The 57,671-nt window shown below is 38.5% G+C and carries 59 protein-coding genes, 1 pseudogene and 1 riboswitch (2 of these 61 only partly in view); of the genes and pseudogenes, 44 read left to right on the forward strand and 16 right to left on the reverse strand.

Annotation, left to right across the window (positions count from 1 at the left end; genetic code table 11):
- Positions 1-1,295, reverse strand: the 5' portion of a protein-coding gene (locus tag NST66_RS08935) for a D-serine ammonia-lyase (protein WP_340843277.1). The gene continues 64 nt to the left of window position 1, outside the view; the window shows 1,295 of its 1,359 coding nt (coding positions 1-1,295); the start codon lies at positions 1,293-1,295; its stop codon lies beyond the left edge, outside the window.
- 162 nt (positions 1,296-1,457) lie between these two features.
- On the opposite strand from NST66_RS08935, the gene NST66_RS08940 reads away from it, so the two are divergent.
- Together NST66_RS08940 and NST66_RS08945 are read left to right on the forward strand one after the other, a co-directional pair.
- Positions 1,458-1,667 carry a cysteine-rich CWC family protein gene (locus NST66_RS08940; protein WP_033578825.1) on the forward strand — a complete coding sequence of 70 codons (210 nt, stop codon included), beginning with the start codon at positions 1,458-1,460 and terminating at the stop codon, positions 1,665-1,667.
- Between the two features lies 1 nt (position 1,668).
- Positions 1,669-2,607 (forward strand): carbohydrate kinase family protein, encoded by a 939-nt coding sequence (locus NST66_RS08945; protein ID WP_034265670.1) that lies wholly within the window; start codon positions 1,669-1,671, stop codon positions 2,605-2,607.
- A gap of 24 nt (positions 2,608-2,631) precedes the next feature.
- Here the strand turns inward: NST66_RS08945 and cyoE are convergent, their stop codons facing one another.
- Positions 2,632-3,549, reverse strand: coding sequence for a heme o synthase (cyoE, locus tag NST66_RS08950; RefSeq protein WP_013056789.1), 918 nt, complete (start codon positions 3,547-3,549; stop codon positions 2,632-2,634).
- Between the two features lie 391 nt (positions 3,550-3,940).
- Here cyoE and NST66_RS08955 point away from each other — a divergent pair, with 391 nt between their 5' ends.
- From NST66_RS08955 to NST66_RS08970, 4 genes are all read left to right on the forward strand, one after another.
- Positions 3,941-4,555, forward strand: a complete 615-nt coding sequence (locus NST66_RS08955) for a poly-gamma-glutamate hydrolase family protein (protein WP_230624623.1) — start codon at positions 3,941-3,943, stop codon at positions 4,553-4,555.
- Between the two features lie 95 nt (positions 4,556-4,650).
- Positions 4,651-4,827, forward strand: a complete 177-nt coding sequence (locus tag NST66_RS08960; protein WP_165573411.1) for a hypothetical protein — start codon at positions 4,651-4,653, stop codon at positions 4,825-4,827.
- Positions 4,828-4,895: 68 nt separating this feature from the next.
- The gene (locus NST66_RS08965) at positions 4,896-5,504 is read left to right on the forward strand and encodes a methyltransferase (RefSeq protein ID WP_028413569.1); all 609 of its coding nucleotides are present in this window, start codon (positions 4,896-4,898) and stop codon (positions 5,502-5,504) included.
- A gap of 524 nt (positions 5,505-6,028) precedes the next feature.
- Positions 6,029-6,463, forward strand: a complete 435-nt coding sequence (locus tag NST66_RS08970) for a MerR family transcriptional regulator (RefSeq protein ID WP_033578828.1) — start codon at positions 6,029-6,031, stop codon at positions 6,461-6,463.
- Between the two features lie 60 nt (positions 6,464-6,523).
- Here NST66_RS08970 and NST66_RS08975 read toward each other — a convergent pair whose 3' ends face one another.
- The 3 genes from NST66_RS08975 to NST66_RS08985 form a co-directional block, all read right to left on the reverse strand.
- Positions 6,524-6,736: a hypothetical protein gene (locus NST66_RS08975; RefSeq protein WP_028413567.1), complete on the reverse strand. Its 213-nt coding sequence runs from the start codon at positions 6,734-6,736 to the stop codon at positions 6,524-6,526.
- A 129-nt stretch (positions 6,737-6,865) separates the two neighbouring features.
- Positions 6,866-7,012, reverse strand: coding sequence for a hypothetical protein (locus NST66_RS08980; RefSeq protein WP_098626789.1), 147 nt, complete (start codon positions 7,010-7,012; stop codon positions 6,866-6,868).
- Positions 7,013-7,153: 141 nt separating this feature from the next.
- Positions 7,154-7,462, reverse strand: coding sequence for a flagellar hook-associated protein FlgK (locus tag NST66_RS08985; RefSeq protein ID WP_013056797.1), 309 nt, complete (start codon positions 7,460-7,462; stop codon positions 7,154-7,156).
- Positions 7,463-7,683: 221 nt separating this feature from the next.
- On the opposite strand from NST66_RS08985, the gene NST66_RS08990 reads away from it, so the two are divergent.
- Together NST66_RS08990 and NST66_RS08995 are read left to right on the forward strand one after the other, a co-directional pair.
- Positions 7,684-8,043: a hypothetical protein gene (locus NST66_RS08990; protein WP_028413565.1), complete on the forward strand. Its 360-nt coding sequence runs from the start codon at positions 7,684-7,686 to the stop codon at positions 8,041-8,043.
- A 78-nt stretch (positions 8,044-8,121) separates the two neighbouring features.
- Positions 8,122-8,301 carry a small acid-soluble spore protein H gene (locus tag NST66_RS08995; protein ID WP_028413564.1) on the forward strand — a complete coding sequence of 60 codons (180 nt, stop codon included), beginning with the start codon at positions 8,122-8,124 and terminating at the stop codon, positions 8,299-8,301.
- Positions 8,302-8,373: 72 nt separating this feature from the next.
- On the opposite strand, the gene NST66_RS09000 is transcribed toward NST66_RS08995, so the two are convergent.
- On the reverse strand, positions 8,374-9,444 hold the full coding sequence (locus tag NST66_RS09000; RefSeq protein ID WP_033578829.1) for a DUF3900 domain-containing protein: 1,071 nt from the start codon (positions 9,442-9,444) through the stop codon (positions 8,374-8,376).
- Positions 9,445-9,604: 160 nt separating this feature from the next.
- Positions 9,605-10,507 carry a LysR family transcriptional regulator gene (locus NST66_RS09005; protein ID WP_013056801.1) on the reverse strand — a complete coding sequence of 301 codons (903 nt, stop codon included), beginning with the start codon at positions 10,505-10,507 and terminating at the stop codon, positions 9,605-9,607.
- Between the two features lie 134 nt (positions 10,508-10,641).
- Between NST66_RS09005 and gltB the strand changes: the two genes are divergently transcribed.
- Together gltB and gltD are read left to right on the forward strand one after the other, a co-directional pair.
- Positions 10,642-15,195, forward strand: a complete 4,554-nt coding sequence (gene gltB, locus NST66_RS09010) for a glutamate synthase large subunit (protein ID WP_340843278.1) — start codon at positions 10,642-10,644, stop codon at positions 15,193-15,195.
- A gap of 16 nt (positions 15,196-15,211) precedes the next feature.
- Complete coding sequence (gene gltD / locus NST66_RS09015) at positions 15,212-16,693, forward strand: glutamate synthase small subunit (protein WP_013082931.1); 1,482 nt, start codon at positions 15,212-15,214, stop codon at positions 16,691-16,693.
- Between the two features lie 33 nt (positions 16,694-16,726).
- On the opposite strand, the gene NST66_RS09020 is transcribed toward gltD, so the two are convergent.
- Together NST66_RS09020 and NST66_RS09025 are read right to left on the reverse strand one after the other, a co-directional pair.
- Positions 16,727-17,206, reverse strand: a complete 480-nt coding sequence (locus NST66_RS09020; protein ID WP_033578831.1) for a hypothetical protein — start codon at positions 17,204-17,206, stop codon at positions 16,727-16,729.
- Between the two features lie 52 nt (positions 17,207-17,258).
- On the reverse strand, positions 17,259-17,729 hold the full coding sequence (locus NST66_RS09025; RefSeq protein WP_028413560.1) for a staygreen family protein: 471 nt from the start codon (positions 17,727-17,729) through the stop codon (positions 17,259-17,261).
- 202 nt (positions 17,730-17,931) lie between these two features.
- On the opposite strand from NST66_RS09025, the gene NST66_RS09030 reads away from it, so the two are divergent.
- The 3 genes from NST66_RS09030 (at position 17,932) to NST66_RS09040 (ending at position 21,145) form a co-directional block, all read left to right on the forward strand.
- Positions 17,932-19,332, forward strand: coding sequence for a tannase/feruloyl esterase family alpha/beta hydrolase (locus NST66_RS09030; protein ID WP_033578832.1), 1,401 nt, complete (start codon positions 17,932-17,934; stop codon positions 19,330-19,332).
- A gap of 248 nt (positions 19,333-19,580) precedes the next feature.
- On the forward strand, positions 19,581-20,435 hold the full coding sequence (gene folD / locus NST66_RS09035; protein WP_028408722.1) for a bifunctional methylenetetrahydrofolate dehydrogenase/methenyltetrahydrofolate cyclohydrolase FolD: 855 nt from the start codon (positions 19,581-19,583) through the stop codon (positions 20,433-20,435).
- Between the two features lie 110 nt (positions 20,436-20,545).
- Positions 20,546-21,145: a DUF3298 and DUF4163 domain-containing protein gene (locus NST66_RS09040; RefSeq protein WP_033578833.1), complete on the forward strand. Its 600-nt coding sequence runs from the start codon at positions 20,546-20,548 to the stop codon at positions 21,143-21,145.
- 2 nt (positions 21,146-21,147) lie between these two features.
- Here NST66_RS09040 and NST66_RS09045 read toward each other — a convergent pair whose 3' ends face one another.
- Positions 21,148-21,414: a hypothetical protein gene (locus NST66_RS09045; protein WP_028413557.1), complete on the reverse strand. Its 267-nt coding sequence runs from the start codon at positions 21,412-21,414 to the stop codon at positions 21,148-21,150.
- Between the two features lie 172 nt (positions 21,415-21,586).
- Here NST66_RS09045 and NST66_RS09050 point away from each other — a divergent pair, with 172 nt between their 5' ends.
- Positions 21,587-23,011: a phospholipase D-like domain-containing protein gene (locus NST66_RS09050; protein WP_033579531.1), complete on the forward strand. Its 1,425-nt coding sequence runs from the start codon at positions 21,587-21,589 to the stop codon at positions 23,009-23,011.
- A gap of 218 nt (positions 23,012-23,229) precedes the next feature.
- Positions 23,230-23,709 carry a GNAT family N-acetyltransferase gene (locus NST66_RS09055; protein WP_049166360.1) on the forward strand — a complete coding sequence of 160 codons (480 nt, stop codon included), beginning with the start codon at positions 23,230-23,232 and terminating at the stop codon, positions 23,707-23,709.
- A gap of 36 nt (positions 23,710-23,745) precedes the next feature.
- On the opposite strand, the gene NST66_RS09060 is transcribed toward NST66_RS09055, so the two are convergent.
- Positions 23,746-24,033: a phospholipase gene (locus tag NST66_RS09060; protein WP_340843279.1), complete on the reverse strand. Its 288-nt coding sequence runs from the start codon at positions 24,031-24,033 to the stop codon at positions 23,746-23,748.
- Between the two features lie 99 nt (positions 24,034-24,132).
- Positions 24,133-24,564: a MarR family winged helix-turn-helix transcriptional regulator gene (locus tag NST66_RS09065; RefSeq protein ID WP_028413554.1), complete on the reverse strand. Its 432-nt coding sequence runs from the start codon at positions 24,562-24,564 to the stop codon at positions 24,133-24,135.
- 190 nt (positions 24,565-24,754) lie between these two features.
- On the opposite strand from NST66_RS09065, the gene NST66_RS09070 reads away from it, so the two are divergent.
- The 3 genes from NST66_RS09070 to NST66_RS09080 all read left to right on the forward strand — a co-directional run bounded on the left by NST66_RS09070 (position 24,755) and on the right by NST66_RS09080 (position 27,087).
- Positions 24,755-25,159: a CidA/LrgA family holin-like protein gene (locus tag NST66_RS09070; protein WP_033578834.1), complete on the forward strand. Its 405-nt coding sequence runs from the start codon at positions 24,755-24,757 to the stop codon at positions 25,157-25,159.
- The gene (locus tag NST66_RS09075; RefSeq protein ID WP_028413552.1) at positions 25,129-25,821 is read left to right on the forward strand and encodes an LrgB family protein; all 693 of its coding nucleotides are present in this window, start codon (positions 25,129-25,131) and stop codon (positions 25,819-25,821) included. Before NST66_RS09070 ends, NST66_RS09075 begins: the two co-directional genes overlap by 31 nt.
- A gap of 393 nt (positions 25,822-26,214) precedes the next feature.
- Entirely contained in the window at positions 26,215-27,087 is an 873-nt protein-coding gene (locus tag NST66_RS09080) for an STAS domain-containing protein (RefSeq protein ID WP_028413551.1), read from the forward strand.
- A 336-nt stretch (positions 27,088-27,423) separates the two neighbouring features.
- Here NST66_RS09080 and NST66_RS09085 read toward each other — a convergent pair whose 3' ends face one another.
- Positions 27,424-27,996 carry a GNAT family N-acetyltransferase gene (locus NST66_RS09085; RefSeq protein WP_014460341.1) on the reverse strand — a complete coding sequence of 191 codons (573 nt, stop codon included), beginning with the start codon at positions 27,994-27,996 and terminating at the stop codon, positions 27,424-27,426.
- A 241-nt stretch (positions 27,997-28,237) separates the two neighbouring features.
- Between NST66_RS09085 and NST66_RS09090 the strand changes: the two genes are divergently transcribed.
- The 13 genes and pseudogenes from NST66_RS09090 (at position 28,238) to NST66_RS09150 (ending at position 41,342) form a co-directional block, all read left to right on the forward strand.
- Complete coding sequence (locus NST66_RS09090) at positions 28,238-30,520, forward strand: ArnT family glycosyltransferase (protein WP_051418571.1); 2,283 nt, start codon at positions 28,238-28,240, stop codon at positions 30,518-30,520.
- Positions 30,521-30,533: 13 nt separating this feature from the next.
- Positions 30,534-31,499: a glycosyltransferase family 2 protein gene (locus tag NST66_RS09095; protein WP_033578836.1), complete on the forward strand. Its 966-nt coding sequence runs from the start codon at positions 30,534-30,536 to the stop codon at positions 31,497-31,499.
- Positions 31,492-31,896 carry a GtrA family protein gene (locus tag NST66_RS09100; protein ID WP_071275019.1) on the forward strand — a complete coding sequence of 135 codons (405 nt, stop codon included), beginning with the start codon at positions 31,492-31,494 and terminating at the stop codon, positions 31,894-31,896. Before NST66_RS09095 ends, NST66_RS09100 begins: the two co-directional genes overlap by 8 nt.
- On the forward strand, positions 31,893-32,780 hold the full coding sequence (galU, locus tag NST66_RS09105; protein WP_028413546.1) for a UTP--glucose-1-phosphate uridylyltransferase GalU: 888 nt from the start codon (positions 31,893-31,895) through the stop codon (positions 32,778-32,780). Before NST66_RS09100 ends, galU begins: the two co-directional genes overlap by 4 nt.
- 144 nt (positions 32,781-32,924) lie before the next feature.
- Entirely contained in the window at positions 32,925-33,599 is a 675-nt protein-coding gene (locus NST66_RS09110) for a response regulator transcription factor (protein ID WP_013056822.1), read from the forward strand.
- Position 33,600: 1 nt separating this feature from the next.
- Entirely contained in the window at positions 33,601-34,980 is a 1,380-nt protein-coding gene (locus tag NST66_RS09115; protein WP_028413545.1) for a sensor histidine kinase, read from the forward strand.
- A gap of 372 nt (positions 34,981-35,352) precedes the next feature.
- Complete coding sequence (locus NST66_RS09120; protein WP_013056824.1) at positions 35,353-35,517, forward strand: YezD family protein; 165 nt, start codon at positions 35,353-35,355, stop codon at positions 35,515-35,517.
- Between the two features lie 347 nt (positions 35,518-35,864).
- Entirely contained in the window at positions 35,865-36,017 is a 153-nt protein-coding gene (locus tag NST66_RS09125) for a Fur-regulated basic protein FbpA (RefSeq protein WP_013056825.1), read from the forward strand.
- Positions 36,018-36,269: 252 nt separating this feature from the next.
- Positions 36,270-37,334, forward strand: coding sequence for a sulfate ABC transporter substrate-binding protein (locus tag NST66_RS09130; protein ID WP_098112547.1), 1,065 nt, complete (start codon positions 36,270-36,272; stop codon positions 37,332-37,334).
- A 94-nt stretch (positions 37,335-37,428) separates the two neighbouring features.
- Positions 37,429-38,265, forward strand: a complete 837-nt coding sequence (gene cysT, locus NST66_RS09135) for a sulfate ABC transporter permease subunit CysT (RefSeq protein ID WP_098112548.1) — start codon at positions 37,429-37,431, stop codon at positions 38,263-38,265.
- A gap of 12 nt (positions 38,266-38,277) precedes the next feature.
- Positions 38,278-39,145: pseudogene (cysW, locus tag NST66_RS09140) on the forward strand (sulfate ABC transporter permease subunit CysW).
- A gap of 19 nt (positions 39,146-39,164) precedes the next feature.
- Positions 39,165-40,238: a sulfate/molybdate ABC transporter ATP-binding protein gene (locus NST66_RS09145; protein ID WP_033578842.1), complete on the forward strand. Its 1,074-nt coding sequence runs from the start codon at positions 39,165-39,167 to the stop codon at positions 40,236-40,238.
- A 108-nt stretch (positions 40,239-40,346) separates the two neighbouring features.
- Positions 40,347-41,342 (forward strand): ketoacyl-ACP synthase III, encoded by a 996-nt coding sequence (locus NST66_RS09150; RefSeq protein ID WP_034265711.1) that lies wholly within the window; start codon positions 40,347-40,349, stop codon positions 41,340-41,342.
- 150 nt (positions 41,343-41,492) lie between these two features.
- Here the strand turns inward: NST66_RS09150 and NST66_RS09155 are convergent, their stop codons facing one another.
- A complete protein-coding gene (locus NST66_RS09155; RefSeq protein ID WP_028413534.1) occupies positions 41,493-42,332 on the reverse strand; it encodes a YitT family protein in 840 nt (279 codons plus the stop codon).
- Positions 42,333-42,580: 248 nt separating this feature from the next.
- Here NST66_RS09155 and NST66_RS09160 point away from each other — a divergent pair, with 248 nt between their 5' ends.
- The 9 genes from NST66_RS09160 to NST66_RS09200 all read left to right on the forward strand — a co-directional run bounded on the left by NST66_RS09160 (position 42,581) and on the right by NST66_RS09200 (position 51,689).
- Positions 42,581-42,934, forward strand: coding sequence for a YolD-like family protein (locus NST66_RS09160; protein ID WP_033578844.1), 354 nt, complete (start codon positions 42,581-42,583; stop codon positions 42,932-42,934).
- A gap of 121 nt (positions 42,935-43,055) precedes the next feature.
- Positions 43,056-43,196: a hypothetical protein gene (locus NST66_RS09165; RefSeq protein ID WP_013056833.1), complete on the forward strand. Its 141-nt coding sequence runs from the start codon at positions 43,056-43,058 to the stop codon at positions 43,194-43,196.
- 382 nt (positions 43,197-43,578) lie between these two features.
- Positions 43,579-44,331, forward strand: a complete 753-nt coding sequence (locus NST66_RS09170; RefSeq protein ID WP_028413532.1) for a DeoR/GlpR family DNA-binding transcription regulator — start codon at positions 43,579-43,581, stop codon at positions 44,329-44,331.
- Positions 44,328-45,242, forward strand: a complete 915-nt coding sequence (gene pfkB, locus NST66_RS09175; protein WP_028413531.1) for a 1-phosphofructokinase — start codon at positions 44,328-44,330, stop codon at positions 45,240-45,242. The genes NST66_RS09170 and pfkB overlap by 4 nt, the downstream gene beginning before the upstream one ends.
- A 12-nt stretch (positions 45,243-45,254) precedes the next feature.
- Positions 45,255-47,126 carry a PTS fructose transporter subunit IIABC gene (locus NST66_RS09180; protein WP_340843281.1) on the forward strand — a complete coding sequence of 624 codons (1,872 nt, stop codon included), beginning with the start codon at positions 45,255-45,257 and terminating at the stop codon, positions 47,124-47,126.
- A 195-nt stretch (positions 47,127-47,321) separates the two neighbouring features.
- On the forward strand, positions 47,322-48,704 hold the full coding sequence (locus tag NST66_RS09185) for an aspartate kinase (RefSeq protein ID WP_251440498.1): 1,383 nt from the start codon (positions 47,322-47,324) through the stop codon (positions 48,702-48,704).
- 116 nt (positions 48,705-48,820) lie between these two features.
- On the forward strand, positions 48,821-49,306 hold the full coding sequence (locus NST66_RS09190) for a YusW family protein (RefSeq protein WP_028413528.1): 486 nt from the start codon (positions 48,821-48,823) through the stop codon (positions 49,304-49,306).
- Between the two features lie 188 nt (positions 49,307-49,494).
- A complete protein-coding gene (locus NST66_RS09195) occupies positions 49,495-50,085 on the forward strand; it encodes a superoxide dismutase family protein (RefSeq protein WP_028413527.1) in 591 nt (196 codons plus the stop codon).
- A 116-nt stretch (positions 50,086-50,201) separates the two neighbouring features.
- Positions 50,202-51,689, forward strand: a complete 1,488-nt coding sequence (locus NST66_RS09200; protein WP_154991400.1) for a phytoene desaturase family protein — start codon at positions 50,202-50,204, stop codon at positions 51,687-51,689.
- A 74-nt stretch (positions 51,690-51,763) separates the two neighbouring features.
- On the opposite strand, the gene NST66_RS09205 is transcribed toward NST66_RS09200, so the two are convergent.
- Positions 51,764-52,996: a helix-turn-helix domain-containing protein gene (locus NST66_RS09205; protein ID WP_028413525.1), complete on the reverse strand. Its 1,233-nt coding sequence runs from the start codon at positions 52,994-52,996 to the stop codon at positions 51,764-51,766.
- 308 nt (positions 52,997-53,304) lie between these two features.
- Here NST66_RS09205 and NST66_RS09210 point away from each other — a divergent pair, with 308 nt between their 5' ends.
- From NST66_RS09210 to NST66_RS09220, 3 genes are read left to right on the forward strand one after another with little or no spacing between them, the layout of a single operon-like run.
- Positions 53,305-54,084 carry an SDR family NAD(P)-dependent oxidoreductase gene (locus tag NST66_RS09210; protein ID WP_033578847.1) on the forward strand — a complete coding sequence of 260 codons (780 nt, stop codon included), beginning with the start codon at positions 53,305-53,307 and terminating at the stop codon, positions 54,082-54,084.
- Between the two features lie 12 nt (positions 54,085-54,096).
- Positions 54,097-54,399 carry an ArsR/SmtB family transcription factor gene (locus NST66_RS09215; protein ID WP_033578848.1) on the forward strand — a complete coding sequence of 101 codons (303 nt, stop codon included), beginning with the start codon at positions 54,097-54,099 and terminating at the stop codon, positions 54,397-54,399.
- A 13-nt stretch (positions 54,400-54,412) separates the two neighbouring features.
- Entirely contained in the window at positions 54,413-55,813 is a 1,401-nt protein-coding gene (locus NST66_RS09220) for an aldehyde dehydrogenase (protein WP_049164313.1), read from the forward strand.
- Between the two features lie 27 nt (positions 55,814-55,840).
- On the opposite strand, the gene tenA is transcribed toward NST66_RS09220, so the two are convergent.
- Complete coding sequence (tenA, locus tag NST66_RS09225; protein WP_028413521.1) at positions 55,841-56,530, reverse strand: thiaminase II; 690 nt, start codon at positions 56,528-56,530, stop codon at positions 55,841-55,843.
- Between the two features lie 95 nt (positions 56,531-56,625).
- Positions 56,626-56,724: riboswitch (TPP riboswitch) on the reverse strand.
- Between the two features lie 226 nt (positions 56,725-56,950).
- Here tenA and NST66_RS09230 point away from each other — a divergent pair.
- Positions 56,951-57,671: the 5' portion of a TspO/MBR family protein gene (locus NST66_RS09230; RefSeq protein WP_033578849.1), read on the forward strand. 26 nt of this gene lie beyond the right edge of the window; 721 of the gene's 747 nt are visible here — the first part of the coding sequence; the start codon lies at positions 56,951-56,953; the stop codon falls past the right edge of the window.

Consider the following 57,671-nt stretch of genomic DNA (forward strand, 5'->3'; position numbering starts at 1 on the left):
CTGCCTCCAGTTGACCATACAAGGTGAGTAGCTTTTGACATATCGTTTTCTAGTGCTTGCGCTTGTATATAGGAAGACCCGCTTTCCATCAGGTGAAGAGGCCCTTGTAAACCAGCCGCTGCTGAAGGTTCTATATACATATTTTCACGATTGGCTAGCTCATAAATAAATCGGAAAAGCTGATCATCTTCTACAGTATAAATTCCGCTAATAAGCGATTTTATCGTTTCGCCTACAAAGCTAGATGGCCTTCCTACAGCTAGTCCATCGGCAGCTGTTATGTTATCAAGTCCAATATCGGTAACGGAAATGCCATCATGCAGCTCGGTCATTAATCCAAGCAGCATGCAAGGAGAGTGAGTAGGTTCAGCAAAAAAGCAGTGAACATGATCACCGTATATTGCTTTTAATCCAAACGTAATACCGCCAGGACCTCCGCCTACTCCGCAAGGTAAATAGACAAATAAAGGATGTTCAGCGTCTACTTGAATTTGCAGCTCGGCTAGCTGCTTTTCCAAGCGTAAGGCAGCGACGGAATAACCAAGAAATAAATCTCTAGACTGCTCATCGTCAATAAAATGACAGGCGGGGTCTGCTTCGGCTTGCTTTCGTCCTTCTTCCACGGCTTTTCCGTAGTCAGACTGATATTCAATAACGGTTACGCCTTTCGAACGAAGCAAATCTTTTTTCCATTTCTTCGCATCGGCTGACATATGGACGGTGACGTTAAAGCCGAGAGCGGCGCTTATAATACCAATGCTTAAACCTAAATTACCGGTAGATCCTACTGCAATAGAATAAGAAGAAAATAACTTTTTACATCGTTCTTCAGCTAGAAGAGCGTAGCTGTCTTCTTCGGTAAGCAGCCCTTCTTTGATAGCAAGACTTTCAGCAAATTTTAATACTTCATAAATGCCGCCTCTTGCTTTAATAGAACCTGATATAGGAAGATCGTGATCGCATTTCATCAATAATTTTCCTTGCAGCTCGTTATTCATTTGTTGATTTAAATAGTCTTTCATGTATGCAATTTCTTGAAGAGGTGATTCAATGATTCCTTTTGATGCTTTTAGCTCCGGAAAAGCGATTTGAAGAAAAGAAGAAAAGCGAGAAAGTCGCTCTTTTGCATCTTTTATATCTTTGGTATGTAAAGAAAGAGACGAAAGTGCTTCTTGAGCAGGTTTTAAATAAGGATTTATCCAAAGTATTTCCTGTTTATTGATTAAAGGTGTTAATAAAGGATATTCACGGATCCATGTAGCAAGGGGTTTTTGGTGAAATAAATGTATCGTCATAAAGGCTCCTTTCTCAATATGTTATTTCCTTTATATGTATAGTATCAAGAATAGAAGAAGTTGAAAACGAAAATATCAAAAAGCAGAAAGCGCATTTTAACTGCCTCTTGTATACTAATAAAGATAACTTATACAACTGCATAGAAAAAAGGAGAGGAATTTATGGCATTTTCAGGCGATGATAGCAGATGTCCCATCTGCGGAGAGAAAAATAACTGTGCTTCTGTACAAGGCAGAGAAATAGAAAAGTGTTGGTGCATGCAGAAAGTTTTTACTCCTGATTTGTTTAAACAAATTCCTTTAGAAAGCAGAGGGAAAGCATGTGTATGCGTCAAATGCGTTGCGAGACAGAAGGAAGAAGGCGGGGATTAACGTGAAAAAAGGAATTATTTCATACGGTGAGGCATTTATTGATTTTATCGCCAAAAATGAATCTAACACTGACTTTGACCCTTTTTTAGGAGGTACAACCGTTAACGTAGCAGTTGGAGTTCAGAAGTTAGGAGCAAAAGCATCTTATATCTGCAAGTTAGGGAGTGATGAAACAAGTGATTTTGTAAGAAAGAAGCTTTTAATTGAAGGAGTAAACCAAAGCGGCTGTGTAACTTCGGTGACGAAAAAAGTTTGTGAAGTGTATGTACATAAAAGTAAAGAAGGAGATCGTTACTTTCATTCCTACATAGATTCTACCCCTCATGAGCAAGTGTATAAATATGAGCTGCAGGAAGCTTTATTTGAGAAGGCAGCGATTTTTTATTTTGGATCAGGCACTTTGTTTCATCCGATTTCCCAGGAAACTACAAGAGAAGCTGTGAGGCTCGCAAAAAAATATCGTATGCTGGTAGCTTTTGATCCGAATATTCGAATGAAAAGATGGGAAAGTGAAGCAGCATGTAGAAATATTGTAACATCGTTTTTGTACGAAACAGATATTTTGAAAATCTCTCAAGATGAGCTCCTATTTTTGATGAATTCAACAGATCTGACAGAAAGCCTAGAAAAACTGAGAGCGTATCATATTCCGTTCGTATGGGTCACTCAAGGAGAAAAGGGCGCAGTAGCAGTTACTGCAAATCAAACGCTTCATGTGAGTGCAAAAAAAGTACAGGCGATAGACACGACGGGAGCGGGGGATGCATTTATGGCAGGAATTCTCTGGTGTATTCACGAAAAAGGTTTGCCTGAACGTGAGGAGTCATGTAAGCAGTACACAATGTTTGCCAACGCGTTAGGTGGAGCAGTTTCGGCGAGATACGGAGGAATAATTTCACTGAAAGCAAAAGAAGTATCTAGTATAAAAGCAGGTAGCTGATAGCTACCTGCTTTTGAACGTTTATTATTTAAAAAATGACAGTATAATCATAAGGGCAAAAATAATCGTAAGGTGGTTCAATGAGAACACAAACATTAAAGTAGCCCATTTTGTATCTTCTAATTTTTTAAATCCAACAATTCCAAGAAGCATCCACACGAGTGTTAAACCGAACATTGTAAATGCGATAATTTTACTAAACGATAAAAATAAGAACGATGCCGCTAGTAAAATAACTAGGTATACAAGCGTTTGGACTTTGGAACGACGGATACCTTTTACTACAGGAAGCATTGGTACACCTGCGGCTTTATATTCCTCAAGTCTTCTAATGGCAATAGCGTAGAAGTGAGGAGGCTGCCATAAAAACATAAATACAAACAATCCAATTGCTACCGGATGAAATAAGTCTGGTGAAATAGCGGCCCAGCCAATGATTGGAGGCATAGCTCCAGAAATACTTCCGACTTCGGTATTATAAATGGTTGTACGTTTTGTAAGCATAGTATAAGGCACTACATAAAAGAAAAATCCTAAAATACCCATAATGGCGGCCATGTTAGAAACTAAAAATAAAATACCTACACCAATAACAAATAAAGCCAGTCCTAACCATAGAGCAAATTTAGGGTTGACCGCTCCTGTTACCGTCGGTCTGTCTTTTGTACGTTTCATGATTGCATCGATATCACGGTCATAGAAGTTATTAACTGCCCCAGCTCCTCCTACGACAAAGGATGTCCCAATTAAAGCCAAAATAATGATAGGAATTTGTGTCACAAAGCTTAAGTCATTAACAGCAATTGCGAGACAAAGCCCAGCAACCATTCCTAGTGAGTTCGATTTAATAATCCCAGTTTTTATAATAGCACTGATTACTTCCCGGGAAAAATACTGATTGATAGGAAGTGATTCCTTTGTGATAACTTCGGTATTTTTCACAGCAATTCTCCTTTTTGAGCTTATTCTTACATGAATAAACCTAATCTTTATTAATCAACTAAACTATTTTAACAAAAAAATATCGTAATTACATCAAGGTTGCTCGTAAAATTTGTTAACATTCCTTGAACTTTTTTAAAAAACAAAGAAAAATGTCGAATTTCCGACTGAAAATAAGTACATCCTTTATTATAAGATAAAAATGGAATGCTTAAAAACGAAAATTTTGACTATCTGGTGAACTTTTAACGAGCAAGAAACTCGAACTTAATCGTACCATATTTATTGGTAATTGCAATCACATAGTATGTGATGAAAGAAAAGATGTGGTACATTAAAGAAAGAACTAATAAGTTTATTTACTATGTCTTATTCACAAGGAGGATATATGATGCCAGATAAATATGCTAGCTTCTCTGAACTTGCCTCTTATGAAGTATACAACCAAGACTACAAAATTCAATTTGAAATCAGACCTTCTAACATTATTATGCTCGCGATACACGGCGGAGGTATCGAAACTGGAACATCAGAACTTGCTGTTGGCCTAGCGGGCAACGAATACTCGTACTATATATTTGAAGGGTTAAAGAAATCAGGAAATGCCGATCTTCATATCACATCCACTCATTTTGATGAACCTCATGCGTTAACGATTATATCAAAAGAAGACTATGCAGTATCTTTTCATGGATACAACGACAAAAGTGAAAAGCATACTAAAATCGGCGGTGCTGACAAAGCGTTAAGGTCCAAAATACATGAAGCGCTTGTTTCTAAAGGCTTTAGTACAGAAATTTTATCAGATCAAGATCCTGTTTCCGGTACAAGCCCTAGAAATATAACCAATAAAACAGCTAGGCGGATGGGTGTGCAAATTGAGATAAGTAAAGCGCAAAGAGAAGCTTTTTTTTCAACTAACACGAGAAATGAACGTAAAAATTCTAAAACCCAGGAATTTTTTGAGTATATATCAGCTATTAGAAGTGCATTTCCTCTTAGATAAATCAGATACGTTTAGTATTTATTAAACAGGTTAGATTTATTACGGACATGTTTGTGGTATACATATAGTAACTACATAAGCTGGAGGAGATAATCATGAAAAAGTTTGACCAAGAAGATACCCTAGAACGACTTAAAGCCTCTTATCGATATTTAAAAAGCATAGACATACCAGAAATCAGCACATTAGATGATCAAAAACGAGCGGAAGCTGTGCAGTTAATCGAAGAGATTGGTCTTAAAATATCAGAAATGCGCGTAAAAGTAGAGTGAGTAAAAAGAGAAAGAAGGACATCTGTCCTTCTTTCTCTTTTTCGACAACTATAAACAGGAGATTGGCCATGAATGAACAATATTATGACGCTTTATTAAATATAAAAACAACGGGAGAACAAAAGGGATTTAATGATTCATTTCATTACCATCGTTATGAACCCACGCCTTATAGTGCATTAGAAGCACTTTTCAGTCAGTATGAGCTAACAAGCAGCGATAGAATTGTCGACTTCGGGTGTGGGAAAGGAAGGCTGAATTTTTATGTGAACTACCTATGTAATGCCACCGCTGTAGGGATAGAAATGAATGAGCACTTCTATGAGCAGGCCATAGATAATCAGAGGCGCTATTTAAAAAAAGCCAAGGGCCGAAAAAGTCATATTTATTTTCAGTGTTGTTTAGCCCAGGAATATAAGATTCACCCACTAGACAACTGCTTTTATTTTTTTAATCCTTTTTCAGTTCAAATTTTTATCCAAGTAGTGAACAATATTTTGCTTTCGTGGGAAGAGAATAAGCGCGAGATTGATTTAATTTTGTATTATAGTTCAGAGGATTATCTTCATCATCTCGAAAAACACCCTTCTTTCATTTTAAAAGAAGAGGTAATGCTGCCAGAGTTGAATCGTAAAAATCCATATGAACGGTTTTTGATTTATAAAGTAGCTTATTAAGACGACTTATTTACTATTCCATAAAGGTGTATCGTCGCTAGTTCTATTTAACAAATCAGCAGGGGCTAGAAAAAGACCTGCTGATTTTATTTATAACTTTTTAGAAATTAAAGCATAACACTTTATTATGTAAGCGCTTTCTGTTATAATGAAACTAGGTTGGATAGCATGCGTGGCTATCGGTGTACTCAGCGCAGGCGGGGCTAGTACAGAAAGAGAAGGCTACATACAAGTTAATAAACATTTAGTCGATAGAAATAAGAAGTCTCAAAAACAAATTTATTAATTTGTATGCTAAATCGTAAATTAACAGAAACGGCATTTATGATAAGGTTTTAGAGAAAAGAACCCAGCGTATACTGTATAAGCAATTTTTTTACTCTAAAAAAGGGTAAAGAAATTGCTTATTTATTTTTAAATAAGTGCACAGCTGTTCAGATTTGTTTTGAGATATCTAGCGTTAGTGTATAATAGTAAAAAGTACGAAAAGTTGACATTGTTAATTGATTAAAGGGGATTTAAAAATGAGTGAACTAAAAATAGATGATGTAGCGAAGCAAAGCGGTTTAACAAAACGTACGATTCGTTATTATGAACAAATTGGACTGATGCCAGCACCTCCAAGAAGTGAAGGTGGATTTCGTCTGTACACGGAAGAACATGTAGAATTTTTAAAGAAAATTACGAATGCCAAAGAAGTCATGGGTTTTTCACTTCAAGAATTACAGGAATTTCTTGCTTTAAGTGATACTCTTGAAATACAAAAGATGGATTATAGGCAAGTGAAAGGAACAAGTCAACAAAAAGAAAAGTTAGAGCAAGTGTTACATACGGTAGAAGAGCAGCTCAAGCTGATTGAACAGAAAAAGAAAAACATCTTAAAAGTAGAGTCTGACCTTCTGTCACTGAGAGATCGTGCTAAGGCTGCAATTGTAAAATTCGAGCAGGAAGAATCATAAAAAGCAGGCGCATTCACCAGAAGAGTGCGTCTGCTTTTATGTGTTTTATAGGGAATTTATTTATGATTGTGAAGAGTTTTCTTCTAGCTGTACCCCTAAAAGAAGTAGAATAGCCTGTATCCCGTCGGCTTTTCCGCTGTGAAAGCTTCTTGTTTCAGCATCCAAAGCTTCATTTACAGATTCCATCATATTTGATTCGTATAAGTCTAAAATCAATTGTTTTCCTTCCGGACTCAAATGCAGCTGCCCGCGTTCCTTCATTTTAAACTTCAACTTCTTCAACTCCCTTTCCCATAATACTATCAGTATACAAAATTAATAACATTTACGTAAACGTTAATTTTTGTATGTGGACAGAAGAACGTATTAAGTATAGGTACTAAGTGAGGGGAGAGATACTGGTTATCCTTTGCTTGTTTTAATGTTTGTCAGCTTATAGCCGCAAGCTGAGCATATATAGATAACGTTTTGATTGGACTGAGCAGTTAAAACGGTAGCGAGCTCTTTTTGAGAATGACAGTTAGGACAAATAACAACAGGGGATTTCATGTGATTTTCTCCTTTTCTTTTTTATAGTCGAATTTTATTTTATGTAAAGTTTAATCAAATATCCTTCGTGCTATCAAAAACGACGGAAGATATGTAAAAAAGCATTCTCGCTCAAAAGAAACGGGAATGCTTAAGGTAAGTTTAAAATCCGTCCTGGCTTGCTGTAAATGGAATGTTAAGTCTTCTTTCTACATTGCGTAAGCGCTGATTTAATCTGTTTATACGGTCAGTATGTCGCTCCACAACTCGATTTAAGCGAGTAATTTCTCTGACTTGCTCCTCATTTTGTCTCTCAAGAGCACGAATTCTTCGTTCAAATCCTCCAAGATTTTGAAGCTGCTGTCTTTCATCGTATTCTTCATGCTGTGGTACGTAAGGGGGATAGTATTGTTGAACTGAGTAATCAACTTGCTGAGGAATATATCCAGGGTTGAAATAATAAGGGTTCATTAGGGCACCGCTCCTTTTAAATAGTAACTTCAAATCAAACACGATATAACGTATGCGAAGATAAGAAAGATGCTATAGGCACATACCTAAAGACATTCTGTATTTTAAAAAAGGAAAATATTTTTAAGAGGAAAAAGGAGATAGCAAACCCTTTCTTGAATATGCAAAATAGAAAAGCTTCTTTTTTAGACACTTTATTTAAGAAAGAGGGAAAGTGACCGATGGCTCAAGGGAAACAAAAACCAGCACCTAAAATAGAAGAATCAAAAGCTCCGCCTGCAAAGAAACAAAAGCCGAAGAGCCGCAGCACCAAAAAAGCTCCGCCTCCTACATCGCCCTGGGTAAAAGCTGCTTCCATTTTATCTAACATTGATTTCATTCGTTTGTTTCGCGTGCTGTTTCTTGCTTTGGCGGTTGGTTTTATTGTGTATCAATATATTTTACTTACAAAAGGGGTCTTCATCAAAACATACGTAGACCTTTGGCATCATCACAAAATGATCTTGCTAGCTGGAGCTGCATTTATTATCTATACTTCTTTCATCTTTTACCTTGGCTACCGCACCGCTAAAAAGCGCTAGAACGATTCTAAACGGCGAATATCATCCATTCTTTAAGTAAACCTTATATGTATATCAGCATAGAGGGGGGGAAGAAACGTGGACAAGCAGAGAGCAAAACAAATTGCTGATTCACCCGTTATGGCTAACGTTACGTATAACGATACGGCCGTTTATATTCAACATGTAAGCGAAGAAAATGATACGGCAAGAATTTATCCGCTAGGTCAGCCGGAAAATGAACAAAATGTTGCGGTGAGTCAATTAGTAGAGAATTAAGGTGGATAAATAGAGCTACTAGTTCAGTTAAATAAAAGGAAGAGAGCAGATACACAGCTCTCTTCCTTTTATTTATTCTTCCCATTTCTTACTGTTGATTTTCTCAATAATCCCGTGCAAATCACCTGGCTTATGAAACTCAATCGGAGACGCGCCTTTTTCAAACAGAATCGATTCCGCTTCAATTAACGCCACGTAGCGTCCGTTTACTTTCGCTAAGTGAATATTTTCCCCAAAATCAGCTAACAGTCCTTTAATCTCTGTTTCGCCAAGCTTCATTTTAAGCTCTGCATCAGGGGTATGCTCGACGATATGAGCAGCAGCTTCCATGACTTGATGGGTATCCAAACGTTCTTGAAGCTCACGTTTTTCACTTGTTGCCCACAGTTCCATGTCCGATTCAAACTGTTCAAGCTCTACGCTTTCTGCTTCAAACGTTTCACTGACGTGTTCACGCACCATATCCATCACTTGTGTTTTCATAATCTCAGGCATCGGCTCGTTGTAATCAATGAATTTCAAAAAGTCTTCAAAATAACGAGCATGAGACGCTTGGTGGATAACGAGTTCGCTTTCTTCGACCATGCCTTCTTCAGGCATGTATGGGTATTGAATGGATTTCATGTTTTTAGTAGTAATCGCCATTTCTACGTGACGAATAAGGGTTGATTCATCTGAAATTGAAGCCACTTTTGGTTCGAAGTCACATTTTAAAATAAACACAAAAGCATGATCAAAATATTTTCTTGGAACAGCAGATACCACTAAAAATGCTCCTCCTCGAACGGCTGCAGTATCAAGGTATGCATTGATAAACTGTTCGCTGTTTTCTTCAAATTCTTCTTTGGTTGTGGCAAAACGAGTGCGGTGAAATAAATTATAATTAGGGTTTGAGTCGAGAGCGTGTCCCGGTTCAACTATAAAATACCCGAGCTTTGTAGGCACTTGTTCTGCTTTGGGGTGTCGCTCTACTTTGCGCTTTACAATTTTTTTAAATTCACCGTCTAAAAAATCTTTAATGGAACTTTCTTCATATTCTTCCGTATCAAGCGTTTGAAAATGCTTATATTGTTTAGAGGCCTGTTCTTCTTTTCCTTCTACTTGTATTACGTAAAATGATAAAAAATTAATTTTAAAATCCATAGCAGTCACCTTGTTTCTTTTTAGTCAGTTACTTCAGTATAAGAAAGAGTCCGGTAAGCGTCAATGCCTGTTAGCTTTAGGGGAAAAAGATCTATTTATACAATTGATCAGCTGAGGAATAGTGTATAAAGCAAAGAATAGGAGAGGCAGGGGGCCTCTCTTATTTATATTGCTCCAAACGTTCAAAAAAGGTTTTGACAAACTTATAAAAAATTTTATCAGAAGGTGCTAAATCACGATTTCTAGGAATAATCATTCCGACTGTCCGCTGAAGCTGCGGCGTATGAATAGGAAGTTTAGTCGTAAAACGAGGAGTCGTTTCAGACACTGTACTTTCAGGAAGAAGCGTTACGCCAATTCCTGCGGATACAAGACCTTTAATCGCATCTAAATCTTCTCCTTCAGATGAAATATTGGGCATGAATCCTGCTTGTTTGCAAGCGTCAAAGGCCATTTTATGTAAAATGAATCCTTTTGGAAATAGCACAAAATCTTCATTTCTTAAATCCCGCAGCCGAATGTTATCCCGTTCAGCGAGCGGGTGATGAGAGGGAACAAGGGCTAAAAGATTTTCAGTGAATAGAATATGCCCTTCAATACTCTGATCTTCTACAGGTACAGGGCCTAAAAAAGCGATATTGATATCTCTTTTTTTAACCGATTCAATTAAAAATTTGTACGAACCTTGTCTAAGATGAAAAGCAACATTTGGGTGTTCTTCTTTAAAGGCTGATATAATAGTAGGAAGAAGATGACTAGCAAGGCTTGTTGGAAATCCGATTTTAATCGTTCCTCTTTCGGGATCCAAGTATTCATCAATTTGTTCTTTCGCATAGTCAATAGCTTTCATAGCCGTCTCCGTATGCTCAAGAAAGACTTTTCCTATTGCTGTTAACTTGACATTTCTTCCTTCACGTTTGAATAAACTAACACCTAGCTCAGATTCCAGGTTCGCGATTTGACGGCTGATTGCTGATTGAGCTACATGCAGATATTCTGCCGCCTCAGATACGTGTTCTCTTTTTGCAACTTCCATAAAATAGCGTAATTGACGCAGTTCCATAAGCATCCTCCATCTATATATATCAAAATTAGATTAGTTTTATCTAAATTATATATTGTTTATATTGATTTGAAAACTTACAATGTAAACAGGTGATCTTAAAAAGATAAAGAAAACGAACGGGGGAGAAGAAGATGACATACAATCAAATGCCAAAAGCTCAAGGTCTCTACCGTCCTGAATTTGAGCACGATGCATGTGGAATCGGACTATACGCTCAATTGAAAGGCGTAGCGTCACATGATATCGTTAAAAAAGGACTAAACATGCTTTGCCAGCTTGACCATCGAGGCGGACAGGGAAGTGATCCGCTAACAGGAGATGGAGCTGGATTAATGGTACAAATTCCACACGCGTTCTTTAAAAAGACATGCGTTGAACTGAACTTGCCAGAAAACGGTCGTTATGGAGTTGGAATGATCTTTTTCTCAAATAATGAAGACGAGCGTCGAGAAATTGAAGCTTATATTAATAAATTAATTGAAGAAGAGGGACAAACGTTATTAGGTTGGAGAACTGTGCCTGTAAATGTCGGAAAAATCGGAAAAGTTGCAAAAGAAAGCTGTCCATACGTACGACAAGTATTTATTGGGGCAAATGACAGTATTCAAGATGACTTAGCGTTTGAACGCAAGCTATATGTTATTCGTAAGCAAGCGGAAAATTGGGCGCAGGCACGTCAAAACCGTTTTTATTTTACAAGTCTTTCAAGCAGAACAATTGTGTACAAAGGGTTGTTAACACCTGAACAAGTTGATGCTTTTTATCTTGACCTACAAGATGAAGACTTTACTTCAGCGTTTGCTTTAGTGCATTCTCGCTTTAGCACAAACACGTTCCCAAGCTGGGAAAGAGCACATCCAAACCGTTATTTAATTCACAACGGTGAAATCAATACGCTTCGCGGTAATCAAAACTGGATGAGAGCGCGTGAACAGCAGTTTGTTTCGGACGCATTTGGTAAGGATTTGCCGAAGGTTCTTCCAATTTTAGATGCTGAAGGAAGCGACTCATCCATGTTAGATAATGCGCTAGAGTTTTTTGTATTGGCCGGCCGCAAGCCAGCCCATGCAGCGATGATGCTTATTCCAGAGCCTTGGTCTGAGAATCCGCACATGTCAAAAGAAAAACGTGCTTTCTATGAGTATCATAGCGCATTAATGGAGCCATGGGATGGTCCGACTGCTATTTCGTTTACGGATGGAAAGCAAATCGGTGCTATTTTAGACCGTAACGGTTTACGTCCAGCTCGCTATTATGTTACAAAAGATGATTACATCATACTTTCATCAGAAGTAGGCGTCATTGATGTTGAAGATGAAAATGTGTTATATAAAGATCGTTTAAGCCCAGGTAAAATGCTTCTAATCGATTTAGAAGAAGGCCGAATTATTTCAGATGAAGAAATTAAATCTGAAATGGCACAGGCTGAGCCTTATCAAGAATGGTTAGATGAACAGCTGGTAACGTTGCCAGAAGTGCAGGAAGAAAAATCTGAATACTTCGATGATTTGGTCATTCGCCAGAATTCATTTGGCTACACGTATGAAGATATTCATAAATATTTAGTTCCAGTTATTACAGAAGGAAAAGATCCGCTTGGTTCAATGGGTAATGATACTCCATTAGCCGTGTTGTCTGATCGTCCTCAATCGCTGTTCAATTACTTTAAGCAGCTGTTTGCTCAAGTAACGAACCCACCGATTGACGCTATTCGTGAACAGTTGGTTACATCAACAATGACGTTGCTTGGTGCAGAAGGGAATTTACTGCATCCAACCAAAGAAAACATTCATCGAATTCAGCTTGAGACGCCGGTTTTAACAAACGATCAAACTCATCAGCTGAAGTCTGCCATTCATCCAGATTTCAAAAGTGCTGTTATTTCTGCGGTGTTCACAAATGATTTAAAAGCAGATCTTGATCGCGTATTTGCTGAAGCTGAAGCGGCAATTAACGCAGGCGCTAGCATTCTTGTTCTGACAGACCGTGAAGCGGGAGCTCACTCTGTAGCCATTCCAGCTTTATTAGCGGTCAGCGGGCTGCACCAGCACCTAGTGCGAAAAGGAAACCGTACAAAGGCGAGCATTGTAGTGGAAACAGGAGAAGCGCGCGAAGTGCACCATTTTGCAGCACTGATTGGTTACGGAGCAGACGCAATTAATCCATATCTTACTTTTGCAACATATCAAAATGAAATTAACGCAGGTACGTTGAACGTATCGTATGACTATGCTGTTGAGAAATATGTAAAAGCCGTTACTGAAGGTGTTGTAAAAGTAATGTCTAAAATGGGCATTTCAACGGTGCAAAGTTATCGGGGCGCACAAATTTTTGAAGCAGTTGGAATCAGTGCAGAGGTTATCGAGCAATATTTTACAGGTACTGCCTCGCAACTTGGCGGTATCGGTTTAGATGTTATTGCAAAAGAAGCGAAAACGCGTCACGACAATGCTTATGTTGAAACAATTGAGCAAACGTTAGAGTCAGGAAGTGACTTCCAGTGGAGACACACGGGCGAGCATCATGCGTTTAATCCAAAAACAATTCACACGCTGCAGTGGGCTTGCCGTAAGGGAGATTACAGCTTATTTAAAAAATTCTCTGAATCGGCTAATGAAGAACGCATCGGTTTCTTGCGCAACCTATTCTCGTTTAATGGAACGCGTTCATCTATCTCCATTGATGAAGTGGAATCAGTTGATTCGATTGTAAAACGTTTTAAATCAGGTGCTATGTCGTTTGGATCTTTAAGTCAAGAAGCTCATGAAACATTAGCGATTGCGATGAACCGTTTAGGCGCACGCAGTAACAGTGGAGAAGGTGGCGAGCACCCTAGCCGCTACACTGTGGATGAAAATGGAGATAATCGCCGCAGTGCGATTAAACAGATTGCTTCTGGCCGTTTTGGAGTGAAAAGTCATTACCTTGTGAATGCGGATGAGCTTCAAATTAAAATGGCACAAGGTGCAAAACCCGGAGAAGGCGGTCAGCTTCCAGGAAACAAAGTATATCCATGGGTAGCAGATGTGCGTGGATCAACGCCAGGAGTAGGCTTAATTTCACCTCCTCCACATCACGATATTTACTCGATTGAAGATTTAGCACAGCTTATTCATGACTTAAAAAATATAAACCGTGATGCACGAATCAGCGTCAAACTGGTTTCAAAAGCAGGAGTAGGAACGATTGCTGCCGGAGTAGCAAAAGGAGTAGCGGACGTTATCGTTATTAGCGGCTACGACGGAGGTACGGGAGCATCTCCAAAAACAAGTATTAAACATACGGGACTACCGTGGGAACTGGGCTTAGCGGAAGCTCATCAAACGCTTATGTTAAACGGTCTTCGCGAAAAGGTAGTGCTTGAAACAGACGGGAAATTAATGACGGGTAAAGATGTAGTCATGGCAGCACTTTTAGGAGCAGAAGAGTTTGGTTTTGCTACGGCGCCTTTAATTGTTTTAGGCTGTATCATGATGCGTGCGTGTCACTTAGATACATGTCCAGTTGGAGTGGCGACGCAAAACCCAGAGCTTCGTAAAAAGTTCCTAGGAGAAGCGGATCACATCGTTAACTATATGAAATTTGTTGCACAAGAAGTACGCGAAATTATGGCTGAACTTGGATTTAAAACAGTAGATGAAATGGTTGGACGTACAGACGTATTAAGCGTTAGCGAACGTGCAAAAAATCACTGGAAGGCGCAGCACTTAGACTTAACAACTCTTTTATATCAAGCTGAAGGTGTACGTACTTTTAAAACACCTCAAAACCATAAAATTGACGAATCTCTTGATATGCAAAAAATCTTGCCAGCGGTACAGCAAGCAATCGAGCATAAGTATCAAGTCGAGTTAGAACTGCCAATTTCTAATATTAACCGTGTAGCTGGAACAATTGTAGGAAGTGAAGTTACAAAACGTTACGGTGAGAAAGGTCTGCCAGAAGATACGATTACTCTTCGATTCACTGGCTCTGCAGGACAAAGTTTTGGTGCATTTGTTCCAAAAGGAATGTCTATGTATCTAACTGGAGATGCAAATGATTATATCGGAAAAGGGTTATCAGGAGGTAAAATCATCGTTGCTCCACCTAAGGAAACAACAGCTGTGTCAGGTGAAAATGTTATCGTCGGGAACGTGGCATTTTACGGTGCAACAAGCGGTGAAGCTTATGTTAGCGGGCTAGCAGGAGAACGTTTTGCGGTTCGTAACAGCGGTGTGAACGTAGTGGTTGAAGGAATTGGCGATCATGGCTGTGAATATATGACTGGCGGACGCGTTGTCGTATTAGGTGATGTAGGTAAAAACTTCGGTGCGGGAATGTCTGGCGGTATTGCTTACGTATTTGCTGATGATCAAGAAGCATTCAAAAACCTTTGTAATAAAGACATGATTGGGTTTGAGAGCTTAAAAGGAGAAGAAGCAGAAGAAGTAAAAGAGATGATTGCAAATCACCTAAAATATACTGACAGTCATAAAGCAGCATTTGTATTAGAAAATTGGGAAGAATCGCTTTCGAAATTTGTAAAAGTGATTCCGAATGATTATAAACGCATGATGAATCGCATTGAAGAGCAAAAAGCAGCTGGGTTAACGGAAGAAGAAGCAGCTATGAGTGCGTTTGAGGAAAATGCAAAACAAGAAAAGAAAGCATCGGCAAAACAACAAGAAGCGGTAGCTCAGTAAGAAAGGGGAGAGTACGATGGGAAAACCAACAGGATTTATGGAAATCAAACGTGAAAAAGGGAAGGAACGTGACCCGTTAAAACGTTTAGGTGATTGGAAAGAGTATGCTGCTCCTTTATCTGATGAAGCGCTAAGCCGTCAAGGAGCACGATGTATGGATTGTGGCACACCTTTTTGCCACATGGGAATGGATATTAATGCTTTTACTTCTGGATGTCCAATCTATAACTTAATTCCAGAGTGGAATGATTTAGTTTATAAAGGACGCTGGAAAGAAGCTTTAGAGCGTTTAATGAAAACGAACAACTTCCCGGAGTTTACAGGGCGCGTTTGTCCTGCTCCGTGTGAAGGTTCCTGTACGCTTGCTATTTCAGATCCAGCGGTTTCGATCAAGAATATCGAACGCGCTATTATTGATAAAGGCTTTGAGAATGGGTGGATTACTCCGCGTATTCCGGAGAAAAGAACAGGCAAAAAAATTGCTGTTATTGGCTCTGGGCCAGCAGGCTTAGCGAGCGCAGATCAGCTGAATCAAGCGGGTCATTCAGTAACGGTATATGAAAGAGCAGATCGTGCCGGTGGTTTATTAACATATGGAATTCCGAATATGAAGCTAGATAAAGAAGTAGTGGAAAGACGTGTTCGCTTATTGACACAAGAAGGTATTGATTTTGTAACGAATACGGAAGTTGGAAAAGACATTACTGCTGAAGAGTTAAAAGAACAATATGATGCTGTCATTTTGTGTACAGGAGCTCAGAAGCAAAGAGATCTAGTATTAGAAGGCCGTGAAGCAAAAGGAGTTCACTTTGCAATGGACTACTTAACAACTTCAACAAAAAGCCTTTTAGATTCTAACTTCAAAGATGGTCAATTTATTGATGCTGAAGGAAAAGACGTTATTGTTATTGGAGGCGGAGACACGGGAGCTGACTGTGTAGCTACTGCTCTTCGTCAAAAATGCCGCAGCGTTGTTCAGTTTGGTAAACATCCTCAGCTTCCTGCTGAGCGTACGGCAGATAATATGTGGCCTGAATATCCACATGTATTTAATCTTGAATATGCTTATGAAGAAGCACAGGCGAAATTTGGGGACGATCCACGTGAATATTCAATTCAAACGAAAAAAATCGTGGCAGATGAGCAAGGTAATCTAAAAGAACTTCATACGGTTCAAATGGAAAAAGTAAAAGGTGAAAATGGACAGTACATCTTTACCGAAATTCCAGGAACAGAAAAAGTATGGCCAGCTCAGCTTGTCTTTATTGCGATTGGGTTTGAAGGTCCAGAGCATCCGGTTCTATCAGCGTTTGGTGTTGAAACGAAAAATCGTCGCGTAGATGCAGCGTATGGAAATTACAAAACAAATGTTGAAGGTGTTTTTGCTGCTGGTGATGCTCGTCGTGGGCAAAGTTTAATCGTATGGGCTATTCATGAAGGTCGTGAAGTAGCTAAACAAGTTGATAGCCATCTAATGGGAGCAACTGTATTACCATAACAAAAAACCGTCACAATTGTGGCGGTTTTTTGTTTATCTAGGATTTGGCACTTCATTTCCTCTACGTAAATTTTCAAATGAAACGGTTAAAATCGTGTTAGTAATTCGAACTTGTGAAACAGGGGAAACGCTGTATAAGTTAAAAAGTTCAAATATCCAGGGCTCACGTTTTTTCAGCTGTCGCGCGGCTTTTTCGACGCGTTCGTTAATAGATCCGCTGTAATTGTTATAGTTATCATCAACAAATCTTACAATGGAACGAAATAAGTATTCTGTTAGTTTGCTATCCATCCCACCTCGTTGAGCATCTCTGTAGATGGACTGATACTGGCGTTTTAAAATTTTCATCACTCTGTCTACATCGCGTGTAGATCTAACTTCCTCTTCTTCATGCAGGATATAAGAAAATAAGTCTTCATTGTATCTATAAGGTTCTAAATAATTTTCATTCGTAGTAGGAACCACTGGATGGTAGTAGCGCGGCATATAGGGGTAAACCCATTGACTGTACATGAGACATTCACACCTTCCTCGTTCATTTTCCATTAGTTTATGCACTAGCGTGCTAGCTGCTGCATGTTTGTTTTAAATAAAATTTAGGGGTTTGATAATAGGACCATCCTCTAAATTCTTGATAAGTCGATACAAAATAAATGTAAATCGGTGTATTTAGCAAGTCTGGATAATGTTGAAAAAATGCTTGGTCTCCGTAAAATATTGCTTCTAAAGCAAGCGGAAGCTCCCGGCGGAAAATGTGATAACGAAGCTGTGCTTGCTCGCGGCTGAACTCACCTCCGCTAACAAAAACTTCGCCTTGAATAACTGCTTGTCGGTCTGTTACGTGAAGAGCAGCTAGTACTTCATCACGCATATTTTTATCTATCGCCTTGTTGTTATATGAGCATCCGATGCTTAAAAAAAGCTGACCGGTTGTATCAGAATGAGTAAGAGTATATTTTCTTCCAGAAACCGGATAGGAGGAAGTAGCAGGGGGAATGAGAGTCGTAGAGAGTTTTGAAGAATTAAACGAACTCATAGTCATTGACACTCCTTTTTTTGAATAAATTTCAATATTATACGGCGCTATGGGCTCAGATGTGATAAATGTCTACTTTCTTTCTGCAACAAAGGCGTTTTGATGTACTTTTTGAGAAATGAATGGTAATATTTAACTAAAATTATGCGTGTACAGTCCCCGAAGATTGTCTTCAAAAGCAAATGTGAATGGAGGTTATCACTTGAATATCACAACGTTTGACGGTAAGTATGGAAACTGGTTAACGACTAAAAACCCTCTTCAATTTCAAGCAGCGACTGCCTATGGGAACATTGGGCTGGCTCCTATCTATTGGGGAACAAAAGAAGAAAAAAATGGATGGTATTACATGTATCAGCCTGAAGAAATAACGGGCGTTCAAGTAGAAGGTGAAGTTGATGGTGGTAAATTTCTCATTCGAATTCCTGATGACTGGAATGGAAAGTTAGTTATGTCGGGAGTTCCAGCTACCAGAGATGAGAAATCAACGGATTTACTGTTCAGCGACTATGTGTTGGCAAAAGGGTTTGCGTTTGCTGCTTCTGATAAAGGAACACAGGGAGAAGAAGTGAGAGATGATCCATTTGCTAAAGCAAAAAACGCTCTAGTCAAAGAAGAAGACTCCATTAGAAAATGGCATATTCAATACCGAGAAGTGACAAAAATTGCTCAGAGATTTTTGTTTGAAAATTATCGTCACAAACTCCAGAAAGAAGTGACAGAATATTTTGATATAAAAACGTATGCTTTAGGTATTTCTAATGGGGGTTATGTTGTTCGCTATGCTTTAGAAAACGATGGGAAAAATGGAGAGCCTCAGCTTTTTAATGGAGGGGTTGAATGGGAAGGGGTTATGTGGCGAGCTGATCACGATAACTTGATAACTTCCCTAACACCTGTTGTAAATCATGCCGAAGAAGCACTGTATACGGTAGGTGAATCGCAAAAAGGAGCTTTGCACCGGTTGTATCAAGCAGGGTTGCCAAAAGGATCTGAGTTTTTATGGCCATATCATGACCAGTATTATTGGTTTTTAACGCTTAATATATATAGAGATGAGTTTGACAGTCAAGCACCTGGAAGCATTCCGTGGCAAAAATACTTGACGCTTTTTGAAAACGGAGTTAGAGATCGTTCGTTAGATTCTATTTTTAAAAAGTATGATTATCAAGAAAGACCACAAGATGTTAGGCAAAAAGTTCGTGAAATTGAAAATACAGGTGATATTTCCGTTCCGTTGATAAGCATTACAGGGTCGTTAGATGCTCTTATTTTTCCGGATATTCATGCTTATCCTTATGAACAACTGGTAAAAGATTCTGGTAAGCAGCACCTTCATCGTCACTACGTAATTGAAAATGGAAACCATATTGATAGCTTAGTATGGAATCATCAAATTGATCCAGATCGAAAGCTTCAGCCTCTCCTTCCTTATGTGTATCAAGGATTTGAACTGCTATGTGATTGGGTGGAGAATTTTGAAGAACCTCCGAAAAATAAGAAAATAAGTGTGCCTCTCAAGGAAATGCATGTAAAGGATCTAAAAACAGAGGAAGACGTGCTGCCGTTGACTACAAAGAAAAGCATATCAACAAAAAAATAAATCGTCGAAAACCGTGCCGAAGGCGCGGTTTTTAATTTAGAAAAGCAACATTTGAATAAAAACAGCTTCTATGAATACAAAATATTATAGTGCGATAAGAATAGAATATACGTTATTTGTTATTTATTTTTATCCATTTAAAATAAAAACAATAAAAACATTGAACAAAACCGAACTTTTGTGTTAGATTAATAACTATAATTCGTACATTTATTAAATGGCTACAGTTGAAAGGAGCAAAAAACATCATGACAGCGAAAGTAATTAAAGGAAAAGAAGTAGCGCAAGAACTGCGCGCCGCATTAAAAGAAGAGGTAGCTCAATTAAAAACAAAAGGTATCGTTCCTGGTTTAACCGTAATTTTAGTAGGAGAAAACCCTGCTTCCCAATCATATGTAAAAGCAAAAGCAAAGGCTTGTGAAGAAATCGGTGTTGCGTCTGAAATTATCAAACGTGACGTAACGATTACGGAAGAAGAGCTTTTAAACGAAATCCATCACTTGAATGGAAATCCATCTGTTCATGGTATTCTTATTCAACTTCCATTACCAAAACATATTGATGAAAAAGCAGTATTAAATGCTGTATCTCCTAAAAAAGATGTAGATGGCTTCCACCCAGTAAGCGTAGGGAATATGGTCATTGGCGATGAATGCTATTTACCATGTACACCACACGGTATCGTTGAGTTAATTAAACGTTCAGGTGAAGAAATTTCAGGTAAACATGCGGTAGTAATTGGACGAAGCAATATTGTTGGTAAACCAGTATCCATGCTGTTACTTCAAGAAAGTGCAACGGTAACAATTGCTCACTCTCGCACAAAAGATTTATCTGCTTTAACAAAACAAGCTGATATTCTTGTATCAGCTGTAGGACAACCTAGACTTATCAAAGCAGATGATATTAAGCCGGGTGCCATTGTAATTGATGTAGGTAACACAATGGAAAATGGTAAACTCGTTGGTGATGTTGATTACGAAGCGGCTTTAGAAGTTGCAGGTTATATCACACCAGTACCAGGAGGCGTTGGTCCGATGACCATCACAATGCTATTAAAAAATACGGTAGACGCTGCTAAAACAATTAACAACGTAAAATAATAGAAAGTTAAAAATCCCGTGCGTATATGCACGGGATTTTTTTGCTTCAGTAATGGAATGAAAGCTAAAAGAATAGAATGTAACATTCTGTATAGAAAGAGGAGGAAGCGATGGTTACGTTACCTGCAACGGTATATTCTCAACAAATAGTGAAGAAAAAGTTAAACGTTTACTATCCAGCTGTTCATTTGACTAATCCAGCTGTTCAGCACAGCATTAACAGTAAGATCTTGCAGCGTACGAATGAATTAATTCGTCAGCAGGGATATGGAGAAAATCCGGATACAGAAGAAACGGGTTATTATGAGTTGAAAACAAACGAGCGAAATGTGCTCAGCTTAACGCTTGTCAATTTTGCTTATTCCGGGGGAGCGCACGGATTGACCGTGGTAGTTCCGTTAACGTTTAATGTGCTGACTGGAAAAACGTATCAATTAAAAGATTTGTTTAAAAAAGACAGTAATTACGTAAGTGTTCTTTCTAAAATAGTAGGAGCGCAAATAAAAGAGCGCGATATTATGGTTCTTGGAGAATATAAAGGAATTAAACCAGATCAGGATTTTTATATCGCCGATAAATCACTTGTACTATTTTATCAGCTGTATGACCTGGCTCCTTACGCATATGGAATTCCTTACTTTCCAATTTCTATCTATGCTATTCAAGATATTATTGCAGATGAAAGTCCACTTGGACAAATGTTTGGATAAAGTTATAAAAAATTGCGGTGCGGCCGTACGTATCTTTTTAATTCGGCCGCTAACTGCTGACGAAGCGAACGAACCCCAATCGCTTCAGCAATATCTTTTGCTACAGGAAACACCCCGATTTTAGTGATATGAACGCGAAGATACCCCTCGTACAAGCATCCTCGCTCCGCATGCTTGATTTTGGTGCGTACAACAGCTTCTATTTTATCGTTTTCATTTTGCAAAGGGTAAGAATCTGTAATATGAAAACGAAAAGAATATTCCTCCATCACCATCATCCTTTTTTCTATGATATGTACTAGCATACTATACAAATAGTGAATCAGAAAAAATAAATGTGTCAAAAGAACAAAGCGCAAAGTAATCAAGGAAGCAGTTTCTTGCATGTAATGATCATTATTTGTGAACGATAACAGAAAAAGACAAAAAGCTGGAGTTGCGATGATAAAAATAGCATTCAAAGGATTACTTATTATTTTATCTTTATATATTCTGTATGTGGTTATAACGGCGGTGGTTCTCTTTTATGTACCTTTAAAAATAGGAGAGGAAACGACCTCAATTAAACCGGCTAGCTTTTTTGGTCACAGTGAGTCTACGGACCGAGTGAGACTTCTTGAAGATGGTTATGAGGCAGGAAGAGTTCGTATTCAAATGATTCAACAAGCTGAGAAATCGATTGATATTGCTTATTACTCAATAGGAAAAGGAGAGTCAACTGATTTAATTATGGCCGCTCTTTTTAAAGCAGCTGATCGAGGCGTCCATACTCGCGTTCTTTTGGATGGGATAGCTAACGGCTTACGGGGAAACCGAAGGGGCGTGCTCTATGCATTAGCTTCACATCCTAATATTGAAGTGAAGTATTACGAACCGTTTCAATTGTTTAAACCTTGGGCGTGGCAAAATCGTATGCATGACAAAATAATGGTTGTAGACGGACAGCTAGGCATAATAGGGGGACGGAATATAGGGGACAAATATTTGGCTAAAAAGCCTCCTCCAGACTTCGTCTATGATCGTGATGTCTTTATTACAAACAGTAAACATAAACAAGATAGCGTCATCACTCAAATGCAAAATTATATAAATGAATTATGGGCTCATCCCTACACTAAAAAAGCTTTTCATCATCTCACACAGTACCAGGTTGATCAGGGGAAGAGGATGAAAGCTTTGCTGCTGCAGCAATATGATAAAGCTAAGCAAGTAGGAGAAACGTTTGCGACCCCCAAGATTAATTGGAATGCTTCCACCGTTTCTACAAAGCGTGTTTCTTTTATTCATAATCCAATTGAACGCTTTAATAAACGACCTTTTATGTGGAAAACGTTTATTAACCTAGCAGAAGAAGCTAACCGCTCTGTTCTTATTCAAAGTCCTTATGTGGTGCCCACCAATGCGATGAGAAAGTATACAGCCATGAAAAAGAACCCAGACGTTCAATGGACGCTACTCACAAATTCAGTTACATCTACGCCCAATGTGTTGGCTTTTTCCGGATATATTAGTATGCGTGATACGATTATGAAGACAGGTGCAAAGCTTTACGAATACCAAGGACCTTATTCGATCCATGCAAAGTCTGTGATTTATGATCAAAGACTTAGCGCCGTAGGCTCTTTTAATTTAGATTCCCGTTCTACATTTTTGAATAACGAATCAATGGTCATTATCGATAGTCAAAAATTTGCAAAAGAGTTGACGATGGCGATGGAAAACAAAATGGATAAAAGTATTCTTATTGCCAATCACAAGCGCTGGGTTAAACCTCCTGAAATCCAAAAGAAAGAAGAGCCTGTTATGAAGCGTACCTTACTGTATACCCTTGCAAAAGTAACGAGGTTTTTTAAGGAGTTTATTTAAATAACCGGCAGTAGAACAAAAAGCGCTCAATGAACATTCATTGAGCGCTTTTTGTTACATACCTTATAAATAAGCTCATACAACGATCACATCACGTAAATTATCCTCTTTTATTTATTGGGAAAAATCGGTAGTATAAACATAATAAACAAAAAGGAGGAAGGTACGTGGAAACCGCTGTTTTAATTAAACCAGATGCAGCTTATAAAAAGGCTTATATGAGCTTTTATCATGAATGGAAAGCAAGCGGAGAAAAAATGATTCCGTGGGTCATTGCTAAAGATCCTGCTTACTTTGAAAAAATGGTTCAAGAGTTATTAGATGCAGAAAAAGGGATCGGATTAAAAAAAGGATTTGTACCCGATTCCACCTACTGGCTAATGCATCACGAAAGAGTAATAGGCGTAGTTAATATCCGCCATGAGCTAAATGAAATACTTCGAAACAGCGGAGGACATATAGGGTATGGTATTCGGCCAAGTGAAAGACAAAAAGGATATGCCAAGCTGCTACTGAGGTTATCTCTTCAAGAAATTAAAAAGCTGGGAGTCCAACGGGCATTAGTTGTGTGTGATGATTGGAACACTGCTTCTCGTCGAACTATTCTGGCAAACGGTGGTATACAAGACGAGGATTATATAGAAGAGGACGGGGCTATTGTTCAACGCTTTTGGATTCATACGGATAAAATGGCATAAAAAAGAGATGAATTTTTTAATTCACCTCTTTTCTGCTTAGTCATATTGTTTTAAAGCTAACTTCAGCCGCATATAGGTATACATAGCGTATGCCTGTCTTCCTTTTAAACTGTAAGGATTTGCTTTGGAGCAAAGACACTCAAGAAATTGCTCATCACATGAGCGGCATGATCCGTAATCTTCATAGCATAAATCATGGTATTTACAGCAGCAGTCTACATCATTTACAGGACATCCCGGACCACTGCATCCGGGGCCACACCATTTATAGCCGGGGAAGAGGCAGGTCGTGGCTTTCCGTTTATTCGGAACAGACATAATCATACATCCTTTTCAATAGTCTCTTTACATTAAATGCAAAAAAGAGAAAAGAGAAAGGGACAAACACCTTGCAGCAGTAGCCTAATTTTCATGAATTTCTATTTAATCGATAAATGCGTCATTCATCCGCATTAATAGTTTGCCAAATAGCTCCTTTTCTTCACTTGACCATTTTTTTAACATACTATGATAGCGTTCAAGGCGCATTTGCTTATCAGTTTGCAGCATTTGTTTCCCGCGTGTTGTGATGTCAAATAGGCTGACTCGCCCATCCGAAGGATCAGAGGAGCGAGAAATAAGCTTTTTATTTTCTAAAGCAGCAGCCTGTCTAGAAAGAGTTGAAATGTCGAGTTTAAATGCTTCTGCCAGTTCTTTTACACGAGCTGGTCCAAATTCATCTAATTGCCGCAGCAATAAATAAGCTGATCTTTCTAGGTTTCCTATTTTATTTTCGGAATTATCAAGATAGACCGCTCGTCTAATAAAGGTAGTAAGTTCATATTCAATCAATTCAATTGAATTCTTTTCTTGCATTATAATCGCCCCTTACAAAATCATTCATTGACAAAGAAATATATACTTGTATAATACAAATGTATATATAGTTGTATAGTACAAGTAAAAATAGGTAAAGTAAAGGTGTTTATATAGTTAAATGTTAGACAACATGACAAAATAAAGAGAGGAGGGCAGCTGTTCTTTATTTATAGGACAGTGACCTATAATGAAAGTGATACGAATCATTTTACAAATTGCGATTCTTTATGCTTTTTCTATGATTGGCGAAGCTGTTCACCATATGCTTCATCTACCTATTCCAGGCAGTATTATAGGCTTAATTTTAATGCTCATTTGCTTAACATGCAAAGTTGTTCCCATCAAAATAATTGAAGACGGAGCAAGTTTCTTGTTATCTTTTTTACCGCTATTATTCATACCAGCTATGGCAGGTGTGATGAATTATCCTTCGCTTCTTTCAAGCAGCGGAGCGGTTTTATTTTTAATTATTGTGCTTAGTACGATTGTTACGATGGCCGCTGCAGGGACTGCCAGCCAACTTTTGGAAAAGAAAGCGAACAAACGAAAGGAGAAACAACAGTGCAAGAATTCTTTATCGCGGTCTTTATAATCGTAGCTACAGTTGCTTTGTATCTAGTCATGGCAAAAGTATACGTGCGGTTCTCCTATCCGATTCTTATTCCTGTTTTAACTACAACCATATTCGTTATTCTTCTTTTGCTTGCTTTTCATGTTTCCTATGATGAGTATATGATTGGAGGCAAATGGATTAATTCACTTCTAGGACCAGCGGTTGTTGCATTAGCGTATCCACTCTATAAACAGCGTGAGATGCTAGTAAAATACAGCGTTCCTATTATTGGAGGGGTATTTGTAGGATTATTCGCAGGCATGATCAGCGGACTCGTGTTTGCTGAAGTATTTGGCGTTGATCGAAGCCTGATTTTATCCATTATTCCTAAGTCTATTACTACTCCGGTAGCGATTCAGATCGCCACAGGACTAGGGGGCGTTCCATCGATGACCGTGGTATTTGTTATGATTGCAGGTTTTTCTGGAGTAATCCTTGGACCGCTACTTTTAAAATGGATTCGGATCAAGAGTTCTTTAGGAAAAGGAATTGCATTAGGCAGTGCTTCTCATGCGCTAGGAACTTCTAAAGCATTTGAATACGGTGAGCTAACGGTATCGATGAGTTCAGTATCAATGACGTTAAGCGCTGTATTAGGATCCGTTTTTGGGCCAATTGTTGTCTGGCTATTCCAAGTGTAAGGCGAGATAAAAGAAAGTGAATATAAAAAACGAGGCTGAGACAAAAGTATGTTAGTTAAAGTTGAACACGAACGATCTATTGAAAGGTGATGGATAGTTCGTGTTTTTTTATGCTCATCGTAAACGTAGATTTAATGTATGTACTGGCTTCTAACTGTTGATTTCGTTATGCCCCCATCTCGCTTTTTATATAAAAGCATAAATTTTTTCCGAAGCAAATTTTAAGTTGTGCGGCTCTTACTCTGGTACTATAATAAAAAGAAAGAAAATTCATAAAATAACCGCTTTTTTGTTATTTTTAGGAAGGCTAGTCAATTTTCGGATGGATAAGTAGGCTTAGTCAAGGTTATATACGCAGTAAAAATAGCAGAAAAGAGGAGCTGAACGTATTTTATGAAAGAGGAGCTCGTGTATATAGGAAAAAAGATTCTTGAACATAAATATAGCTTGTCAGAAAAATTAGCCGAACGTTTAGATGCTACACATACACTAAGTCTAGAGGAATTGAAAGAAAAGAAAATTCTGAAGTGGCGAGTGTCAATTATGGAATACTTTGGGAGATCTCTATTTGAAGAACAGGAGGCTGTACTTAAACTTGTTAAAGAATGGGCACTTGATACGGGTAAATATGCAGTGGAAAAAAATATTCCTTTAGAAAAAGCACTAGGTATCCTTCCAATCTATCGCAGCGTTATTTGGGATGTATTTACAAGAGAACTAGAGGAGCATCAGTTTGCGGCAATTACCATGCTGCATGTCAGTGAACGAATTGATCCACTTTTAGATACGGTAACATGTGTTTTTGGTCAAATTTATGACGAGCATAATCGATATATGATGAATTTAGCTTATACGTCACTAGAAGAACTTTCAGTTCCACTCGTACCTGTCACAAAAGGGATTGCTATTATGCCGATTATTGGAGAAATTGATACCCACCGCTCGCAAGTTATTATGGAAACCTGCTTGAAAAAAGGGACAAGCCTTCAATTATCTTATCTTATTTTAGATATTTCAGGTGTCGTGATTATTGATACAATGGTAGCAGACAATCTTTTTAAAATTCATCGATCGCTTAAATTGGTGGGAGTGGAAGCTATTATAACGGGGATACGACCGGAAATTGCCCAAACGGTAGTGAAACTAGGAATTGATTTTAATCAAATTAAAACAGAAGCAAATTTAGAAGCGGCGCTTTTAAAAATTGGGTTTACACGTCCTGAAGAGCATAGCCGCACGCATGTGTCATCGCGGCGCATAAAATGACCGGCCATAAATATGGATTTCAGCATATAGAAAGTAAGTGCATAGTAAAAAAGCGGATGTTAATCAACATCCGCTTTTTTACTTAATAAATGCGATATGCCATGGCAGCACAAAAGCATAAACGAGGAAGTATACCGCTATTGAATAGATAAAAAACCAGCCGTTTAAATAAAACAAGGGCAAGAATAAATAAGCATAAACTAACGGTAATCGGAAACCACAAACCGTGTGCAGATAAGTCTAAATGCTGAATTGCTTGCTCCAACATTGTTCACCTCAAAAGGAAGAGTTAGTGTTGAAGTTAGCCTGTGTTATGGAAAGTATTCTATACATTTTCTACGCGTTGCGCGTGTATTCTTCTCGCAAGATTGAATATAACTTTAAGTCTTGATGAGCTCCTTTAATAAACATGGCTTTTCGAATTGTTCCTTCATAAGACATACCGATTTTTTTCATCACTTTCTCAGAAGCGGCATTTTCAACAAAGCACCTCGCCTGAATGCGCACTAAATCCATTTCTTCAAATCCAAACGCAATTACTTTTTCAGCTGCTTCCGTAACAAATCCCTTATTCCAATATGCTTCAGAAATCGCATAGCCAATTTCCGCAATGCGATGAGTAGGGTTCCAAGTGACAAAGTCAATGGTGCCAATACATTTTTTCAGGGCTTTGATTTCCATAGCCCAAGGAGAAATGGATTGGTTGCTGTACTGCTTTAAAACGAAGGAAACAAACTCTTTTGTATCTTGAAGCTTTCGGTGCTTTTCCCAATTTACATATCTGCTTACCTTTTCATTTGAGGCATATTCAAACATGTCACGCACATCTTTTTTGGTAACTTTCCGCAAGCGGAGTCTTTCTGTTTCTAGTGTGGGTAAATTTCCGTATATATCTTTTACTTGAATCATAAAGTTGTCTCCTTTCTCAGCAAGAAGTGGATGAAGTGTTGATAAGAATGTTTCATAGAAGCTGCAGCATCCAAGAAAGACCCTTTTCATTTCATGTACTTGATTCTTTAATTGTAAAATATTTCATTGCTGAGCGTAAGAGGTCAAATAGCTTTTTAAAAAATAAAAACATTATTTTCACTGTTCATAATCAGTTCACATAAGCTTGTTAGACTAAAGTCAGAAATTACGAAGGAGTGAAATGAAACACATGAACAGTGAAGTGAAAGAAGAACGGACTTCAAACAAAAAAAGAATAGACTTATTTTTAGTTCCAATTGTTTTAATTGCAGCGTTTTTGAACTTATTTAAAATTTGGACAGATGAATACGCCAACGCTTATTACACGGCAGCTGTCAAAAGTATGCTTCAAAGTTTTCATAATTTCTTTTACGCATCTTTTGATCCAGGAGGCTATGTAACCATTGATAAGCCGCCGGTTGTGTTTTGGATTCAGACAATTAGCGCCAAAATATTTGGATTTCACGGGTGGAGCGTCATTTTACCGCAAGCATTAGCAGGCATCGGTTCAGTTCTTTTACTATACGTACTCGTGAAACGTACGTTTGGCGTATGGGCTGGGAGGTTTGCTGCTCTTGCGATGGCTCTGACGCCGATTGTGCCCGCGGTAAGCCGAACAAATAATATTGATAGTATGCTTGTGTTTACATTATTAGTAGCAACGTGGATGTTGTTTCGTGCTGTGCGTACAGCTAAATTTGGCTGGGTGTTAGCGGCTTTTGCGATGATTGGTGTTGCATTTAACATGAAAATGCTTCAAGCATACATGGTTTTACCAGCATTCTATGTTTTCTATGTAGTGGCAACCAAAATTACGTGGAAAAAGAAAATTGCTTTTTTAACAACAGCAACTGCACTGATGCTTGCTGTTTCTGTCTCATGGGCAGTTGTAGTAGATTCAACTTCGGCTGATAAGCGTCCTTATATGGGAAGCAGTCAAACAAATTCAGTTCTAGAGCTTGCTTTTGGATATAACGGTATCAATCGTTTAACTGGAAATACAAGCGTGACGGGAAGCAGTCATAAACAGCCTGCTCAAGCTCAGCAGCAAACAGCAAGCAGTGAAACAAAACAAACGAGTAATTCAAATGCTGAGTCTTCACAAAGCTCAAATCAAAGCAAGAGCAGCTCTTCTCAAAAGATGCAGGCTCCAGATGGAGGAAATCAAAACGGAATGTTCAACACGGGGAACCCTGGTCCATTCCGACTGTTCCAAAAAGGGTTATCAGATCAAATCAGCTGGTTATTGCCATTTGTAATCTTTTCAATCGTGGGTCTATTTGCTGGAGTGAAATTTAAAGGACCTTACACGGCAAAACAAAAAGAAAGTTTATTTTGGTTAGCTTGGCTGCTGCCGGTAGCTGTTTTCTTTAGTATCGCAGGATTTTTCCATCAGTATTATTTAATTATGCTGGCACCTCCAATCGCAGCATTTGCAGGAGCGGGAGCAGTAGCTTTATGGAGTATGTACAAACAGCATAATGGCTGGAAATCATGGCTGCTGCCGAGTGGTATTTTAACAACAGCAGCGCTTCAAGTATATATCATGTCTCCTTATGTCAGCTCAATCGGCGTAGCGCCAATTGCAGGTGTAGGGGCACTGGGCGTCATTCTAGCTCTTGTTTTAGCTATTCGTAAAGAGCGTAAAAATTCTGTAACGAATTATTTAGGAGTAGCAGCAATGGTTGTCTTGCTTGCAATGCCGGCGTACTGGGCGATGACACCAATTATTTATGGTGGAAATAGCATGCTTCCAGCAGCAGGTCCTGATTCTTCAAGCGGTATGGGAGGACCTCCAAGCACAGCTACAAATAGCAAACAGTCTGGCTTTAACGGCATGCAGCCTCCAGGAAGCTCTGACAGCAATTCATCTTCAAACAATCAAATGCAGCCGCCAAGCGGTTCATCGAACGGCGGTCAAATGCAAATGCCGGGCGGTTCGTCCAATAATGGTCAAATGCAGCCGCCAAGCGGATCGTCAAACAGCGGTCAAATGCCAGGAGGCTCGTCCAAAAATAATGGTCAAATGCAAATGCCAAGTAGCTCTTCAAGCAAATTATCATCTTCAAAACGAAAAAGTGGAGGGATGAACGCAGAAGTAAACACAAAGCTACTAAACTATTTAACAAAAAATAATACAGGCGAAAAATATTTATTTGCCACAACGGATTCAACTTCAGCTGCGCCTTACATTATCAAAACGGGCAAGCCAGTCATGGCAATGGGAGGATTTAGCGGTTCAGATCCAATTCTAACGGTGAGTAAATTAAAATCTATGATTAAAAAAGGTGAAGTGAAATATTTCTACCTGTCTGGAATGGGTAAGGGAGGCCAATCTGACGTTATCACGTGGATTAAAGAAAATAGTAAGGAGATCCCTTCTTCCAAATGGCAGTCTACTTCATCAAGTTCTCAGCAAGGACCATCTGGAAACGGAACATTATACGAAATAACGCTTAAATAAGGAGGACATGAACATGAGTTCAATTATTAAATATTCTATTGTTGTTCCTGTCTACAACGAAGAAGAAGTGATTCATGAAACCTATCGCCGTCTAACAGAAGTGATGCGTTCAACGAAAGAAGCTTACGAGCTTCTTTTCGTGAACGACGGCAGTAGAGACCGAACGGCAGAAATTATTAAAGAGTACAGTGAGCAAGACCCAGCGGTTGTTTTATTAGATTTTGCCCGTAACTTTGGTCATCAAATTGCTATTACAGCTGGTATGGATTATGCACGAGGAGAGGCGGTCGTTGTGATTGATGCTGATTTGCAAGACCCGCCCGAATTAATTTTAGAGATGATTGAAAAATGGAAGCAAGGATTTGACGTTGTATACGCTAAGCGTACAAAGCGAAAAGGAGAAACATATTTTAAAAAGCAAACAGCGGCTATGTTTTATCGTTTCTTACGTGCGATGACCGATATTGATATTCCGCTCGATACAGGGGATTTTCGTTTGCTAGATCGTAAAGTGTGCAATCAAATGAATAGCATTCAAGAAAAAAATCGCTTTGTTCGCGGATTAGTAAGCTGGGTTGGCTTTAAGCAAATAGCAGTAGAATATGAGCGAGACGAGCGTTTGGCCGGGGAGTCAAAATATCCTTTGAAAAAGATGCTGAAGCTTTCAATGGATGGCATTACGTCTTTCTCCTATAAACCGCTGAAGCTAGCTAGCTATGCTGGTGTAACGCTATCAGGTGTTGGTTTTATTTATCTTTTAGTGGTGCTGTATTTGAAGTTATTTACAGACAGCACCATCACAGGGTGGTCGTCATTAATTGTCATTCAGCTATTCTTTAGCGGCATCATTTTAATCATTCTTGGTATGATCGGAGAATATATTGGCCGCATCTACGATGAAACAAAAAATCGTCCACTCTATATCGTCCGTGAAAAGTATCAGCTTGAAACACGCAAGGAAGTATCACTTCGTGACTAACAAATGGATACCCTTGATTAAATTTGCGTTAGTAGGAGTGGTAAATACACTGATTGATTTTGCAGTATACGCACTTTTAACAACAATCGGTGTGAACTACATACTAGCGCAGTGGATTTCATACAGTGCGGGCATTTTAAACAGTTATGTCATGAATCGTAAATGGACGTTTGAGAAAAAAGAAAAAAGCAGTAAGCGTGAAGTGATTTCATTCGTGATCGTGAATTTAATCACTTTATCCCTAACATCTTTTCTGTTGACTGTTCTATATAATAAATGGGGTATACCACTGCTAATCAGTAAACTTTTAATTACAATCGTAAGTGTCGGTATCAATTTTATTGGCACCAAATTATTTGTATTTACTACTAAAAAAGAAAGAGGGATTCATATATGACGATAAAAAAAGCAGTTATTCCAGTAGGCGGTTTAGGAACTCGATTTTTGCCAGCGACAAAAGCGCAGCCCAAAGAAATGCTGCCAATTGTCGATAAGCCTGCTGTACAATACATTGTAGAAGAAGCTGTGAAATCAGGTATTGAAAGTATTATTTTTATTACAGGTCGAAATAAAAAATCAATTGAAGACCATTTTGATAAATCAATTGAACTAGAGCAAATGCTTGAAGAAAAGCACAAGTTCGAAATGTTAAAAGAAGTACAAACGATTTCATCAATGGCCAGTATTCACTATATTCGTCAAAAAGAGCCGTTAGGACTTGGTCATGCTATTCTTTGTGCTGAGCAATTTATTGGAGATGAGCCGTTTGCCGTTCTTCTTGGAGACGATATTATGACTTCTGAAGAACCTGCGCTCAAACAGATGATTCAAGCGTATGAAACGACTAATCAATCAGTTATTGGAGTTCAAAAAGTGGATGTGGAAGAAGTATCAAAATACGGCATTATTCAGCCGAGAAATAAATCTGGCAGCATTCATGAAGTGAATGACTTGATTGAAAAACCATCAATAGAACAAGCTCCGTCAACGATTGCCGTTATGGGCCGCTACATTTTAAACCCTTCTATTTTTTCTTATCTAAAAACGATTGAAAGAGGGGTAGGAAATGAATTACAATTAACAGATGCACTGCGCGTCGTATGTGAAAAAGAGCGATTGTTTGCTCTTGAACTTGAAGGGCAGCGCTTTGACATTGGAGATAAGGTAGGCTATATGAAAGCAATGGTAGAAGTGGGGTTAAAGCGTAAAGATTTACGTCAAACGTTTTTATCGTATTTGGAAGGAATTGTAGAAAAAGAACGAGCAAACAACTTCAGCTAATAAGAGTTAATCAGTTTGTTCATATTCAGTTCATATTTGAAGTATAAAATCATTGTATGATCTTATGTGGCTCTCTGTTTGGTATAAACAGAGAGCTTACTGTGCGTGAAAGCTGGACAAACTTAGGAATAGGGAGAGACATGTATGATTCAAATATTAGTTGCAGATGATGATCAACACATTCGAGAGCTGATATCATTATATTTAGAAAATCAAGGATTTAAAATTATAAAAGCAGCAGATGGTGAAGAAGCGTGGGCGAAAATGGAAGAGTTTCGAATTGATCTAGCGGTCGTTGATATCATGATGCCATTTAAAGACGGATGGGAACTAACAAAGGAAATTAAGGAGTATTTTGATATACCGGTTTTGATGGTAACAGCTAGAGGCGAATCGCATGATAAACTAAAAGGATTTGATATCGGAACAGACGACTATGTCGTGAAGCCTTTTGATCCTCAGGAAATGGTTGCTCGTGTAAAGGCCCTTTTACGCAGGTACCGAGTAGAAGCTAACAATGTAATTTATATGGGGAATATAAAATTGGACCGTACCAAATTAGAGATGAGTGCAGGAGAAACAAGCGAACAGCTGCCGTTAAAAGAGTTTGAATTACTGTTCACATTAGTTAGTTCTCCAGGAAAGATTTTTACTCGTGATCAGCTTATTCAATTAATTTGGGGATATGATTATGAAGGTGATGAGCGCACGGTAGACGTTCACATAAAACGTCTGCGAGAGAGGCTTAATCATATGAAAAACGTCGGTATGGAAATCAAAACAATTCGCGGACTAGGCTATAGAGCAGAAGGGTGTTAACGTGAAATCAATTTATGTAAAGCTGGTTCTATCGTTCATCATTACAATTTTATTGAGCGTTGTGATTACCGTTGTTGTCACGACATTTCTTAGCAAGCAGAAGCTCGAAATGCGATTAGGTCAGGATATGGTGAAGATGGGAGAAGATTTTATCGATTTGTACGGAGCAGAAGACTCCGATAAAGCTGCAAGGTTTTTATCTAATTCATCATTCATTCATTTTTCGTTTATTATTATTGATGATCAGCATAAAGAGAAAGTATTAGGACAGCCGGGGCCGCCTATTCCAATTACACCGAAAGAAGTAGATCAAGTATTAGGTGGGAAGCGTTATTCTAATTTAAACGAGGAAAAAGGTGATCGTCCACAGCCAAACGTAGTGGGTCTCCCTTTTAAAGAAAATGGACGGTCGTATGCTCTATTTATTCAGTCTCATCCACAGCGGCAATTTTCAGTTATTCAAGATGTTCAAAATATCCAGCTTATTACGATTTTATTAGTAGGTATTGTATTGTTTGCATATGTTTCAACGATTATTATTAAACCGATTAAGCGTCTCAGTACAGCGATGAAAGTTGTCGGACAAGGCGAATACAATGTGCAAGTCGAGCACGCAGCGAATGATGAAATTGGTCTGTTAACTAAAAACTTTAATCAAATGACTAAAGAATTAAACAAAATAGAAACGATGAGGCAAGAGTTTATTGCTAGCGTTTCCCATGAAATTCAATCACCGCTGACCTCTATTCGCGGTTTTTCAGCGGCACTTAAAGATGATATCGTCAGTGAAGATAAAAAGATACAATATTTAACGATTATCGAAAAAGAAAGTACAAGACTATCTCAGCTTAGTTCCAATTTGCTAAAGCTTGCTTCTCTTGACTCTGAACATCAAACGCTAATGCTGCAGCAATACCGGTTAGATGAACAAATCAGGCATGTGGTCATGGCTTTAGAACCTCAGTGGATAAAAAAGAATATAGAAATTGACCTTGATTTATCCAATGTTCAAATAGAAGCAGATAAAGATTTGTTAGAGCAAGTTTGGCTAAATTTAGTAACAAATGCTGTTAAATATACGCCTGAAAATGGATTTGTGAAAATATCCATTCATCAAAAAAACGAAGAAATAGACGTGAAAATAAAGGATAATGGAATTGGTATTATCGAAGAAGATCAAAAATATATTTTTGAAAGCTTTTATAAAGTAGATAAATCCAGAACGTTAAAAGGAAGCGGCCTCGGTCTAGCTATTACAAAAAAAATTGTGCGACTGCATGAGGGCGCAATACGTGTTGAAAGCAAAAAAGAACAAGGAAGCATCTTTACGGTAACTTTGCCTATCCAAAAAAATAGGAATAAAAAAGACTCGTCTGTGTAAGTTCATGCAGATGAGTCTTTTTTATTAGGTCAAAGATATAAAAAAAATTAATAATATCTATTTATTTTTTTAATCCCTACTTGACATATAGGTAAAGTGTAAATAATATAGATAGTATAAATCTTTTGAAAAAATTGGGATGCTAAAGAAGCTGATCGGTCAACCGAAGGCTCATACTTGTTCGCTACTGGTGTGGGCCTTTTCTGTACATTGGTTGTGGTCATTAAAATCTCAATCTTCAACTGAACATATGGGGAGGATTACGATGTATTTATCTTCTGCACATTATACAAGTACTTATAGATGTTGTTCGCTTTGTTTATTCAACTGCAACTAAAATATAAATTTATCTATGGATAGGAGAATGATAAAATGGCTTCAATTACACAAGAAAAATTAGATTATATTGTTAAATTACTAACTGAAATCAACTATGGGTCTGTACTAATTACTCTTCACGACGGACAAATTACTCAAGTGGACAGCACGGAAAAAAACCGCTTTTTAGCTAAAAGCAAAGTAGCAAGCCACAAATAAGCCTATTTCAATACGTATTTAGAGAAACTGAAGGGCCTGTCTAGATAGCGAACGCTTGACGGCGGGGCAAGCAAGTACTGTATTAAATATAGAAAACGTGCGCATTCGAAGAAGAATTGACTTTCTTTTCGGTTGAAGATTTAGAATTTTTCGAATTAAAATTGAGTTAGAGGTTGTATGAGTATGACGATGAAAAGTGTAAAGCTGCTAAAGCAGCAGCTTTATACGTTTTAAAATTATGAAGATCTGACAGTTTCATTCCTGTGCTGATCGGATTACCGAAGGCTTCTGACCTGTGTTAGGAGTCTTTTTTTTATTCTTAAATTAATATAATAGGAGGAGAAAAGATGGAAAATTTATTACGAGCAGCGGTGCGCCAAAGAAAACAATACCTCATTGAAGAGTTACTGAAAAAAGGGATTTATAAAAAAGAAAATCATCATCTTTTTGAACTCACACTCTCTGACTTAGAAAAAGAGTATCAGGCACGCAGTAAGTAAGGAAAATACGTAAAAAGAACTAAAATAAGTGTAAAAAAGATTCAAAACCTAGTTGACTAATGGGTAAAGTGTGTTTATTATAAAAACAAGAATAAATTGTCTTTTCAGAAAGTATCTTCTTTTTATTCTTACGAATAAATTTAATAAGAATAATTTAAGAGCATATACGCTGATCAGACTAACTGAAGGCTGCTTCTCTTTTTTAAGAGATAGCGGCCTTTTTGTATTTTTTTATAAAAAGGGGAGTAAAACATGAAGAAAAAAGCAGTTCAGTTTTTAATGGTGCTGACAGCACTGCTCGTGGTGCTAGCAGGTTGCGGCAATGGAAAATCTACTGAAACAGCAGGGAAAGATAGTTCTGCGAGTAAAAACGATTCAAAAAAACCAGTAGAACTTTTAAACGTTTCATATGATCCTACACGTGAGCTTTATCAGGAGTTCAATAAGAGCTTTGCGTCTTATTGGAAAGATAAAACAGGGCAAGACGTCACTATTCAGCAATCACACGGTGGCTCTGGTAAGCAAGGCCGAGCAGTTATTGACGGTTTAGAAGCGGATGTAGTAACGCTGGCGCTTGCTTACGATATTGATGAAATCGCTCAAACTCGTCAATTATTAAACAAAGACTGGGAGAAAGAATTGGCTCATAATTCTACACCATACACATCAACGATTGTTTTTTTAGTTCGTAAAGGAAATCCAAAAGGAATTAAAGATTGGGATGATTTAACGAAAAAAGGTACATCTGTTATTACGCCAAATCCAAAAACTTCTGGAGGCGCGCGCTGGAATTATTTAGCTGCATGGGCATATGCGAAGGATAAATATAACGGCGATAACAAAAAGATTGAAGACTTCATGAGTAAGCTTTATGGAAATGTCGAAGTGTTAGACTCAGGCGCACGCGGAGCTACCACTACCTTTGTAGAGCGAGGCATTGGAGACGTGTTAATTGCATGGGAAAACGAAGCTTACTTATCGTTAAATGAGCTAGGAAAAGATAAATTTGAAATTGTAACACCGTCATTAAGTATTTTAGCAGAGCCACCTGTTGCTGTAGTAGATAAAGTAGCTAAAAAGAAAGGCACGACAAAGGTAGCAAAAGCATACTTAAAATACCTATATACAGAAAAAGGTCAGGAAATCGCAGCGGAAAACTACTATCGTCCTCGAAATAAAAAAGTATTAGAGAAACACAAAGATCAATTCCCTTCGCTTAACCTAGTCACTATTAAAGATTTTGGCGGCTGGAAAAAAGCTCAAGAAACGCATTTTAATGATGGGGGAACATTCGATCAGATTTATCAGCCAAAGTAATATGATTCATTAAAAAAGTAGAACGAGGAAGATACGAATGGTGATTCGTATCTTCTGTGTACATGTATCTTGAAAGCAGAGAGAGGTGTAAGACGTGAGCGTGTTACAACGACAGAAAAAAAAGAAAAGCATCTTACCTGGATTTGGGCTTTCTTTAGGTTTTACGATGTTTTATGCAAGTATCCTTGTGCTTTTTCCGTTAGCTATGATTTTTTTAAATACGGCATCTATGGGATGGAGCGACTTTATTAAAACTGTTACAGAACCTAGAGTAGTAGCGTCGTATAAATTAAGTTTTGGAGCAGCATTTGCAGCCGGCATCATTAATGTTATTTTTGGAACCATTATTGCGTGGGTATTAGTGAGGTATCATTTTCCTGGAAAGAGGTTTATTGACGGACTTGTGGATTTGCCGTTTGCCTTGCCAACGGCTGTTGCCGGCATTGCCTTGACCACTCTTTACGTTCCGAAAGGATGGATTGGTCAATTATTTACGTTTAAAATCGCATTTACGCCTATCGGAATTATTATCGCTCTTACGTTTATTGGTCTGCCGTTTGTTGTCCGAATGGTGCAGCCAGTATTGCAAAACTTTAATGCAGAGATTGAAGAAGCATCTGCTAGTTTAGGAGCCAGCCGAATGCAAACGTTCAGAAAAGTTATTTTTCCAGAGCTGGTGCCCGCTATTTTAACAGGTTTTTCTCTTTCGTTCGCAAGAGCGCTTGGAGAATACGGGTCCGTTGTTTTTATTGCTGGAAATATGCCGATGAAAACTGAAATTACGCCGCTTATTATTATGACAAAACTCGAGCAGTACGATTATGCGGGAGCTACTGCTATTGCATCAGTCATGCTCGTTGTATCATTTTTTCTGTTATTACTTATTAATATTATTCAATGGTGGACAAATCGTAAATTTATACATAGTTAAGGAGGGATGAAATTGGCAGGACATGTTCCAATGCAGCACGCAAAAACGACTGTTGAAATCACTCATTCTAGTTTAAAAGAGCCCAAAGTCGTCCGATGGCTGCTTACATTTATTGCACTGGCTTTTTTAGCTCTATTCTTAGTGCTTCCGCTTATCACGATTTTTATAACAGCCTTTCAAAAAGGGTGGGAAACATATCTCGCTGCGATTACAAATCCAGATGCCCTGGCTGCTATTAAACTAACGTTAATCGTCGTGCTGATTACCGTTCCGTTAAATGCCGTTTTTGGCGTGGTAGCTGCATGGTTAATTACGAAGTTTGATTTTAAAGGAAAGAATATTTTAATTACGCTTATTGATTTACCATTTGCCGTTTCGCCTGTTATTGCTGGATTGATTTTTATTTTATTATTTGGTGCACAAGGGTTGTTCGGAGAATGGCTGTTTAATCACGACATCAAAATTGTCTTTGCTATTCCCGGTATTATATTAGCTACCCTTTTTGTAACGCTTCCGTTTGTTGCCAAAGAATTGATTCCACTCATGCAAGCTCAAGGGTCAGCCGAAGAAGAGGCATCGTTAACGTTAGGAGCCAGCGGTTTCAAAACTTTTTTTCTAGTGACATTACCTAATATTAAATGGGGCTTATTATATGGAATCATTTTATGTAATGCGAGGGCGATTGGAGAGTTTGGAGCTGTTTCCGTTGTGTCGGGGCACATTCGAGGAATGACAAATACGATGCCTCTTCATATTGAAATTCTCTACAATGAATATCAATTTGCAGCAGCGTTTGCGGTAGCATCTTTAATGTCAGTTTTAGCTATATTTACATTAATTGTAAAAAAATATTATTGAGTGGAAAGCCAAACATATTTAAAAAGGAAGGAGCTTATGAGATGAGTATCCATATTAAGCACGTATCAAAGAACTTTGGTGATTTTAAAGCGCTGGATTCTATTAACATTGATATTCAAACGGGTGAATTAGTAGCTTTACTCGGTCCGTCCGGTTCTGGAAAAACATCTTTGCTTCGCATCATTGCCGGTCTTGAACATCTTGACCAAGGAGCTATTTTATTTGATGGAAAGGAAATTACGCACGTAAATCCAAAAGAGCGGAATGTAGGGTTTGTTTTTCAACACTATGCTTTGTTCAGGCATATGACTGTGTTTGATAACATTGCGTATGGTTTAAAAGTACGACCTAAAAAAACAAGACCTTCTAAAATGGACATTAACAAGAAAGTAACCGAGCTGCTGCAGCTTGTGAAACTAGAGCCGCTTGCAAATCGCTATCCTTCTCAATTATCGGGAGGACAGCGCCAGCGAGTAGCGCTTGCTCGAGCGTTAGCAGTGGAACCGAAAGTACTGCTATTAGATGAACCTTTTGGCGCTTTGGATGCGAAAGTTCGTAAAGATTTACGCAGATGGCTGCGTAAATTGCATAATGACTTTCATATTACGAGTATATTCGTTACGCATGATCAAGAAGAAGCTTTAGATGTAGCTGATCGTATTGTTGTGATGAACAACGGGAAAATTGAGCAGATTGGAAGTCCTGAGGAAGTATATGATCATCCTAACAGTCCATTTGTGTACGATTTTTTAGGAAACGTCAATTTATTTAAGGGTCGCATTCATAAAGGCAGGCTAAAACAGGGAAGCTTTGAAATGGATGTTCCAGAATTTAGCGGAAGAAATGAAGAAGCAGCTGTTGGATATGTGCGACCTCATGATATTCACCTTGAAAAAGTAAAAACAAGCGCAGATGCCGTTTCTGCAACCGTTAGCCATATTCATGTGATAGGACCTATCGTGCAAATTGAATTAAAAAGAGAAGATGCAGAAGAATTTTTAGAAGCTGAATTAAGCAAAGAGCATTATAAAACACTCAGCCTTCAAGTAGGAGAGCAGGTGTATGTAAAGCCTAAGCAGCTAAAAGTATTTATTCCAGAAGATTATTCTATTTGATAAAAAGCGTGAAGGGTATACCTTTGCGCTTTTTATCTATTAATAAATTAGTACCAGATATTAAAAGTAGGTGTTATAATTAAGTATCAACTGATTTGAGGTGGAGAAATGATGCAATCAAAAGCTAGAATCACAGGAATGGGGATATATACACCAAAGCAAAAATTAACGAACGACCATTTAAAAGAAATGGTTGATACAAGTGACGAATGGATTGTACAGCGCACGGGAATGAAAGAACGGCGAATTGCTGGTGAAGGCGAATACACGTCTACGCTTGCCATTCGAGCAGTTGAAAATTTGCTCAACCGATATGCTGTAGAAATAGAAGATGTAGATGCAATTATTGTTTCGACAACAACGCCCGATCACTTTTTTCCTAGCGTAGCATGTCAGGTTCAAGATTACTTTCATATTAATCAAGCTGCTGCATTTGATTTAAGTGCCGCATGCGCCGGTTTTACATATGGACTTCACGTGGCGAACGGCTTAGTGACGTCGGGATTGCATAAAAAGATTTTAGTTATTGGTGCTGAAGTCATGTCGAAAATTACAGATTATAAGGACCGGGCTACCTGCGTGCTGTTCGGTGACGGAGCGGGAGCTATGCTTGTAGAATACGATGAGCATAATCCAAGTTTCTTAGGATGTAACTACGGAACGGACGGAAGCGGAGGGGTGAATTTATATCGTTCTAATTTATCTGATACTCTTTCAGGAAAAGAAATTAACGCGAGCGGAAATTTAGTTCAAAATGGGCGTGAAGTATACCGCTTTGCTGTCCGAACGATTCCAAAAGGAGTAGAAGCATTGTTAAAGGGTACTTCCATTTCTCTTTCTGATGTAAATTGGTTTATTCCGCACAGTGCAAACCTTCGGATGATTGAAGCTATTTGTGCTAAAACAGGTGTTTCAATGGATAAAACGTTAACGAGTGTACAATACTGCGGAAATACATCTTCAGCTTCTATTCCACTTGCCTTGAACGAAGGAATAATGACAGGAAAAGTACGGGATAATGACCTTCTTATTCTCTATGGGTTTGGAGGAGGATTAACGCATTGCGGTTTGTTAATTAAATGGACGTGTAAAGAAAAAAGCTAAAAGGCATCGCCTTTTAGCTTTTTAGGCTTTCATTGAAGCGCTTTTTTATTATCGTTACAAGAAAGTTTTTTCTTTTTATAACAGCAGGTTTACTGTATTTCCAGCGCAAACATATATAATAGAAAAAACCCGCTTTTTTACAGCGGGTTTTTAGCTGGCCTTTGGAATAGTAAAACCTACTCCAAAGACGTCTCGCACATCGTGGACAACCACAAAAGCCTGTTCATCGACTTTATGAATAATGCGCTTTAACTCTAATAGTTCTTGTTTGTTCACAACTACGTACAATACGTCTTTTGCTTCTTTTGTATAGCTTCCATGAGCAGAAAAGACAGTGACGCCTCGCTGCATCTTTTTGTTAACTTGTTCGGCTACTTCAGCTGAACGGTGTGAAATAATAGTGATTGCTTTGCGGGGGTTGAGTCCTTCAATAATATAATCAAGCACCTTTGTTCCGATATAAAGAGAAATAACCGTGTACATCGTCTTTTCTCCACCGATGACAAAATAGGCGCTTGCTACAACTAATAAATCAATTGCTAGCATCGTTTTGCTAATATTCCAGTCTAGATATTGATTAGCTAAGCGGGCGATAACTGCCGAGCCTCCGGAAGTTCCGCCACCTCTAAACACAAGCCCGAGTCCTACACCGGCTAAAATACCAGCAAAAATAGCCCCCAGTAGCGTATCGTCAAGAGGATTTCCCAGTCCTTCAGTTATATGTAGGAATAGAGATGTGAAAATAATACATATAATTGTGTAAGCAATCACACGTTTGTGAAGCAATTTGTATCCGATCAGTACCAGCAAACCGTTTAATATAAAGTTTGTGATACCAGGAGACCAGCCTAGTACATAATAGGTAATCATTGTTACACCGGTTACGCCGCCTTCTGCTAATTCATTTGGAATAGCAAAATAATTAATGGCCAGTGCGAAAATGAGGCTTCCTAGAATAATGAGGATAATTTCTTTTATTTTATTGATCATGAACGTTACCTCCAATCATCAAAAACTCCGAAAACACAGTCATGACAATGTATTATACCAACTCTAGAGGCTGAATTAAAGATGGGATATTATTATTTTTTAAAAAATCAATTTCTGCTATCAACATAAAATCTTTTGACAGTTTTTATGGAGTATGAAAAAATGAATTGTTTGCTTTTATTTTGATTAAAAAGTTTTGCAATGAGAATGTTCGTTCGGTAAAATAGAAGCAAGAGTCAAGGGGGAGAATGAACGTGTATCAAGATGAATTAAAACAGTATGCGAAGTTAGTAATGCCTGAGCATTTAGAGAAAATGAAGAAAATGTACAGTCCCGAGGCGCATAAGCAGTCTTTAGGGTTGAAAAAAGAAAAGATTGAGCATATTGAAAATGTCATTATGAACAGTTACTCGGAGCATCATCCAGTAACCCTTCACGTCTATGAAGCAGGACATATTCAAAGATATGAACGAGTGACAATCGATAAAGTTTCTCTGCAGTCGAATACGCTGATGGTGACAGGGCCTTGTTATACATATTCGATTCGAGCGGATGCAGTAATTGAAGCAGATGTATGGAAAGATGAAAGCTACTCTAGCTAAGAGTAGCTTTTTTGTTGAATTTGTATCTTTTTTTTAACGCTTGCATACAATACATAAAAGCATATTCTGCGAGTAGTCACTTTTAGCTACTAGGAAATTTTGATTAAAGAAGGGATATTGTATGCAAAATGAAAAAACTCAAGTAAGAGAAATTGAATTAACGCAGTTCATTAAGAAAAGACTCGTTCGTTTTATCTCAAGTTTGGCTATTTCTTCTGCCCTTGCTTCTATATTATATATGCTTCTGTTTTTATTTAAATGATGGGTCACTTTGAGTTGTCCAAAAAGGTGGACAACTTTTTTGATGTATAGGCTCTCATTAAAACAGGACAAGCTAAACATAATTCAGTCAAGAGAAATTAAATCGGTCAAGAAATAGTCAAAAACAGTCATAGCTAATTAGTTGTAAGAAAACCTTTACATATAATGAGAAAAGTAGACAAATTCTTGAATTACCAGCTTATTTCCTTTTGTATAAACTATTATCAAAACAAATGCAAATCTAATTGTTCGTTCAAAAAACTTTATTTTGTAATTAAAAAAATGAATGTTTTTGATTTTTTATGATTGATTTTGAATGTAAACCGTGATAAAGTAAGTACATGAAATAAATGAAAACGCTTTTTTGAAAAAGGAGCTAGAACATGTTAACGCCGGAGAGACATCAACTAATCTTAAAACTTTTAAAAGAGAAAGAACTTGTAAAAGTGCAAGAGTTTATCGAAGTTACAGGCGCTTCGGAATCCACAATTAGAAGAGACTTAAGTCAACTAGAAGAAGAGCAAATGCTCAAACGTGTTCACGGTGGCGCTTCGCTTATTCGCAGTAAACGAATCGAACTGAGCGTTATCGAAAAATCTGCTAAAAATATTCAAGATAAACGAAACATTGCAGAGTATGCGGCTTCCATTATAAATGAAGGTGACTGTATTTTTTTAGATGCAGGAACTACAACGTATGAAATGATTCCTTTTTTGAAGCAAAAAGATGTAGTTGTCGTGACAAATGGTTTAATGCATTTAAACCCGATGTTAGAACAAGGTATCACCCTCTATTTAATTGGAGGATCTGTTAAACATAAAACGGGCGCTTTAATTGGCAATGGAGCTCTTTTAAGTCTTGAGCAGTATCGTTTTGATAAGTGCTTTATGGGAGCGAATGGGATTCATCATCAATATGGATATACAACTCCTGATCCAGAAGAAGCATTGATCAAGCAAACGGCAATGAAGCTTTCTAGAGAATCTTATATTTTATCAGATTCTACTAAGTTTTTTGAAACAAGTTTTGCGAAAATAGCCGATTTACATGAAGCAAAAATTATAACAAATGACGTACCTAGTGATGTACTTATACAGTATGCAAACAAAACAGACATAAAGGTTGTGAAATCATGATTTATACATGTACGTTGAACCCATCCGTTGATTACGTAGTACATGTTTCAGCATTCGAAGAAGGCGGACTTAACCGCACAACGAATGAAGCCAAGTTTCCAGGAGGGAAAGGCATTAACGTCTCTCGCGTTTTAAAGCGATTAGATGTTGATAATAAAGCTCTCGGTTTTGTAGCCGGCTTTACAGGAACCTATATCGAAGACTACTTAAAAGCGGAGAATATTGAAACAGCTTTTACAAGAGTTGATGGAGATACCCGCATTAACGTAAAGTTAAAAACGGAAAAAGAAACAGAAATTAACGGTCAAGGACCTGCTATTACAGACGAAGCGCTTCAGTCTTTATTGACTCAAGTAAAGCAAATGACTGAAGGCGATATCTTCGTATTAGCAGGAAGTATACCGAAAACGCTTCCAAGTTCTGTGTATGAAACGTTAACGGAACTAGCAGCAGCGAACGGAGTAAAAGTAGTAGTAGATGCAAGTGGAAAAACCTTGCTAGACGTCGTGTCTCACAAGCCGTTTTTTATCAAACCAAATCATCATGAACTTGCAGAATTGTTTGATGTAGAAGTAAACAGTGCAGAAGATGCGCTAGTATACGGTAAAAAGCTTGTGGAACAAGGAGCGCAAAACGTCGTTGTATCCATGGCAGGCGATGGAGCACTTCTTATTAACGAAAGCGGTGTCTACAGTGCCACAGTCCCTAAAGGAACAGTGAAAAATTCTGTTGGAGCTGGCGATTCACTTGTAGCTGGATTTATTGCTTCTTATGTAAAGCAAGGGGATTTATTAGAAGCCTTTCAAACAGGAGTTGCTTCAGGAAGTGCCACAGCATTCTCACTTGAATTATGTACAGCAGAAGATGTAAAGACGCTTCGTGAACAAGTGTCAATCACAAAGGTAGAGTAGGGGGAACCGAGAATGAGAATTACAGAACTATTAAAAAAAGATACAATCATTCTTGATTTAAAAAGCATGTCAAAAGCTGATGTTATTGATGAGTTAGTTGGAAAATTAGACGAAGCTGGTCGCTTAAGCGACCGAGCTGGCTATAAAGAAGCAATTTTAAATCGTGAATCTCAAAGTACAACGGGAATTGGGGAAGGCATTGCCATTCCGCATGCAAAAACAAGCTCGGTAAAAACACCGGCCATTGCATTTGGACGCTCAACAGAAGGTATTGATTATGAATCATTAGACGGACAGCCTGCACATTTATTCTTCATGATTGCAGCGAGTGAAGGCGCGAATAATGCTCACTTAGAAACATTATCTCGTTTGTCTACGTTATTAATGGACGAATCGTTCCGAAAAACGTTGCTAACAGCATCATCAATTGATGAAGTCATTAAAGCAATTGATGATAAAGAAACTGAAAATGAAGCGCCGGAAGAAGAAGTGGATACAGCTTCAGATCAATTAGTGCTTGCTGTAACGGCTTGTCCAACGGGAATTGCCCACACGTATATGGCAGCGGATAGCCTAAAAGCAAAAGCGAAAGACATGAACGTGACGCTCAAAGTTGAAACAAATGGTTCCAGCGGTGTTAAAAACGCGTTGACGAAGGAAGAAATTGAAAACGCTACCGCTATTATTGTTGCAGCGGACAAGCAAGTAGAAATGGAACGTTTTGCAGGTAAAAAAGTTATTCAAGTTCCAGTAGCTGAAGGAATTCGTAAGCCCGAAGAATTAATTAACCGCGCGTTAAAAGGAGACGCTCCTGTATACAGCGGCGGCGGTGGCAGCAAAGAAGGCGGAGAAAGTAAAGGATCAGAGCGTACAGGGTTTTACAAACACCTAATGAGCGGTGTATCAGCAATGCTTCCGTTTGTTGTAGGGGGCGGGATCTTAATCGCCATTTCATTTATGTTTGGTATTCACTCAGCAGAACCGAAAGATCCAACGTACAATGCGTTTGCAGCGGCGCTAAAAACAATTGGCGGAGATAATGCATTCTTTTTACTAGTACCGGTACTAGCAGGGTTCATTGCAATGAGTATTGCTGATCGTCCTGGTTTAGCTCCTGGTATGGTTGCAGGTCTTTTAGCAGCTTCTGGGGGAGGCGGTTTCTTAGGTGGTTTAATCGCTGGTTTCTTAGCGGGTTATGTAGTAGTGGGATTAAAGAAATTGTTCAGCGTCCTGCCGCAAGCTCTTGATGGAATTAAGCCAGTTCTTCTTTATCCGCTATTTGGGATTTTTATCTCAGGATTGATTATGCTTTATGTTGTAAATGAGCCAGTTAGTGCAATTAACAAAGGGTTAACGCACTGGTTAAGTGGATTTGGCACGGGTAACTTAGTATTATTAGGTATTATCTTAGGCGGTATGATGGCTATTGATATGGGTGGTCCTATTAATAAGGCAGCCTTTACATTTGGTATCGCAATGATTGATGCTGGAAACTATGCTCCACACGCAGCGATTATGGCAGGCGGTATGGTTCCGCCACTAGGTATGGCTATTGCGACAACTTTGTTCAAAAACAAATTTACTCGCCAAGAGCGTGAAACAGGTAAAACGTGTTATGTAATGGGTCTTTCATTTATCACAGAAGGTGCGATTCCATTCGCAGCAGCTGACCCAGGCCGTGTTATTCCCGCATCGGTTATCGGTGCTGCAGTAGCAGGTGCTTTAACAATGATGTTCCACATCGGTTTACCAGCACCACACGGCGGTGTATTCGTTATCGGAATTGTACAAGGAAATCCTCTTTTATATGCACTAGCAATTTTAATTGGTGCCATTGTGACAGCGGTCCTTGTAGGTGTATTAAAAAAACCAAAAGCAGAATAACAAATAAAGACTGATTTTACATGATGTAAAATCAGTCTTTTTGTGTTTTTCTGGTAGACATTTGTTCTTTATGAGAGTACAATTACGGTAGTATTCCTTTAATTTTTAGAAAAGTTAGATAGATAAGCTTTTCTACTTGATAAAATATGGTACAATAATCGAATATTAAAAACAAAGTAAGGAAGTGTCTCAAACATGAAGGTTGCGAAGTTTGGCGGGAGTTCAGTTGCAAGCGCAGAGAAATTTAAACAGGTTGCGCATATTGTAACGTCTGATAAAGAGAGAAAGCTGGTAGTTGTATCAGCTCCGGGCAAGCGATACGGAGAAGATACAAAAATGACAGATTTGTTAATCGCACTTTCTGCCAAAATACAGCTTGGAGAAGATTACGTCGATGAGTTTGGGCAAGTAATCGATCGCTATCGTGAAATCGTGGTTGATTTGTCTATGCCAGAAACGATTATTACTGATATTATTGCGAATTTACAATCACTTATTGATTTACATAAAAACGATCCGTTTCGCTTATTAGATTGTCTCAAAGCAAGTGGAGAAGATAATAACGCAAAGGTAATGGCTGCTTATTTAAACCATTTAGGGTTTGAAGCTCATTATGTAAATCCAAAAGAAGCAGGTATTTTTGTTTCTGATGAACCAGGAAGAGCAAGAGTGCTTCCACTGTCTTATGAAAAACTGCCGCAGCTAAGAGAGCGTTCGGGCATTTTGGTGATTCCAGGATTTTTTGGCTACTCTGAAGAAGGGAACATGGTTACGTTCTCGCGCGGTGGGTCAGATATTACAGGTTCAATTGTAGCAGCAGGAGTAAAAGCTGACTTGTATGAAAACTTTACTGACGTAGATGCTATTTACAGCGTAGATCCAAGACTTGTGGAAAAGCCTCATGAAATGAAAGAAGTCACATACAGAGAAATGCGTGAACTATCCTATGCAGGTTTTTCTGTCTTCCATGATGAAGCGCTAGAGCCGGTTTATAAACTAGGCATTCCTGTATGTGTTAAGAATACAAATAATCCTGAAGCAAAAGGTACATTCATTGTAGCTGAGCGCCCTCACGGCGATACGCCAGTAGTTGGAATCGCTGGTGACAAAGGTTTTTGCAATATTCATGTGAGCAAATACTTATTAAACCGTGAAATTGGTTTTGGCAGAAGATTGCTTGAAATTTTAGAAGATGAAGGTATTTCATACGAACATACTCCTTCAGGAATTGATAATATCTCTGTCATCATGCGCGAGCATCAGCTTACGCCAGGTGTGGAAAAACGCGTATTTGCTCGAATTGAAAAAGAACTTGAAGTAGATGAAATCTTTATTGAACGTGATCTTGCTATGGTTATGGTAGTAGGAGAGGGAATGAATAGCACAGTAGGAATTGCTGCGAAAGCTACAGAAGCTTTTGCTCGTGCTGAAGTGAATCTTGAAATGATTAACCAAGGTTCTTCTGAGGTAAGCATGATGTTTGGTGTGAAAGCAGACGCTTTAGACCGTGCTGTTCAAGCTCTTTATAATACGTATTTTAACAGCATGTACAGTATTTCTTATTCTAATGTAAAATAAACAAGACGAAAAACCCCGCTTTCTTTTTAGAGAGCGGGGTTTTCTAGTGAAGGCGTATATAAATTGAATTTGTGGACATAAAGGGAAGGAAGAGTGAAGTCAAAGGAGGAAATACAGTGAAGAAAAGACCCTTTTTCATATTCTTTTCCCTTATAGGTATGAGCGTACTTTCAGCATGCCACAATGATGATGCGGCACCCGCAAGAGAAGCTCAAAATAAACAAGGCGTGACAAATGGCGGAACGCCGATGAGCTATGATAATCAAAGTGAAAACACATCTTTTAACTTTTCAAAATTTGATTTAGAAGTAGACTACAAGGGGCTTAATAATGATTATGAAGCCGACTATGAAAATGAAAACGATGAGATAGAAGCCAAAGTGGATGATAATATTAACGATGAGCACTTGAACGGAGACAAAGCGTTTAATAAATTATCTTCAACATTTAAAAAGTTAAATTTTGATCAGCGCACCCCCGATGAAGATGTAAAAAAGGAAGTAATCGATGCGTTTGGCCTAAAAAAAGATTTTCAGTCGTTTGAATTAGAAGTTCGTTTTTCAAACGGAACGGAAAAAGAATACAACTTTAAACAAAAGTAAGACGTTAAAACAAAGTATTTTAGTTGAAGGAAAATCCGAACGATGAATTGAGGTTCTTCATTAAGAATCCAACTCGTTCGGATTTTTTCTTTGGTAAGGTGAACGTATGTCTCAATCTTATTTTTGATGTCTAAAAAAAGGAAAATAGTGAAAGGATGGTGATAAATAAGCAAAAGGAGGAATCACGGATGCAAAAGTTGATAATGAACGGATGCGTAGTCTTTGTTCTGTTATTGTTAGGAGCATGCAGCATGGTAAAAGAGCAAAATAACGCTCATGAAAACCACCTGAAAACCGAGGAAGCGAAAGAAACGAGCGAGGTATCGGTAGGACCTGTTAAAGTAGATTTAACGAATACGTCAGGCAAAAAAGTAGGAGAGGCTACGCTGACAGAAGCAAAGAACGGTGTGCAAATTAAATTAACTGCTCAAGGTCTTTCACCCGGGAGACATGGATTTCATATTCATGAAATAGGAAAATGTGAGGTGCCGGATTTCAAAACAGCAGGGGCCCATTTTAATCCTTTTAAACGTGAACACGGCTTTAAAAATACAAAAGGCCCGCATGCGGGTGACTTGCCCAACTTAGAAGTTGCGCCAAATGGAAAAGTAGATACCGAAATTTTTGCTTCTCTTGTGACGTTGCAAGAAGGAAAGCCGAATTCTCTTATAGATATGGATGGGTCGGCATTAGTGATACATGATAAAGTAGACGATTACACAACAGATCCTTCAGGAAACTCAGGAGATCGAATTGTTTGTGGAGTGATTACGAAATAAGCCAAAAAGCTGTGAGATCATTCACAGCTTTTTTATTGCCTTAACGAGCCGCTTCTAAATTGCGGTGAGCTTCTTTTTTTTGCACAATAGAAGAAAGAGTTAAAGAAGGTGAAAACATGCATAAGCAAGTTGTTGTAATAGGTGGAGGAATAGGTGGGTTAACAGCGGGAGCGCTTTTAGCTAAACATGGCTATGAAGTGACGGTTTTAGAAGCTTCTCGAGAGTGGGGAGGCTGTGCCGGGAAATTCCAGCGCCATCTCTATACATTTCCTGTCGGAGCGACGCTTGGAATGGGATTTGAGCGCGGAGGGATACATGAGCGAATCAGCACATACCTGGGCCTAGAAATTGAAAAGATTTCTCTTGAGAAAATCATGAAAGTTCATCTTCCACATCGTACACTAATTTATTATCAAGACCGGTATCAGCATATTTCGTATCTTCAAAAACAATTTCCTCATAAAGCGAAGAATATTAGGAGCTTCTATGAAAGTATTTTTAGAGTTGCAAAAGAAATTCGCAAGCTCATGCGGCCGCTGCCGGTTCTTCCTCCTCTCACAATCGGTGAGTGGAGTAGGCTGGTAAGTTCGTTAAATCTTGGGTCTGTGAAGTTATTACCTTATTTTCATCAATCGTTTAGTCATTTACTAAAAAAACACAGGTTGCTAGACGAAACGGACTTTATTCATTTTATTGATGGTCAATTAATAGACAGCATGCAGACAACGAGTGAGAACTGTTCAATGCTTATCGGATGTCTAGCGTTGGATATTTATCACGAAGGAGCTTTCTATGTGAACGGTGGCTTATACAAAGTCGCAGAAGCCCTGCAAAAATCTATTAAAGCCAACGGAGGAAAAACGACTCTAGGAAGGAAAGTAGTAAAGATAGAGCGTGATAACGACGAGTGGATCGTGCATGATCATAGAGGTAACCGCTACCGCGCTTCAGACGTTGTATGCAACGCGCCAATTCAAAGCTTAAAGTCTTTACTGCATGATGAAGATTACCAACATATCCATAAGAGGGCCAAAGAAAAAAGCGAGCTTCCGCAGTGGGGAACGTTTTCGATGTATGTTGCGATTGATGAAAGAGATCTTCCGCAGAAGGTAGAGTTGTTTCAGCAAGTGCTTCAATCCGAACAAGGCGAGATGACGGAAGGAAATCATTTATTTATCTCCGTGTCCCATCCTGACGATCGTTTTCGTGCGCCGGAAGGCAAGCGTACAATTACAGCATCTACTCACATTGAGCTTAGCAAGTGGAGTAACAAGGAAACCTATGATGTTCAAAAACAAGTTCTTGAGAAAAAAATGATAGCAGGAATTAAAACTATCATTCCTAACATTGAAGAAGCAGAGCATCAAATTTCAGGAGCTCCTAAAGCATGGGAAAGGTTCACTTCTCGCCCAAACGGCGGAGTGGGAGGCTTTCCGCAAACGTTAGATCATGCCTTGTTCAACAGCATTTCGCATCGATCTGGCTTACAAGGGCTGTGGTTATGCGGAGATACAGTGTTTCCGGGAGCGGGAACTATAGGCGTATCGGTAAGCGGCTATCATGTTTTTCAAAGTATAACGTCTCATCAGCATAGGTTACCTTAACGTTTCGGCCGGACAAACTACTAGTGCTTATACCATCAAAAAACACCGGCCCTATTACCATAGGGCCGGTGTTTTCAGGAGAGAAACAGCTTCCACCACTTCCGTTTTCGCTTCATATCAGCAGCGGCGGTTTGTCTGAAGGTTTGGACAAAATCACTAAACATTTCTTCGCGTTCAGCTACGCTTTGACGATGAAGCTTACGCTCTTTCTCCATTTCTTTCAAATAATAGACTCGTTCTTCATTCATCGAATCAATTAAATCACGAAGCTCTTCTGTCGTATTAGTTGAAGAATTATTTAATTTTTCAACCATAAATTTTACTTGATTCATTGCAACGGTAGAATTGCTTGAGAATCGGTCTAATAAATACTGCATTTCTTTAGAGGATTCATCCGCATTCTCCATGACATCTTTCATGAACAGGCGCATATCCTCTGTTTTTTCTTCCGCAATTGTTGAATAATCTTCAATCAAAGAAGTGACTTCATCAAACGATTTTTCGTTAGAACGGATAATTTTTTTAGACATATTTTCTACATCTCTTGCGCTGCGTTCTGAAGACTCAGAGATATATGCCCCGACCGACTCCACCATTTCTACAGTTTGAGTAGCACTTTTTTCAAGCTCTTTTTTTACTTCTCCGACAATTTCTTCCCGAACTTCATTTCGCATTCCTTCTCGCATTTCTTTTAACAAATCAGCTTTAAACGTATCAAGTACTTCAAACACATCTTCATAGCGGCGAACAGCTTCTACTAGTTCCCCTTGAAGCAGCTCTTTTTCATTCACGACAAGGTCGTTTGGTTTTGGTTCTTCAATAGAAGCAGAAATAGCCTGCTTTTCTTCTTCAGTAGCTAATCGTGCTTCAGGTATAGGAGGAGTCTTCTCTTGCTTATTCTCCGAAATGCTTTCCTGCTTTTCAGCAGCTTTTTTCTTTTCTTGCTTCATTTGTTTATTGGAGTGTTCTTGAAAATCAATGACGTTTTCTTTTTTAGCAGTTTTCAACTTTGCTGGTTCTTCTTCTTTTGAAACCGCTGCCTCTGATTCCATCACTAAATGCTCCTGCTCTTCTTGTTCCTTTATCAGCAGCTGAACATATTCTTTGACTTCATCTAACGTACATTGTTCATCAAACAGCTGTTTAATATCATTAAATAATTCAATTTGTTCCTCTGTATAGACACGGGCCCCATCTACTCGTTCAATTGTTAAATAGCTGCCCAATAATTTTTCCCATTGTTTTAACGTTTTCTTTTCTACCTCTAATTGATCACTTACTTTTTTAATTGTATACGTCTCCATCATTTTTCATTTCCTCCCTTATCTATTTTCATCCAACTATGTAATGGATTATTTGTTGTATGTTGTATTCACCATATCTTCACTTGTTTTCCTGCTAGGTGACAAAGGTTGTCAAAACTAGACGACATTAGCCTTCTATGTAAAGAAAACGCATATTTTGTAAAAAAATGTACAGAAATGCGCAAATGGCAAAAATGGAAAACATAAAAGAAAAGGAGAGTATAGAAAACAGTTGACGGGAAAAAATGAATCCTATAAGATAAGTTTAAATGTTTAAGTTCTTGAACATATAAACATAAGGAGTGAACACTATGTCACAGCATTATGCGCTCATCACCGGTGCGTCCGGAGGAATAGGTAAAGAGTTAGCTTATCAATTCGCAAAGGATGGCCATTCTTTAATTTTAGTTGCCAGAAGTGCTGATAAACTAACAGCGATTAGAGAGAATTTAAAATCTACTTATAATATTGACGTAATAACGGTTGTAAAGGATTTATCAAGAGAAGAAGAGATACAGTCACTGTATGAAGAACTTAAAAATAAAGAAATGCACGTTGATTATTTAGTGAACAATGCAGGTTTTGGACTATACGGTAAATTTATTGAAACAGCTTTAGATGAAGAGTTAAACATGATTGACTTAAATATCCGAGCATTAACTCATTTAACAAAATTATTTTTACCCGATATGGTCAAAAGAAATCACGGGAAAATTTTAAACATTGCGTCCGTTGCTGCATTTATGCCGGGTCCGCTTATGACAGTGTATTACGCAACGAAAGCGTACGTATTATCTTTCACAGAGGCCCTTGAAAATGAATTAAGAGGTACCAATGTAACGGTAAGTGCTCTATGCCCGGGTCCAACTAAAACGGGTTTTAGCGACCGGGCCCAGCTGAGCAATTCCAAGCTTTTTCAAAGCGGTGCAATGGATGTAGAAGCAGTTGCTAAAGCGGGCTATAAAAAATTTATGAAAGGGCAGACGGTTATCGTACCAGGAGTACAGTTTCGTTTCGCCACCTTCATCCCGCGCTTTGTACCAAGAAAGTGGCTTTCATCCGTTGTCCGCAGAACACAAGAAATTAAATAAAGGAGAATATTTATGAGTGAAAAAGCAGTGGAGTTATTTCGTGCCAGCATTCCTATTTTTCAGGCTCTAAGTGATTCAGCAAGACAAGATATTATTTTGCTGCTCGCGGAAAAAGAGCCTTTAACCGTTAATGAAATTGCAAACGAGTCTACTTTATCACGACCGGCAATTTCTCATCATTTAAAAATTTTACGTGATCAAAAGCTTGTGCAAATTGAGCAAAAAGGAACGCAGAGATATTATTCATTGGCTTTAAACGAGGCAGTTGAGCTATTAAAAAGCTTGCTTGCTACAGTTGAAGCTGAATGTTTATAGGGAGATGAAAGAGATGAACCACGAGCAATTCTATATCACAGATGAAACGGTCATTGAACATATTGTCTCTACACAAAAGCAGTATTTCTATGCACAAAAGACAAAGAGCATCAGCAGCCGCATTCAAGCGCTGAATAAGCTCAGAGACGCAGTCAAACAAAACGAGCAGAGAATTATGAATGCTTTAAAACAAGACTTGAATAAATCTGAAGTAGAGGCGTACACGTCGGAAATTGGGATTTTACTAGAGGAAATTCGGTTTACGCTTAAGCATTTAGCAAAATGGATGAAGCCTAAAAAAGTAAAAACCGCTTTAACACACGTGGGCTCTAAAGGGAAAATTGTGCCTGAACCGTATGGAGTCGCGTTAATTATTGCTCCGTGGAACTATCCGTTTCAATTAGCGCTGTCTCCTTTAGTAGGAGCGATTGCTGCTGGAAACACGGCGATTATAAAGCCTTCTGAATTAACGCCTAGCGTATCTCGGGTTATACAAGAATTACTAGCTGAGGCTTTTGATCCCGCATTTGTGACGGTGATTGAAGGCGCTGTAGACACGACGAGCCTGCTTTTAAAACAGCCCCTCGATTATATTTTCTTTACGGGAAGTGTAAATGTAGGGAAAATTATTATGCAAGAAGCAGGGAAGCAGCTTATTCCCGTCACGCTGGAGCTAGGAGGAAAAAGTCCTTGCATTGTACATGAAGATGCAAACCTAGATCTTGCAGCGAAGCGAATTATGTTTGGCAAAGGAATGAATGCAGGCCAAACGTGCGTTGCTCCTGATTATTTGCTCGTGCATAAAAAGGTAAAAGCGCAGCTAGTGGAGAAACTTCGCGAAGCGATTTATCAATTTTACGGTAGTAATCCGCTTGAAAGTGAGCGCTACGGCCGTATTGTCAGTGAGCGCCATTTTATTCGGCTAGTTGAGTTTTTAAAAGACGGAAACGCTATAGTTGGAGGCGGGTATAATAAAAGTACGCTCACAATAGAACCTACGGTGTTAAGTGAAGTAAGCTGGACATCAGACGTTATGCAAGAAGAAATTTTTGGGCCTATTCTTCCTATGATTGAATACGAAACGCTAGACGAAGTTATTCATAAAGTTCAAGAAAAAGCTAAGCCGTTAGCTCTTTACTTGTTTACGGAAAGTGCAAATGTACAAAATGTCATAACGGAGCGTCTTTCATTTGGAGGAGGCTGTATAAATGATACGCTTATGCATATCGCTACGCCATATTTACCCTTTGGCGGAGTTGGAGAAAGCGGTACGGGCCAATATCATGGAAAAGACAGCTTTCAGACATTTTCTCATTTTAAAAGCATGCTGTCTCAAACAACCAAGTTTGATTTGTCATTCCGCTATCCTTCAGAGAAACAAAACTTGAAAATGATTAAAAAATTATTGAAATAAAAAGCCTCCTGATAGGAGGCTTTTTCGTTATTTTGAAAGTGAAAGCTGAGAAAGCGGCCATTTTTCTTGTGTATACGCCATTTCCCAAAATAAATACTCCAGCTCACAGCTTTTGATAAAGTGATCTTTCATACGATTACGTTCTTCTTCAGTCGCTTGCTCGGCGAGTTCATCAAGCTTGTTACAAAACCATTGTGTTGTGCCATTCATTTCTTCATTATTATAAAACTGAATCCATTCATAAAAAGGATGAGAAGGAGATGGATTTACTTGTTCTGTAATGCGCTGGCCAATTTCAACGTACGTCCACGGACATGGAAGAAGCACGGCAATGATTTCCGCTAAGCTGCCTGTATGCGCAACGCTTGTCATATGGTTAATGTAGTGGCTGGCCGTTGGTGAAAGAGCCTCAGTGTGGAGGTCTTCATAGCGTACGCCTGCTACTTCACAAAAATTATTATGAGGGTGTACTTCACTATGTAATACCGTAGAAATGCCGGCATTAAAGGCTTCCATTTCGGTACGCGTGCGGCATTTTGTTAAAGCAGCGCCGTAAATGCGGACAAATGCTGTTAAGTATTCGTAGTCTTGAGAAACGTAGTGAATAAGCGCCTCTTTTGGCACGTCTCCTTCAGCAATTCCTTTAATAAAAGGGTGGTTAAAAATGGCTTCGTAAATATAGTTTGCTTCTTGTCTTAATTGAGATGAAAATGACATCAAAATCCTCCTTTAATATGAGGAAGTCACAAACAAGCACATAAAGGAAATAAAAAACACTCCGTTTATAAACGGAGTGGCAAAGGACAGTACAAAACTGAACATTGCCACTTTCCTACGCTGGTATGAGCCAGATCAGGTTCAAAGGGATCAAGAAAACTTGTCTCAGCCGGTCGGCACCCCTAGTGGACTTCCTATTAGTCTATGTTTAACTTACCATATATTCTGAAAAATAGAAAGCGTTATGGAAAATTGTTCCCTAACGGTTTTTATCTCTTAAAGAGGTAGCTTCTTGAAGCTATTTTTAATCATTTTTGTTTAAAAATGCATATTTTTAGGGAAGAAGAGGTATTAATGAAGGGAAGAGCCGTTTTCGTCTCCGAAACATTCCCATATAAATAGAAGAAAGGAGAGAACAAAATGGCAAAATTTCGTTTGTATGCTGTATTAAATGCAGTAGGCTTGGCTATTACACTTCTTGTGAATTATTTAGCAAATGCGATTCCAATAGGAGGCAAAACAACGGCAGAGGCTTCTGCGCAAGTTCCTACGTTGTTTACACCAGCCGGTTATGCCTTTGCTATCTGGGGCGTTATTTATTTGTTATTAACCATTTGGGTTATACGCCAATTTTTTGCAAGAGAAGATCAAAAAGAAATATATGCACGTATAGGCATTTGGTTTTTTCTAAACTGTTTGTTAAATAGTGCGTGGATCTTTATTTTCCAAAACGATTACTATAAGTTATCCCTTTTAGTTATGCTCTTTATTTTAGGCACATTAATGATTGTATATTCCATTATTCAGCATTCTCGGATGACGACATGGTTTATGCGTCTGCCGATTTCGCTTTATCTTGGATGGATTTCTGTTGCGACTATTGTTAATGTATTTGTCGTATTTCAAGCAAATGGAATACAGCACTTGCTTGGCCTAAATGAATTAGCATGGACGATTATTATGCTGCTGGTAGGGGCTGCGCTGGGCATTATGTTTACATTAAAAAACCGAGACGCTGTTTATCCGCTTGTTTTTATTTGGGCTTATATTGCCATTGCGGTGAAACAAAGTGGAAATCAGCCAATTGTCATTACTGTTATCATCTCGATTGTTTTATTAGCAATTGCTATTATTGTGGGAC

Source organism: Priestia sp. FSL W8-0524 (assembly GCF_038005965.1).
In the GTDB taxonomy this organism is placed as follows: Bacteria; Bacillota; Bacilli; order Bacillales; family Bacillaceae_H; genus Priestia; species Priestia zanthoxyli.

What these genes read in the sequence shown, in the direction of transcription:
- NST66_RS08940 (WP_033578825.1), top strand. Translation starts at nt 1,458, where the DNA reads ATGGCATTTTCAGGCGATGATAGCAGATGTCCCATCTGCGGAGAGAAA.
- NST66_RS08955 (WP_230624623.1), top strand. Translation starts at nt 3,941, where the DNA reads ATGCCAGATAAATATGCTAGCTTCTCTGAACTTGCCTCTTATGAAGTA.
- NST66_RS08960 (WP_165573411.1), top strand. Translation starts at nt 4,651, where the DNA reads ATGAAAAAGTTTGACCAAGAAGATACCCTAGAACGACTTAAAGCCTCT.
- NST66_RS08965 (WP_028413569.1), top strand. Translation starts at nt 4,896, where the DNA reads ATGAATGAACAATATTATGACGCTTTATTAAATATAAAAACAACGGGA.
- NST66_RS08970 (WP_033578828.1), top strand. Translation starts at nt 6,029, where the DNA reads ATGAGTGAACTAAAAATAGATGATGTAGCGAAGCAAAGCGGTTTAACA.
- NST66_RS08980 (WP_098626789.1), bottom strand. Translation starts at nt 7,012, where the DNA reads ATGAAATCCCCTGTTGTTATTTGTCCTAACTGTCATTCTCAAAAAGAG.
- NST66_RS08985 (WP_013056797.1), bottom strand. Translation starts at nt 7,462, where the DNA reads ATGAACCCTTATTATTTCAACCCTGGATATATTCCTCAGCAAGTTGAT.
- NST66_RS08990 (WP_028413565.1), top strand. Translation starts at nt 7,684, where the DNA reads ATGGCTCAAGGGAAACAAAAACCAGCACCTAAAATAGAAGAATCAAAA.
- NST66_RS09000 (WP_033578829.1), bottom strand. Translation starts at nt 9,444, where the DNA reads ATGGATTTTAAAATTAATTTTTTATCATTTTACGTAATACAAGTAGAA.
- NST66_RS09005 (WP_013056801.1), bottom strand. Translation starts at nt 10,507, where the DNA reads ATGGAACTGCGTCAATTACGCTATTTTATGGAAGTTGCAAAAAGAGAA.
- gltB (WP_340843278.1), top strand. Translation starts at nt 10,642, where the DNA reads ATGACATACAATCAAATGCCAAAAGCTCAAGGTCTCTACCGTCCTGAA.
- gltD (WP_013082931.1), top strand. Translation starts at nt 15,212, where the DNA reads ATGGGAAAACCAACAGGATTTATGGAAATCAAACGTGAAAAAGGGAAG.
- NST66_RS09020 (WP_033578831.1), bottom strand. Translation starts at nt 17,206, where the DNA reads ATGTACAGTCAATGGGTTTACCCCTATATGCCGCGCTACTACCATCCA.
- NST66_RS09025 (WP_028413560.1), bottom strand. Translation starts at nt 17,729, where the DNA reads ATGAGTTCGTTTAATTCTTCAAAACTCTCTACGACTCTCATTCCCCCT.
- folD (WP_028408722.1), top strand. Translation starts at nt 19,581, where the DNA reads ATGACAGCGAAAGTAATTAAAGGAAAAGAAGTAGCGCAAGAACTGCGC.
- NST66_RS09040 (WP_033578833.1), top strand. Translation starts at nt 20,546, where the DNA reads ATGGTTACGTTACCTGCAACGGTATATTCTCAACAAATAGTGAAGAAA.
- NST66_RS09045 (WP_028413557.1), bottom strand. Translation starts at nt 21,414, where the DNA reads ATGGAGGAATATTCTTTTCGTTTTCATATTACAGATTCTTACCCTTTG.
- NST66_RS09050 (WP_033579531.1), top strand. Translation starts at nt 21,587, where the DNA reads ATGATAAAAATAGCATTCAAAGGATTACTTATTATTTTATCTTTATAT.
- NST66_RS09055 (WP_049166360.1), top strand. Translation starts at nt 23,230, where the DNA reads ATGAGCTTTTATCATGAATGGAAAGCAAGCGGAGAAAAAATGATTCCG.
- NST66_RS09060 (WP_340843279.1), bottom strand. Translation starts at nt 24,033, where the DNA reads ATGATTATGTCTGTTCCGAATAAACGGAAAGCCACGACCTGCCTCTTC.
- NST66_RS09065 (WP_028413554.1), bottom strand. Translation starts at nt 24,564, where the DNA reads ATGCAAGAAAAGAATTCAATTGAATTGATTGAATATGAACTTACTACC.
- NST66_RS09070 (WP_033578834.1), top strand. Translation starts at nt 24,755, where the DNA reads ATGAAAGTGATACGAATCATTTTACAAATTGCGATTCTTTATGCTTTT.
- NST66_RS09080 (WP_028413551.1), top strand. Translation starts at nt 26,215, where the DNA reads ATGAAAGAGGAGCTCGTGTATATAGGAAAAAAGATTCTTGAACATAAA.
- NST66_RS09085 (WP_014460341.1), bottom strand. Translation starts at nt 27,996, where the DNA reads ATGATTCAAGTAAAAGATATATACGGAAATTTACCCACACTAGAAACA.
- NST66_RS09090 (WP_051418571.1), top strand. Translation starts at nt 28,238, where the DNA reads ATGAAACACATGAACAGTGAAGTGAAAGAAGAACGGACTTCAAACAAA.
- NST66_RS09095 (WP_033578836.1), top strand. Translation starts at nt 30,534, where the DNA reads ATGAGTTCAATTATTAAATATTCTATTGTTGTTCCTGTCTACAACGAA.
- galU (WP_028413546.1), top strand. Translation starts at nt 31,893, where the DNA reads ATGACGATAAAAAAAGCAGTTATTCCAGTAGGCGGTTTAGGAACTCGA.
- NST66_RS09110 (WP_013056822.1), top strand. Translation starts at nt 32,925, where the DNA reads ATGATTCAAATATTAGTTGCAGATGATGATCAACACATTCGAGAGCTG.
- NST66_RS09120 (WP_013056824.1), top strand. Translation starts at nt 35,353, where the DNA reads ATGGCTTCAATTACACAAGAAAAATTAGATTATATTGTTAAATTACTA.
- NST66_RS09125 (WP_013056825.1), top strand. Translation starts at nt 35,865, where the DNA reads ATGGAAAATTTATTACGAGCAGCGGTGCGCCAAAGAAAACAATACCTC.
- NST66_RS09130 (WP_098112547.1), top strand. Translation starts at nt 36,270, where the DNA reads ATGAAGAAAAAAGCAGTTCAGTTTTTAATGGTGCTGACAGCACTGCTC.
- NST66_RS09145 (WP_033578842.1), top strand. Translation starts at nt 39,165, where the DNA reads ATGAGTATCCATATTAAGCACGTATCAAAGAACTTTGGTGATTTTAAA.
- NST66_RS09150 (WP_034265711.1), top strand. Translation starts at nt 40,347, where the DNA reads ATGATGCAATCAAAAGCTAGAATCACAGGAATGGGGATATATACACCA.
- NST66_RS09155 (WP_028413534.1), bottom strand. Translation starts at nt 42,332, where the DNA reads ATGATCAATAAAATAAAAGAAATTATCCTCATTATTCTAGGAAGCCTC.
- NST66_RS09160 (WP_033578844.1), top strand. Translation starts at nt 42,581, where the DNA reads ATGAACGTGTATCAAGATGAATTAAAACAGTATGCGAAGTTAGTAATG.
- NST66_RS09165 (WP_013056833.1), top strand. Translation starts at nt 43,056, where the DNA reads ATGCAAAATGAAAAAACTCAAGTAAGAGAAATTGAATTAACGCAGTTC.
- NST66_RS09170 (WP_028413532.1), top strand. Translation starts at nt 43,579, where the DNA reads ATGTTAACGCCGGAGAGACATCAACTAATCTTAAAACTTTTAAAAGAG.
- pfkB (WP_028413531.1), top strand. Translation starts at nt 44,328, where the DNA reads ATGATTTATACATGTACGTTGAACCCATCCGTTGATTACGTAGTACAT.
- NST66_RS09180 (WP_340843281.1), top strand. Translation starts at nt 45,255, where the DNA reads ATGAGAATTACAGAACTATTAAAAAAAGATACAATCATTCTTGATTTA.
- NST66_RS09185 (WP_251440498.1), top strand. Translation starts at nt 47,322, where the DNA reads ATGAAGGTTGCGAAGTTTGGCGGGAGTTCAGTTGCAAGCGCAGAGAAA.
- NST66_RS09195 (WP_028413527.1), top strand. Translation starts at nt 49,495, where the DNA reads ATGCAAAAGTTGATAATGAACGGATGCGTAGTCTTTGTTCTGTTATTG.
- NST66_RS09200 (WP_154991400.1), top strand. Translation starts at nt 50,202, where the DNA reads ATGCATAAGCAAGTTGTTGTAATAGGTGGAGGAATAGGTGGGTTAACA.
- NST66_RS09205 (WP_028413525.1), bottom strand. Translation starts at nt 52,996, where the DNA reads ATGATGGAGACGTATACAATTAAAAAAGTAAGTGATCAATTAGAGGTA.
- NST66_RS09210 (WP_033578847.1), top strand. Translation starts at nt 53,305, where the DNA reads ATGTCACAGCATTATGCGCTCATCACCGGTGCGTCCGGAGGAATAGGT.
- NST66_RS09215 (WP_033578848.1), top strand. Translation starts at nt 54,097, where the DNA reads ATGAGTGAAAAAGCAGTGGAGTTATTTCGTGCCAGCATTCCTATTTTT.
- NST66_RS09220 (WP_049164313.1), top strand. Translation starts at nt 54,413, where the DNA reads ATGAACCACGAGCAATTCTATATCACAGATGAAACGGTCATTGAACAT.
- tenA (WP_028413521.1), bottom strand. Translation starts at nt 56,530, where the DNA reads ATGTCATTTTCATCTCAATTAAGACAAGAAGCAAACTATATTTACGAA.